This window comes from Priestia veravalensis, assembly GCF_001457055.1.
Taxonomy (GTDB): domain Bacteria; phylum Bacillota; class Bacilli; order Bacillales; family Bacillaceae_H; genus Priestia; species Priestia flexa.
Map to the genome: position 1 here is coordinate 1 of NZ_KQ758648.1, position 50,371 is coordinate 50,371.

The window sequence follows — 50,371 nt, forward strand, 5'->3', positions numbered from 1 at the left end:
CATCGAAAAGGCTATCGCCCAATGCATGTAGACTTTCAATTTCTACTAGCTGTGCAAAAAGTAATAATTTAAGGAATGATTCTGTCGTTAATTTTTTCGTATAGTAATCTAATTTCAATGTTTTCACGTTATCTTCTAATAATTGAAGATTAATTGGTGAAAACCATTGTCCAAATGAAGTTTTTCGTGTAATCTTGTCCATAAGTTTGGTCCTTTATTAGTGGATTTGGACGGGTTACCACCATCTATTTCCATTATAAAGGACTTTTTGTTTGCCTAAAATAATAAAATTGAAGATTTTGAGTCTTTTTAATAGTTAATTTAAATTAATGCAACACTAGTGTTCCATTATATAAAAAGAAATGATAAAATACGAATATAAGTTCGTGTTTTTAAGGATTACAGTGCTATAATTTTAACACTAATGAAATGGAGGCCTCTCTGTGGTAGATCAATTTAAGCTAGTATCCTCATATGAACCTAAAGGGGATCAGCCCAAGGCAATTGAAAAAATTGTCAAAGGTATTCATGAAGGAAAACAGCAGCAGGTGTTATTAGGTGCAACAGGAACAGGTAAGACATTTACGATTTCTAATGTAATTAAGGAGGTTAATAAGCCTACCTTAATTATTGCTCATAATAAAACGTTGGCTGGGCAGCTATATAGCGAGTTTAAAGAGTTCTTTCCAGATAACGCAGTGGAATACTTTGTGAGCTATTACGACTACTATCAGCCTGAAGCTTATGTTCCACAAACCGATACGTTTATTGAAAAAGATGCAAGCATTAATGACGAAATCGATAAGCTACGTCACTCTGCAACGTCTTCGTTGTTTGAAAGAAACGACGTTATCATTATTGCCAGCGTATCTTGTATTTATGGATTAGGTTCACCGGAAGAATATAAAGAAATGGTTGTTTCGCTTCGTGTCGGCATGGAAAAGGAGCGAAATCAGCTACTTCGAGATCTTGTGGACGTGCAGTATGAACGCAATGACATCGACTTTAAACGCGGAACATTTCGCGTGCGTGGAGATGTGGTGGAGATTTTCCCAGCATCAAGAGATGAGCGCTGCATTCGCATTGAGTTCTTCGGAGATGAAATTGATCGTATTCGAGAAGTTGATGCTTTAACCGGAGAAGTCCTTAGCGATAGAGAACACGTGGCCATCTTCCCGGCGTCTCACTTCGTCACTCGAGAAGAAAAGATGAAAGTAGCGATTAAAAATATTGAAAAAGAGCTTCAAGAACAGCTTGAAAAGATGCGAGAAGCAGGCAAATTATTAGAAGCTCAGCGCCTTGAACAGCGCACAAACTATGATTTAGAAATGATGAGAGAGATGGGGTTCTGTTCCGGAATTGAAAACTACTCTCGTCATTTAACGCTACGTCCACCAGGATCGACACCATACACGCTGCTAGATTTCTTCCCAGAAGACTTTCTTCTTGTAGTCGATGAATCACATGTGACTATTCCACAAATTCGCGGAATGTATAACGGGGACCAAGCGCGAAAACAAGTGCTTGTTGACCATGGTTTTCGTCTTCCTTCAGCGCTTGATAATCGTCCGTTGAAATTCGATGAATTTGAAGATCATATCCATCAAATTGTTCACGTTTCGGCAACGCCAGGGCCTTATGAACTTGAAAAAGCGTCTGATGTTATTGAACAAATCATTCGACCAACGGGATTATTGGATCCAAATATTGAAGTGAGACCAATTGAAGGGCAGATTGATGATTTAATTGGAGAGCTTCAAGATCGAATTGCGAAAAACGAGCGCGTTCTCATTACAACGCTAACGAAAAAAATGTCAGAGGACTTAACGAATTATTTAAAAGAAATCGGCATTAAAGTACAGTATTTGCATTCTGAAATTAAAACGCTTGAGCGAATTGAAATTATTCGTGATTTGCGTCTTGGTAAATTTGACGTTTTAGTTGGAATTAACCTTCTAAGGGAAGGACTCGATATTCCTGAAGTGTCACTTGTCACGATATTAGATGCAGATAAAGAAGGATTTCTACGATCAGAGCGTTCACTTATCCAAACAATTGGTCGAGCGGCTCGTAACGCTAATGGTCACGTTATTATGTACGCAAATCGCATCACTAACTCGATGGAAATTGCGATTAGTGAAACGAATCGTCGTCGCAGCATTCAAGAAGCATACAATGAAAAACACGGCATTACGCCGCAGACAATTCAAAAAGAAGTTCGAGGTGCAATCCGAGCAACAATTGTAGCTGAGGATACTGAAAGCTACGATCAAGCACCTGCGTTTGATAAAATGACTGGAAAAGAAAAGCAAAAAGTAATTCAAGAAATGGAAGAAGAAATGAAGGAAGCAGCAAAAGCTCTTAACTTTGAACGAGCAGCTGAGCTTCGTGATCTTCTTTTAGAATTAAAAGCAGAAGGGTGATGGCAAGATGGCCATGGAGAAAATCGTAATAAAGGGCGCGCGCGCTCATAATTTAAAAAATATCGATATTGAAATTCCACGTGATAAGCTGGTCGTACTAACGGGCTTATCAGGTTCTGGTAAATCATCGCTTGCTTTTGATACGATTTATGCAGAAGGTCAGAGACGTTACGTGGAGTCATTATCAGCGTATGCTCGGCAGTTCCTTGGTCAGATGGACAAGCCGGACGTGGATTCCATTGAAGGTTTGTCTCCGGCTATCTCAATCGATCAAAAAACAACGAGCCGCAACCCTCGTTCAACTGTAGGAACCGTTACGGAAATTTATGATTATTTACGCTTGCTGTTTGCGCGTGTAGGGAGACCGACTTGTCCAAACCACGGGATTGAAATTACATCTCAGACCATTGAGCAGATGGTGGACCGTATTTTAGAGTACAAAGAGCGTACAAAATTACAAGTGCTGGCTCCCGTTGTGTCTGGGCGAAAAGGTGCGCATGTAAAGGCCTTAGAAGATATTAAAAAGCAAGGATACGTGCGTGTGCGCGTAGATGGAGAAATGCGCGAAGTAACAGAGGAAATTGAGCTAGACAAAAATAAAAAACATTCGATTGAAGTGGTTATCGATCGAATCGTGGTAAAAGAAGGCGTACAGTCTCGTTTATCTGACTCCCTAGAAACGGCTCTAAAACTCGGTGATGGAAAGGTTATTATCGACATCATTGGTGAAGAAGAGCTTTTATTTAGTGAGCATCATGCATGTCCAAAATGTGGTTTTTCAATTGGAGAGCTTGAACCGAGAATGTTTTCATTCAACAGTCCTTATGGTGCTTGTACAGCATGTGATGGACTAGGAATGAAGCTTAAAGTTGACCATGAACTGGTGATTCCGGATGATACGTTAACATTACGAGAAAATGCTATTGCTCCATGGGCTCCAACAAGTTCTCAGTACTATCCACAAATGCTAGAAGCAGTTTGCGCTCATTATAGCATCGATATGGACGTGCCGGTAAAAGACTTACCTAAGCATTTATTAGATAAAATCTTGCATGGAAGCGATGGCGAAAAAATATACTTCCGCTATGAAAATGACTTTGGACAAGTGCGTGAAAATGAAATCTTGTTCGAAGGTGTAATTCCAAACGTAGAGCGTCGTTATCATGAAACCAGCTCTGATTATATTCGTGAGCAAATGGAAAAATATATGGCTGAACAGCCTTGTCCAAGGTGTAAGGGCCACCGCTTAAAGAAAGAAGCGCTTGCTGTTTTAATTGATTCTAAGCATATCGGTAACGTGACGCGTTTTTCTGTACAAGAAGCGTACAATTTCTTTAGCAGCCTGCAGCTTTCTGATAAAGAAATGAAAATTGCAGACATGATTTTAAGAGAAATTAAAGAACGCCTCAGTTTCTTAGTGAATGTCGGCTTAGATTACCTCACAATTAATCGTTCAGCTGGAACGTTATCTGGTGGAGAAGCACAGCGTATTCGACTAGCAACGCAAATTGGCTCACGTTTAACAGGGGTTCTTTACATTTTAGATGAACCGTCCATTGGTCTCCATCAGCGTGATAATGATCGCCTTATTCGAACGATGCAAGATATGAGAGACATTGGGAATACATTAATTGTTGTTGAGCACGATGAAGATACGATGCTTGCTGCCGATTATTTAATTGATATTGGTCCTGGTGCCGGTGTGCATGGAGGAGCGGTTGTGTCACAGGGAACACCAAAAGAAGTGATGGCAGATCCAAATTCATTAACAGGTCAGTATCTATCGGGAGAGCGTTTTATTCCGCTGCCAACAGAGCGCCGCGCAATTGATAAGAGCCGAATGATTGACATTGTAGGTGCAAAAGAAAACAATTTAAAAAATGTGAAGGTAAGTATTCCACTTGGAACGTTTACAGCAGTAACAGGCGTATCAGGTTCAGGGAAAAGTACGCTGGTAAATGATATTTTACACAAAACGCTTGCTCAAAAGCTTCATAAAGCCAAAAGTAGGGCTGGAGAGCATAAAGAAATCAAAGGAATTGAGCACTTAGATAAAGTGATTGATATTGATCAATCTCCAATTGGACGTACACCACGCTCTAATCCAGCTACGTATACGGGTGTTTTTGATGATATTCGTGACGTATTTGCCCAAACGAACGAAGCAAAAGTACGTGGTTATAAAAAAGGTCGTTTTAGCTTTAACGTAAAGGGAGGTCGCTGTGAAGCGTGTCGTGGAGACGGAATCATTAAAATTGAAATGCACTTTTTGCCGGACGTATATGTACCTTGTGAAGTATGTCATGGCAAGCGCTACAACCGCGAAACGTTAGAAGTTAAATATAAAGACCATAATATTTCAGACGTGCTGGATATGACGGTCGAGGATGCTCTGCATTTCTTTGAAAACATACCGAAAATCAAGCGTAAGCTACAAACAATCTATGACGTAGGACTTGGATATATTACGCTTGGGCAGCCTGCTACAACCCTATCAGGAGGGGAAGCGCAGCGTGTAAAGCTAGCTTCTGAGCTGCATCGCCGATCAACAGGCCGAACGCTTTACATTTTAGATGAGCCAACAACAGGTCTGCATATTGACGATATTGCACGACTTCTAAAAGTATTGCAACGACTCGTTGAAAATGGTGACACGGTTCTCGTTATTGAACACAATCTTGATATTATTAAAGCAGCAGATTATTTAATTGATTTAGGACCTGAAGGCGGAGATCAAGGTGGTCAAATTGTTGGTACAGGTACACCAGAAGAAGTCGCTGAAGTGAAAGGTTCCTATACAGGTAAGTATTTAAAGCCAATTTTAGAACGTGATCGAAAGCGTATGGATGAGAAGATAAAGGAAGTTCAAACAGTTGGCAAAGCATAAAATAGAAAAAAAGGCGCTAAAGGTAGCGCTTTTTTCTATTTTATGTATATTGAAACTTTTTGTAGCATAAACCGTATTACATAATAGCCTGCTTTTTCTTTAATAAAAAGGCAGTGAAAGTATGAAATAACGAGCTAAGATAGATGAAATTATAAACCAAAAGGGGAGAGTCACATGCTAGAAAAGCGCAAGCAGATTTTACAGATGGTAGAAGAGGGGAAGTTGACGGTAGATGAAGCATTAACGCTTTTAAATTCACTTGAAGCAAACCCTGAGCCAACTGTAAAAGTGAATGCATCATCGGAGTTGACGCCTTATGTTGGTAAATCGAGCAGCAGTTCTTCGACTTTTAAACCTTCGTCTGCATCCTTTAAAGAAAAGCTATTTAGCTTTGTCGATCAGACAGTCAAAAAAGTAAAGGACGTTGATTTAGACTTTAACTTTGGTCCCTCGGTTAAAGTTCAGCATATTTTCCAACAAACAGAAGCTTATATTCAGGCAATTGATATCGATATTGCAAACGGAAGTGTGAAGGTAAAACCATGGGGAAGTCCGGATGTGCGAATCGAGTGCGAATCAGATGTTTATAAGGTAGAGGGGCAAGAGCAAGCGCGACAAGCGTTTTTAAAAGATGTCTTATTTTCAATTGAGAACGGGAAGCTAAAATTTAATGTGCAAAAAAAACATATGAAGGTGAAGGCGACTGTTTATATACCTGAAACCGAGTATGAGAGAGTGAATGTACGTGTGTTTAATGGACCTATTGAAGGGGAAAGATTAAATGTAAGAGAATTAAAGGCCAAAACAGCCAACGGTTTAATTCGCTTTTATGAAGTGAATAGTGGACAGCTTGAAGCGGAAACATCTAATGGTCACATTGAGCTCTCACGCGTTTTCTCATCAAAATGTGAGATGGAGACGATTAACGGCTCTATAAAATTTGATGGGGATTATAAAAAAATCGATGCGCAAACTTTTAATGGAGATATTGAAGGGTACCTGAAAGGAGAGCGTGTTGAGTTAGCATTTTTAAAAACGACTACGGGGCATATCGAGCTTTATACGCCGTCTCATCTTGGCATCGAAGGAGATTTGAAATCAAATCTAGGTAAATTCGTCTGTAACTTACCTCAAATGGAGGTAATTGAAGAGAAAAAAGAGACGGTCATGAAGCAGATGCGCTTCCGAGCATATCTTGAAACAGCTAAATCGTATAAATTATTAGCAGAGTCTAAAGCTGGTTCAATCACAATTAAGTAAAACGTTGGCATATAAAGAAGCCTTTTGTAATCAGAATGATTAGGAAAAGGAGAAGATTGATAAATGAAAAAGTTATATAGATCACGCAGAAATAGAAAATTAGCTGGAATTATCGGCGGAATTTCTGAGTATACAGGGATTAGTGCTACGATTCTTCGACTGATTTTTGCATTGAGCGTTCTATTCGTTATTGGAACACCACTGGTAGTTATCTACTTCATTTTAATCTTTGTATTGCCAAATGAAGAAGGAGCCTAATAAGCATGCTTGTGAGAGGGATTATTAGCATTTTAATTAATGCTCTTGTACTTGTAGTAATTGCAGGTTATATCGATGCATTTCAACTATCGTCGATTGGTGCTGCAATTATTGCCAGCATCATTTTATCCATTTTAAATATTATCGTGAAACCCATTTTAATTCTTTTGACGTTACCAGTGACATTTCTAACACTTGGACTGTTTTTATTCGTCATAAACGCAGCGACGTTAATGATTACGCAAGGTATTATGGGTGATTCGTTTGTTATTGATGGATTTGGTACAGCTATTTTAGCTGCTATTGTTATGTCCATTCTGAACCTATTGATTCAAAAGGTTATTATTGATCCGTTGCGATCCAAATAAAGTAGCGCTAGCTTCAACGAAGCTAGCGCTACTTTGTTTTCTCTTCTCTTGCTTTTAATGATAAAATAGAGTGAACCTTTAATGGTAAATACTATCATAGACAAAAAGCTAATGGGTACATGGTTTTAAACTAAAGGAGGATTTCAGGTGGTAACAGTTCGTACTAAAGACTTAATTGAAAAGTTTAATTTAGAGTTAATCAGTGGAGAAGAAGGAATTGACCGTCCGATTGCAACAAGTGATATTTCACGTCCAGGGATTGAAATGGCCGGTTATTTTACATATTATCCAGCAGAGCGCATACAGCTATTAGGGAAAACGGAATTATCATTTTTTGAGCGTTTAGATGATGAAGAAAAGAAAGTCCGAATGGAAAAAATGTGTACAGATATTACGCCAGCCATTATTATTTCTCGTGATATGTCTGTGCCGAAAGAATTGATTGAAGCTTCTGAACGCGAAGCAGTTCCTGTACTACGATCGCCTTCTAAAACGACAAGACTTTCAAGTCATTTAACGAACTTTTTAGAAAGTCGTTTAGCACCGTCTACAGCTCTTCACGGAGTGCTTGTAGATATTTATGGAATCGGTGTCTTAATCATGGGGAAAAGTGGCGTTGGTAAAAGTGAAACCGCGCTTGAACTTGTGAAACGTGGACATCGTCTAGTAGCGGATGACTGTGTAGAAATTCGTCAAGAAGATCAAGATACGCTGGTCGGTAATGCTCCGGGGTTAATTGAACACTTACTTGAAATTCGCGGCCTTGGTATTATTAACGTGATGACGCTATTTGGTGCAGGTTCAGTACGTAGCTATAAGCGTATTTCATTAGTTATTCAGCTTGAGACATGGGACCAAAATAAACATTATGATCGTTTAGGCCTTGAAGAAGATAAAATGAAGATTATTGACACAGATGTGACAAAAATCACGTTACCTGTTCGTCCAGGGCGTAACTTAGCTGTTATTATTGAGGTAGCCGCAATGAACTTCCGCTTGAAACGCATGGGAATTAATGCAGCTGAGCAGTTCTCAAATCGCTTAACGGATGTAATTGAAGACGGTGACAGAGAAGATATTTAAGAAAGGGTGGTTTGATGGAAGCAAATATTCAGCCGCTTGATCGTGTGTTTTTAGAGCTAGGCCCACTGACAATCTATTGGTATGGCGTCATTATTGGAGCTGGTGTGCTGCTTGCTCTGTATATTGCTACAAAAGAAAGCACGAAGCGTGGGTTGCCTAAAGACACGTTTATCGATTTAGTGCTATTTGCAGTACCAATTGCTATTATTTGTGCGCGCATATACTATGTTGCGTTTGAATGGGATTATTACTCACAGCATTTGAATGAGATACCTCAAATCTGGAACGGTGGAATTGCTATTCATGGTGGATTGATTGGAGCAATTTTAACTGGGATTGTTTTTTCACGTGTGAAAAAGATTTCATTTTGGAAACTAGCGGACATTGCGGCACCGAGTATTATTCTTGGTCAGGCAATCGGACGCTGGGGGAATTTTATGAATCAGGAAGCGCACGGTGGAGAAGTATCACGTGCTTTTCTAGAAGGTTTGCACCTGCCAGAATTTATTATTAATCAAATGTATATTAACGGTACATATTACCACCCTACGTTTTTATATGAATCGCTTTGGAATTTAGCCGGATTTGCTCTGTTAATTGCGCTAAGACGCGTCAATTTGCGTAGAGGTGAACTGTTCTTAACGTACGTTATTTGGTATTCAATTGGGCGATACTTTATTGAAGGAATGCGTACAGACAGCTTGATGTTGACGGATACGCTGCGCATCGCACAAGTCATTTCGCTTGTCTTAATTGCGGTAGCAGTCATTATTATTGCTATTCGTCGAAAAACAAATAAGGAAACGTATTTGGAAACAAGTAAAAAGAAACAGGGGTGAGGGAATGCTTAGGTCGATACAAAAGGGGATTATGGGAGGACTCAAAACAACGCTGACACTAGGAAAAGTCATTTTTCCAGTAACGCTAATTGTTTCACTCCTTCAATACACGCCAGTGCTGGATTGGTTTGCTACGTTAATTTCACCTTTAATGAAGTTATTTGGGCTATCGGGAGATGCAGCCATTCCACTTGTGCTGGGGAACTTGTTAAATTTATATGCGGGAATTGCAGGGATTTTATCACTGGGTTTAACGGTGAAAGAAGTATTTATTCTAGCCGTTATGCTGTCTTTCTCTCATAATTTATTAATTGAAACGAGCGTAGCTTTAAAAGTTGGTGTGAAGCTATGGGTTATTTTATCGGTTCGTATCGGGCTCGCTGTGATCTCAGCCATTATCATTAACTTAGTATGGAATGGCGGAGGCGAACAGGCACAGTACGGTTTTTTAGCAACGAAGCACGAGGAAGTAAGCGGATGGGGAGCAATCATCTGGCAATCGATTGAAAAAGCAGGTTTTGGAATTCTACAGCTGGCTCTTATTGTTATTCCAGTTATGGTGGGAATTCAAATCCTGAAAGATATTGGGTGGCTCGATAAGCTTTCCTCAATGCTTGGTCCGTTTACACGCTTATTAGGGATGAAAGAAAATACGTCTACAACGCTTGTGACAGGTCTCTTACTAGGGTTGGCATATGGAGCTGGCGTCATGATTCAAGCTGTACAAGAAGAGGGAGTTAGTAAGCGTGATGCAACGCTTGCGTTCATCTTTTTAGTCGCTTGTCATGCTGTAGTAGAAGATACGTTAATTTTTATTCCGCTAGGTATTCCTGTACTGCCGCTGCTCATTATTCGGGTAGTTGTTGCACTTGTGTTAACCATTGTGATTTCACGGATGTGGAAAGAAAATGAAGTAAGGCATAGAAAGGAAGTTTCATATGAGCATTAACACCGTTCTATTTGATTTAGATGGAACGCTAATTGATACAAATGAATTAATTATTTCATCTTTTATGCACACATTAAATCATTATTATCCCGAGCAATATAAACGTGAAGATGTCTTGGCATTTATGGGGCCACCTCTTTATGACACTTTTGTACAGATGGATAAAGAGCGAGTACACGAAATGATTGACACGTACCGTACTCATAACTTAAGTCATCATGATGAACTTGTAACAGAGTTTGCAGGCGTATTTGAAACGGTGAAATGGTTACATGATCAGAAGTATAAGTTGGCTATCGTTACAACAAAGCAGATTAATACGGTCATGCTGGGGCTAAAACTTACGAAGTTGGATCAATTTTTTGATGTAATTGTTGCAATTGACGACGTGCAGCATGCAAAACCTCACCCAGAGCCAGTCGAAAAAGCATTAGTACTTTTAAATGCACAGCCAGAAGAAGCTGTTATGGTAGGAGATAACCATCATGACATCCTATCTGGTAAAAATGCAGGTACGAAAACAGCTGGTGTGGCTTGGAGTGCAAAAGGAAGAGAACACATTGCTTCTTATGAGCCAGATGTTATCTTAGAAGAGATGAAAGACTTGATTCCATGGCTTGGAGGAAAAGAGCAGTGAGAAAGACGAAGCGATTTCCTGTCGAAGGACCTAACTCGCTCTGGCACGTCTATAAAACCGTTCCATTTTGGAAGGTAATGCGTAACTTTATTGTCATTCAGCTTGCTCGCTATTCTCCTTTTTTATCATTTAAAAATTGGCTTTACCGGACGTTCTTACAGATGGAGGTAGGGCCTCAAACTTCTTTTGGACTGATGGTTATGCTTGATATTATGTTTCCAGAGAAGATAACGGTTGGAAAAAACTCGGTAATTGGATATAACACAACGATTCTCGCCCATGAATATTTAATTAAAGAATATCGACTTGGAGATGTAATCATTGGTGATGAGGTAATGATTGGAGCTAATAGTACAATCTTACCTGGAGTAGTGATTGGTAACGGAGCAATTGTTGCTGCGGGAACAGTCGTACATAGAAACATAGAGCCTGGCTCTTTTGTTGGAGGAAATCCAATGAGGGTCATTTATACAAAAGAAGAAATGCAAAAGCGCACAGAAGAAAACGAATCAGCCACGACTTATCAATAAGGAGTGGCTTTTTTTGTAAGAAAATAGCGCTATATGAGTTGACGATTACCTATAAGGGGTGTAAACTACTAATAACTTTAATTTGTTATTTCGCTAATACATTAGTGTGATAAAGTGAAAAGTGGTCTTCTATGATGAAAATTAGTTGTTTATATAGAAATAGATGCAACCAAGTTGAGAAAAGGAAGTGTCATAATGTCAAAGCTGTTTATGTTTGAAAAACCTTTAGGTATGCGGGATACATTACCATCTCTTTTTGAAAAGAAAAAGCAAGTTCGAAATCAGTTAGCAGAAGAAATTAGTAGCTGGGGCTATCAATATATGGCTACTCCTACTCTTGAATACTTTGAAACGGTTGGAAGCGCATCGGCCATTTTAGATCAACAATTATTTAAATTATTAGATAAAGAAGGTCATACGCTTGTTTTACGACCTGATATGACGACGCCTTTTGCGCGCGTGGCAGCATCAAAACTTTTAAATAACTCACCGCTTCGCCTTGCGTATGAAGCGAATGTCTTTCGAGCTCAGCAGCGTGAAGGTGGTCGACCGGCTGAGTTTGAGCAAATTGGTGTTGAGTTAATTGGTGATGCAACAATGAGCAGCGATGCAGAAGTGATTGCGTTGATGATTAGTGCATTAAAGCGTGCTGGGCTAAAATCATTTAAAGTAGCCATTGGCCACATTGGATTCGTTAACTCATTGTTCTTAGAGATTGTCGGAAACGAAGAGCGTGCCAATGTTTTACGCCGCTTTTTATATGAGAAAAATTATGTTGGTTATCGTAATCACGTGAAGAGCTTAAACCTTTCCTCCATTGATAAACAGCGTCTTTTACAGCTTTTAAACTTACGTGGTGGAGAAGAAAAAATCCAAGAAGCTATTGAGCTTGTTGAAAATAAAGAAGGTAAAAAGCTTGCTGAGGATCTTCAAAGCCTTTGGAACATGCTGGACGCTTATGGCGTAACGGAAGAAATTAAAATTGACTTCAACCTTGTAAGTCACATGAGTTATTACACTGGCATTTTATTTGAAGTCTTTGCTGAGCACGTAGGCTTTCATATTGGGAACGGTGGACGTTACGATCAATTATTAGAACAATTTTCAACGAAAACACCGGCAACTGGATTTGGTATTCAGCTTGACCGTTTAATTGAAGCGCTAGATGAAGAAGCATACGAAGAAGTGCCTGTTTACGGCGTTTTATATAGCCAGGAGCGGTTATCAGAAGCAATAGCGCTTGCGGCTGAACAAAGACGTGCAGGTAAACGTGTCGTTGTTCAAGATATTGTAGGCGTTGATGATGTCGACGTATTTACAGCTGGCCTTGAAGAAGTATCGTTTCTTATTGGTAAACGTGGCAAGGGGGGACAATAATGACTGAACTACTAACAATTGCGATGCCAAAAGGAAGAATATTTGAAGAAGCTGCTCAACTTTTGCGTCAAGCAGGCTTTCAGCTTCCTCCAGAGTTTGATGACTCACGTAAATTAATTGTTGATATTCCAGAAGAAAACATGCGCTTTATTTTAGCAAAGCCAATGGACGTAACGACTTACGTAGAGTATGGCGTAGCTGATTTAGGTATTGCAGGAAAAGATGTGATGCTTGAAGAAGAAAGAGATGTCTATGAACTATTAGATTTGCAGATTAGCAAATGTCATCTTGCAGTGGCGGGCCTTCCCAATGCGAAAAAATCAGAGATTGCGCAAAAAGTAGCGACAAAATATCCGAACGTCGCGTCCACTTATTTTCGAGAACAAGGAGAACAGGTGGAAATTATTAAGCTAAATGGATCGATTGAGTTAGCGCCGCTTATCGGCTTAGCAGATCGTATTGTTGATATCGTTTCGACGGGCAGAACGCTACAGGAAAATGGTCTGGTCGAACTAGAGCATATCGGTGATATTACATCTCGATTAATTGTAAACCCAGTTAGCTACCGGTTAAAAGATGAACGCATTGATGATTTAGTTAACCGATTATCAAAAGTTGTCGAAGCATCATGAATGAGGTGAATTTGATGAAGATTACACGTGTGACGGAAGACATTAGCTTAAAACGTACGATTGATCAAGGCACGGGAGCACAGCGTGAAGCGGTGCTTAACATTCTTCAAGACGTTAAGGATAAAGGAGATCAAGCCCTATTTTCATATACGGAAAAGTTTGACGGTGTGTTATTAGAAGCGCTGAAAGTGTCGGATGCAGAGCGGAAGAACGCATATGAAGCCATCGATGATGAAACTATTCAGATTATTAACGAGGCTGCTGCTAATATCCGTGACTACCATGAGCGCATGATTACGCAATCTTGGATGGTGACAAAAGAAGATGGCACGATTCTTGGGCAGAAGGTGACACCTTTAGATGCAGTTGGCGTCTATGTCCCAGGCGGTTTAGCTGCGTATCCATCATCCGTGTTGATGAACGTAATTCCTGCTCAGGTAGCTGGCGTTAAGCGTATTGTAATGGTATCACCTGTGCAAAAAGACGGTTCGTTACCAGCTGGCGTTCTCGTTGCAGCTACTGAGCTAGGTGTGGAAGAGATTTATAAAGTTGGAGGAGCACAAGCGATCGGAGCATTGGCGTATGGAACAGAAACAATTGAAGCGGTCGACAAAATTGTGGGTCCAGGAAACATTTATGTTGCCTTAGCAAAGAGAGAAGTATACGGCTTAGTTGATATTGATTCGATTGCTGGACCGAGTGAAATCGTTGTATTAGCAGATGATACAGCAAGACCAAATGAAGTGGCAGCTGACCTGTTATCACAAGCAGAACATGACCAGTTGGCATCTAGCATTTTGGTAACAGCGTCTTTAAATCTAGCAGCAGCCGTAGCACAAGAGGTTCAAAAACAGCTTGAAACGCTACCTCGAAAAGTGATTGCTGAAGCATCTATTCAAGAGTATGGTGCAATTTATGTCACAGAAGAGCTTGAAGAAGCGATTGACGTAGTTAATAAATTGGCTCCAGAACATCTTGAAATTATGACGGATGAACCGATGACTATACTCGGGAAAATTCGTCACGCTGGAGCTATTTTTTTAGGTAGATATAGCTCAGAGCCAGTAGGAGATTATTTTGCTGGCCCAAACCATGTATTACCAACGAACGGAACGGCCAAGTTTTCAAGTCCGTTATCTGTTGATTCATTTGTAAAAAAATCAAGCATCATTTCATATAGCGAGCAGGCGCTTAAAGCTAATAGTTCGAAAATTGCCGCTTTTGCAAGGCTAGAAGGATTAGAAGCACACGCTCGAGCAGTTGAAGAACGATTCAAAAAATAAAGTAAAGAGAGGGTTACATGATGAGAGAAGCTAGCATCAAACGTACAACAAATGAGACGGATATTTCACTTGCAATAGCCATTGATGGAGAAGGAAAAGCGGGAATTGACACAGGTGTCCCGTTTTTAAACCACATGCTTGATTTATTTACGAAGCACGGTCAGTTCAATTTAGATGTAAAAGCTATTGGAGACATTGAGATCGATGATCATCACACAACAGAAGACATTGGTATCTGCTTAGGGCATGCATTTAAAGAAGCACTTGGTGATAAGAAAGGCATTAAGCGCTACGGCAATGCATTTGTTCCAATGGATGATGCGTTGGCACAAGTGGTAGTTGATTTGAGTAATCGACCTCATTTTGAATTTAAAGGCGATATTCCAGCATCACGTGTGGGTACTTTTGATACGGAGCTTGTATACGAATTTTTATGGAAATTTGCGCTTGAATCACGTATGAATCTTCATGTTATCGTTCACTATGGTCAAAATACACACCACATCATCGAAGCGGTATTCAAAGCCTTGGCGAGAGCATTAGATGAAGCAACAACGGTTGATCCTCGCGTCAAAGGAGTACCATCAACGAAGGGGATGTTGTAAATGATTGGTATTATTGACTATGGCATGGGGAATTTGTATAGCGTAAGCAAAGCGCTTGAACGTTTAGACTATGACTATTTTATTTCATCTGAGCCAAGCGAGCTGCGTAAGGCAAAAGGCTATATTCTACCTGGGGTTGGCTCATTTAAAGATGCGATGGAACAGCTGAATGAAACCAATCTTACAGCTTTTATAAAAGAAGAAGTGGAAAGCGGTAAGCCACTTTTAGGTATCTGCTTAGGAATGCAGCTTTTGTTTGAGGAAAGTGATGAGAATGGTAAGACGACGGGCCTTGGGTTTTTAAAAGGACGTGTTGAACTGCTGCCTGGAGTGACGCCAGAAGGTGAAGCTTATAAAGTGCCTCATATGGGTTGGAACTCGTTACATATGCATGTAAACTCACCTCTGTTAGCGGGCATTGAAGAAGGCCACGTATACTTCGTGCACTCTTATTACGTAAAGACAGATGATCAAGATGTGCTTCTAGCAACAAGCTCATATGATGTTGCCGTTCCAGCAGTTGTAGGGAAGGAAAATGTATTTGGTACGCAGTTCCACCCGGAAAAAAGCAGTGAAATTGGCATGAAGATTTTACAAAACTACGCAAACTTTGTAGAAGGAAGAGGTTGAACTCATGAGTAATTTTTCAATTTATCCAGCAATCGATATGCGCGGCGGAAAGTGTGTTCGCCTTTTGCAAGGAGACTATGATAAAGAAACGGTATACGGAGATTCACCAGTCGATATGGCAGCACAATTTGCTGGTGAAGGTGCGAAGTGGATTCACATGGTGGACTTAGACGGTGCCAAAGCAGCAAAGCGAGTAAATAATGAGTTTGTTCTTGAAGTTAAGAAAAAGCTTGGGGTCAATGTACAAATTGGTGGCGGAATTCGTTCAGAAGAAGACGTAGCGTATTACTTAGAAAACGGAATTGACCGAGTAATCTTAGGAAGCGCAGCGATTTCTAATCCTGAATTTGTCAAAAAGATGCTTCGTCAATACGGTGAAAAAATTGCGATTGGTATTGACGCGCGCGATGTCTACGTAGCAACGGAAGGCTGGCTTGAAACGTCAACAGTAAAAGCAACGGAGCTTGGAAAAGAGCTTGCCGAAGCAGGTGCTGAAACGTTTATCTTCACGGACATTTCAACGGATGGTATGCTTTCAGGACCAAATGTTGAAGGTATTGTCAGCATGGCAAAAGCAACAGGTAAAAGCGTCATCGCATCGGGCGGCGTAAGTAAATTAGCTGATTTAAAAGCACTACAAGCGTATGAAAAAGACGGCGTGATTGGTGCGATTGTTGGAAAAGCACTCTACACAAATCAATTTACGGTAAGCCAGGCGCTTGAAGAGGTGACATCATGATTACGAAGCGTATTATTCCTTGCTTAGACGTAAAGGAAGGGCGCGTTGTAAAAGGTGTTCAGTTTGTGGAGCTAAAAGACGCTGGTGATCCTGTAGAATTAGCGAAATTTTATGATGAAGAAGGCGCTGATGAGCTTGTTTTCTTAGATATTTCAGCATCTCATGAAGGTCGTAAAACCATGGTTCACGTAGTAGAGGAAGTGGCAGCACAGCTGGCTATTCCGTTTACAGTAGGTGGAGGAATCAATGCGGTTGAGGATATGAAACGAATGCTGCGAGCAGGTGCAGATAAAGTGTCGTTAAACACAGCTGCTGTCTTAAATCCAGATCTTATTACGGAAGGGTCAAACTTCTTTGGAGCACAGTGCATTGTAGTAGCTATTGATGCAAAATATGATGAAGAATTAGGCTCTTGGCGCGTATACACGCACGGTGGACGCAACGCAACAGGATGGGAAGTTGTTGCTTGGGCGCAAGAAGTTGTCAAACGCGGTGCCGGTGAGATCTTGTTAACAAGTATGGATCAAGACGGTGCCAAGTCCGGCTTTAACCTAGCATTAACAAAAGCCGTAAGTGAAGCGGTAAGTATCCCTGTTATTGCTTCAGGAGGCGCAGGAAATGGTCAAGACTTTGTGGACGTATTTACGGAAGGAAAAGCAGACGCAGGCTTAGCGGCATCTATTTTTCACTATAAAGAAACGTCTGTTAAAGAAATTAAAACCTATGCAAAACAACGAGGAGTGAGCATTCGATGAAGATTGAAAACGTTAAATTCAATGAAGACGGATTAGTTCCAGCAATTGTGCAGGACGCGGTTAGTAAAGAAGTGCTGACTCTAGCCTATATGAATGAAGAATCGTTAAAAAAGTCAGTTGAAACAAAAGAAACGTGGTTTTTTAGCCGCTCTCGCCAAGAGCTTTGGCACAAGGGAGCTACATCTGGAAATACACAGCGAATTGTCGCAATGACGTATGATTGCGATGCGGATTCTATTGTTGTAAAAGTAAATCCAAACGGACCTGCTTGTCATACAGGTGCATACAGCTGCTTTAATGAAAACTTGCTAGAGGACGAAAGTGCATCTCCTCAATCAGGGCGTTTTGATATTATTAATGAATTGGAATCAGTAATTGCTAAGCGCGAAGCAGAAATGCCAGAAGGAGCGTACACAACCTACTTATTTGACAAAGGTGTCGATAAAATCCTAAAAAAAGTCGGTGAGGAAGCAGGCGAAGTTATTATTGCTGCCAAAAACCGTGATCATGAAGAATTAAAATGGGAAGTAGCGGATTTGTTCTATCACGTATTGGTACTTCTTCGTGAGCAAAAGCTTCCGCTTGACGATGTCTTAGCGGTATTAAAAGAAAGACATTCGAAGTAATAAACAAAAGCTGGCCTTTGCGGTCAGTTTTTTTATTGACCAATATTTCTTTGGGTTCAGTAAAATACAGGTGTTACCGTAAGCTTTAAACTATGATATACTACCAACGTTGAAATCATGGACTTATCGGAGGACTTAATGAGAAAAAACTCAAAAGTGCACGAGAAGAAAGCAAAGGTAATTCCGTTTTTTAAAACGGGAGAAGAATATTTTGAAAAAGCACTTAAAGCCTATCAATATAAAGATTTATATAAAGCAAAACGATATCTTCAGAGAGCGTCAGAGTTAGACCGGGATGAGCCGTTAATTTTATATCAGTTAGCGACTATTTTAAATGATTTAGGTGAATATAAAGAATCAAACGAGCTGTTGCTTCATATTATCAACGATTTGGATTCTACAATGGTCAATTGTTATTATGTGATTGCTAATAATTTTGCGCATCTTGGATTATTTCAAGAAGCGTATAAATACGTTCAATGTTATTTGGAAGAAGATGTAACTGGCGAGTTGTTAGAGGAAGCGGAAGAGCTGGAAGACCTGCTTTCCATTGATTTAGAATCAGACGAAGAATATGAGGAAGATGCGCTGATTTTAAAGCAAGAACAGGCAAAACAGTTGCTTCAAGATGCACAGTTTGAAAAAGCGATTCAGCTATTAGAAGAAATCATTCGAGACTATCCTGAATTTTGGTCAGCGTACAATAATTTAGCGTTAGCTCATTTTTATCTTAATGAAACAGATAAAGCAATTGGTTTATTAGATGAAGTGTTAGAAAAAAATCCTGGGAACTTACATGCTTTGTGTAATCAATTAGTGTTTCACTATTACGGGCATAACCAGAACGTCGTGAATTATTTGATTCAACAGCTAAGCTGCGTATATCCTTTATCTCTGGAGCATCAATATAAATTAGGATCAACGTTTGCTCTTGTCGGGGAATACAAGTTAGCATATGGGTGGTTAAAGAGTTTATATAAAAAAGGATTTCAAGCAGACTCGTCTTTTCATTATTGGCTTTCTTATGCTGCTTATCATGTGGGGTTTGAGCAGTTTGCTAAAGATATATGGAAAGACGTTGGTGATTCGGGTTCAATGGTGAAGTTAGAAGCGCCTTGGCAATTTAATGAGAAGAACAATCGTCGTTTCTATTCTGAAATCGATGTTGTCGCTCAAGAAAAATGTGAAAGCACACATATTCATGATCAGCTGTATAGCCTGTATATGGCTAAGAAGCTTCCTGATAAAGAACGGTTGCTTCTATTAGAAAAAATTAAGCCATCCATACATACAAGTTCATTACTTGATGAAGTATATACGTATGTATGGCAGAATAAGCAGCACATCATGTTTGAAATTGCAGATTTAATCCAAGCTGAAATTGAAGCTGAAGTAGAGGCAGCCGGTATCATTCAGTTTTGGTTTAACATATATGTAGAATTGAATAACATACAGGCTGCCGAATGGCACCATGTCAACGTAAATGGATGGGCATCTGCAGCGACTTACTGCTACCAGAAGCAAAAGCAACAAGCTGTTTCTCAGGAAAAGGTAGCTCAACTGTATAGTATTTCTTTATCAACGGTACGCAAATACGTCAAAATTGTAAATAACCTGCTGAAGTGAGCAAAAAAATAGACGATAGTGTCGTTAGCGTATTAGGATAAAATTAATTAAAAATATATGAATAGATTCCTAAAAGGAGTGTTACTCAATGACAGAAGAAAAAATTTATGATGTCATTATTATCGGAGCCGGCCCAGCAGGAATGACTGCTGCTGTATATACGTCTCGTGCGGATTTATCAACATTAATGATTGAGCGCGGAATCCCTGGTGGCCAAATGGCAAATACGGAAGACGTAGAAAATTACCCTGGCTATGACCATATTCTAGGTCCAGATCTTTCAAATAAAATGTTTGAACATGCGAAGAAATTCGGTGCTGAGTATGCATATGGGGACATTAAAGAAATTATTGAAGGCGAAGAGTATAAGACTGTTGTAGCTGGTAAAAAAGAATATAAAGCGCGTGCTATTATTATTGCAACAGGTGCAGAGTATAAAAAACTAGGTGTTCCTGGTGAAAAAGAATTAGGAGGACGCGGCGTTTCTTACTGTGCAGTATGTGACGGAGCTTTCTTTAAAGGAAAAGAGCTTGTTGTTGTTGGTGGAGGGGACTCTGCTGTTGAAGAGGGTGTGTACTTAACGCGCTTTGCAACAAAAGTAACGATTGTTCACCGTCGTGAGGAACTTCGTGCTCAAAAAATCTTACAACAGCGTGCATTTGATAATGAGAAAGTAGACTTTATCTGGAATCACACTGTAAAAGAAGTGAATGAAAAAGACGGTAAAGTAGGTAGCGTAACGCTTGTTAATACACAAACTGGTGAAGAACAGGAATTCGGAGCAGATGGCGTGTTCATTTATATCGGTATGGTTCCTTTAACAAAGCCGTTTGAAGGCTTAAACATCACCAATGCAGAAGGCTATATTGAAACGAATGAACAAATGGAAACACGTGTCCCAGGAATCTTTGCTGCTGGTGACGTTCGTGAAAAAGCACTTCGTCAAATCGTTACAGCAACGGGAGATGGAAGTATTGCTGCTCAAGCAGCTCAACATTATATTGAAGAACTGAAAGAAAAGTTAAAAGCCGTTAACTAATTTGTTACGTATATCTTTACAAAAAGTTATTCTGTTTTAAAGTTTTTGTAACGTACGTGAAATGTTTATGGGGTACTATATAAGTAGTAATTGACCCCCTTTTATAAAATAGTAACTTTGACGGGCGTAGGACTTGTTCCTAGGCCTTTTTTTTGGACTATTTTTTGTACCATCGACATATATTTTCAGAAAATTTAGTATTAAGTAAGTGTCTTCGTTGTGAGGGCTGTTTGTTTCGTAGTATAATGATAGACAGAAAAGTGAAGAGAAGAAGAGGTGAAAAGATGCAACGAGTTACGAATTGTGTATTAGTGAAAGACGGAAAAGTACTATTACTTCAAAAGCCAAGGCGAAATTGGTGGGTAGCTCCCGGTGGGAAAATGGAACAAGGAGAATCAGTAAAGGATTCCGTTGTTCGAGAATTTCGTGAAGAAACAGGCATCTACCTGAAGAATCCAACGGTAAAAGGTATTTTTACGTTTACAATGAAAGAAAATGATAAAATTGCGTCAGAGTGGATGATGTTTACTTTTTTTGCTACCGACTTTGATGGAACAAATGTGCTAGAATCAGAAGAAGGAAAGCTTGGTTGGCATAACTTAAATGATGTTAGTGAATTACCAATGGCACCAGGAGACCATCATATTATTGATTATGTGGCAAAAGGTTCTGGTGTAATCTACGGTAATTTTACATACACGACTGACTTTGAGTTATTGTCTTATCGAATCGATCCTTGCTAACTATTTGGTTAGATAAACAATGAAAAAATTCGGTTTTAATAGGGGGTAAACAAATGAGTACTGGATCTGTAAGCGATATTCAATTGGTTATTATTACTGGAATGTCAGGTGCAGGAAAAACGGTGGCAATTCAAAGTTTTGAAGATTTAGGTTTTTTTTGTGTGGACAATCTTCCCCCAACGCTATTGCCTAAGTTCCTTGAACTTATGAAAGAATCTGGAAATAAAATGAACAAAGTAGCGCTTGTTATGGATTTGCGAGGGCGAGAATTCTTTGATAGCTTATTTGAGGCCTTAGATAATATGAGTGAAACGACATGGGTTATGCCTCAAATTCTCTTTTTGGATGCAAAAGACTCTGTGCTCGTAACAAGATATAAAGAAACAAGGCGTTCACATCCTCTTGCTCCTTCTGGATTACCTTTAGAAGGTATTAGTATGGAACGTGAGCTATTAGAGGAATTAAAAGGACGTGCCCAGTTAATTTATGAAACATCTGACTTAAAACCAAGAGAGCTACGTGAGAAAATTCTTACGCAGTTTGCTTCACATGCTTCACCTGTTTTTACAGTGAACGTTATGTCATTTGGGTTTAAGTATGGGGTGCCAATCGATGCTGATCTTGTTTTTGATGTTCGCTTCTTGCCAAACCCGCACTACATTGATCATATGAGGCCGAAAACAGGTCTTGAAGAAGAAGTTTCTTCCTACGTGTTGAAATGGACCGAAACGCAGAAGTTTGTTGAAAAGGTGCTTGATCTTTTAACATTTATGCTGCCGCAGTATAAGCGTGAAGGGAAAAGTCAGCTTGTCATTGCGATTGGTTGTACGGGTGGTCAACATCGCTCAGTCACTTTGGCTGAACATATCGGCCATCATTTTGAAAAAGACTATAAAACACATATTTCTCATCGAGACATCGAGAAGAGGAAGGAAAAATATAGATGAATAGTGAACAGCTTGCAAAAGTCGTTGTCATTGGAGGAGGAACAGGATTACCTGTATTATTAAGAGGGTTGAAAGAATATCCTCTTGATATTACAGCAATTGTAACGGTTGCTGACGACGGCGGAAGTTCTGGGAGGCTTCGAGATGAGCTAGAGATTCCGGCTCCTGGTGATATTCGAAATGTGTTAGCCGCATTATCTGATGTTGAACCGTTGGTAGAAGAGCTGTTTCAACATCGCTTTGAAACTGGAAATGAATTGATTGGTCACTCACTGGGGAATTTGCTTTTAGCCGCAATGACATCTATTACAGGTGATTTTGTGCATGCGATTCGTGAGATGAGCAAAGTGTTAAATGTTCGTGGTAAAGTATTACCTTCTGCTAATCGTAGCGTAGTGCTACATGCAGAAATGGAAGACGGAGTAATTGTCACAGGAGAGTCTAAGATTCCGGAGTATGGAAAAAGAATTAAGCGCGTATTTTTATCTCCAAAAGATATTAAGCCTTCTGTTGAAGCGTTAAAAGCAATTCGCAAAGCTGACTTAATTATATTAGGTCCAGGTAGCTTATATACAAGCATCCTGCCTAATTTACTTGTTCCGGATATTCGAGATGAGCTATGTACGACAAAAGCGAGAAAAGTATATGTATGTAATGTGATGACCCAGCAAGGGGAAACACTAGGTTTTAAAGCAAGTGATCACGTAAAGGCTCTGTATGATCATATGCCTTGTGCGTTTTTAGACGCAATTATTGTAAATAATGCGCCAATTCCTGCACCGTTAAAGAAGCGCTATGAGGTTGAACAAGCACAGCCTGTGGAATACGACCGAGAAGTGCTGACTGAATTAGGACTAGAAGTGTTGGAAGAACAGATTATTCAATATGACGGTAGTGTTATTCGTCACGATACGAAAAAAGTGGCACGCCTTATCTTTAATATGTTGGCGTAAACGTCAATTTCCGCAACTTACTACGACAACAGAATGGAGGTGGGAAAGTGTCGTTTGCTTCAGAAACAAAAAAAGAACTTACTAATTTAGAAGTGAAAGATTGCTGCGCAAAAGCAGAACTTTCAGCTTTAATTCGAATGAACGGGTCGTTGGCATTTTCTAATCGTAACTTAACAGTGGACGTACAAACAGAAAATGCAGCCATCGCCAGAAGAATTTATGTACTTCTAAAGAAATCGTATAACGTAACGGTGGAGCTGTTGGTGCGTAAAAAAATGAGGTTGAAAAAGAACAATGTTTACATTGTTCGTCTGGTGGAAAAAGCTCGTTTTTTACTGGAGGATTTAAAAATTTTAAATGAAGGCTTCACATTTACTCATAACATTTCAGAAGAGCTTGTCAAAAAGAAGTGTTGTAAGCGTTCATATTTGAGGGGAGCTTTCTTAGCTGGAGGATCAATTAATAATCCAGAAACATCCTCTTATCATCTAGAGATTTTTTCTCTCTATAGAGAGCACAATGATGCCCTTTGTGAGTTAATGAATACATTTGGCTTAAACAGTAAAACGCTTGAGCGTAAAAAAGGGTATATCAATTACTTAAAAGAAGCAGAGAAAATCACGGAATTCTTAAGTATTGTTGGAGCACATAGCGCTTTATTACGTTTTGAAGACGTTCGTATTGTACGAGATATGCGAAACTCTGTTAATCGACTCGTCAATTGTGAAACAGCGAACTTAAACAAGACCATCGGTGCAGCGATTCGGCAGGTGGAAAATATTCGTTATATTCAAGAGACAGTTGGGCTCGAAGTATTGCCTGAGAAGCTTCGTGAAATTGCTCGTTTACGAGTAGAATACCAAGACGTAACGCTAAAAGAACTAGGGGAAATGGTATCCGGCGGACAAATTAGCAAGTCTGGAATTAATCATCGTCTACGCAAGATAGATGAAATTGCCGATAAATTGCGTGCTGGACAACCAGTTACGTAAAGCAAGGGACATGGGAGGAGAACATAATGGAAAAACAAGTAGAAATTAAATTGGGAACAGGCCTTCAAGCACGAGTAGCAGCCATGTTTGTTCAAGAAGCTAACCGTTTTACATCGGATGTGTTTTTAAAGAAAGATGAAAAAGTAGTAAACGCTAAGAGCATTATGGGGTTAATGAGCTTAGCGTTAAATCGTGGTACCGTTATCACGCTGATTGCTGAAGGTAGTGACGAAGAAGAAGCTATCCAAGCGCTTTCTTCTTATGTAGAAAATGATGCATAAAAAAACCGTTCCCAATTGGGAACGGCTTCTTATTACTTCGGATCGTTTGTGAAAATTTTATCAATTAATCCGTATTCAAGAGCACGCTCAGCAGTCATGAAGTTATCACGATCTGTATCGCGTTGAAGAACTTCTAGTGGTTGACCAGTGCGCTCAGCTAAAATGTGATTTAATTTCTCACGTAAGAAAAGAATGCGTTTAGCAGCAATCTCAATCTCTGTTGCTTGACCTTGCGCTCCACCTAAAGGTTGGTGAATCATTACTTCACTATTTGGTAACGCAAAACGTTTGCCTTTTTCACCTGCAGCAAGTAAGAAAGCACCCATTGAAGCAGCCATTCCGATACAAATTGTTGATACTTTTGGCTTGATAAACTGCATTGTATCGTAAATTGCCATACCTGCTGTAATTGATCCACCAGGACTGTTAATATAAAGTGAAATATCTTTTTCTGGGTCTTCTGCTGCTAAAAATAGAAGTTGTGATACAATTGAGTTTGCAACGTTATCATCAATTGCACTTCCAAGCATAATGATACGGTCTTTTAACAGCCGTGAATAAATGTCGTATGCACGCTCACCGCGGTTTGTTTGTTCAATAACTGTAGGAATTAGATTCATATAAAATTCCTCCTTAACAAGAATAATTTGTTATGTACCTTATAATACATGTAAGGTCAATAAAGGTCAAACAAAAGAACTGCTCTTTACACATATTCGCTTTTTCTGGTATGTATTCCTTTTCTGTACTTTATAAATTTTTCCCGATTGCTCCAAAAATAAACCTTGTATACTTGAAAAGATTGGTTTTCTTTCCTATAATGAAAGCAGTCATCATAGGAATAATGATTTATTTTATGCCCTCGTAGTGTAGTGGATAGCACAAGAGATTCCGGTTCTCTTAGGGTGGGTTCGAATCCTGTCGAGGGCGTCTAAAAACGTTGCAAACTTGCAGCGCTTTTTTTATTTGTTCTGTAAAAACTGTATATTTTATGTGTGGATAGGCCTAATAATTCGTAAGTTAATTCGTTTGTCATGGTTGCCAATTTTGGCAGAATGCTATAAAACAAGTATATAAGGAAAAGTAAAACTAAGGAGGAAAAATTGTGAAATCCCTTAATAAGTTTTTTATTGTAAGTGCATCTCTTGCGTTATTGCTTTCCGCATGTGGATCGAATGAAGAAGCAGCAACACAAGAAAAGTCTCAGCAAGTGCAACAAGCAAATGAAAAAACAGTTTCAGAGGAGCAGTCTGACAGTAAAGAGTCTCAGACGAACAAAGAGTCAGAGGAGACTGAAAGCAATGACGTAGAGTCAAAAGGCGAAGCAACACTAGATAAAGAAGAGCCGGCAGTCGAAGAAAAGACAAGTAAAGAGGCAACGGAAAGGCCTTTAACCGAGTCACCTGAAGATAGAGAACAAGCAGAAGTAACGAAGCCAACAGAAGAACAAAATGATGCTGCATCAAACGAAAAGTCAGCTGAAGAGCAGCCAGAAGAAAATTCTGAAGTTCAGGACAAAGAATTAGTCCAAAGCGATAATCAAGAGTATGCAATTAAAGTACTTGAAGGCTACGAACTAGCTGGGGAAGAGCCTGGTCGTGATACGGTAATGTATAAAGAGGATGGCTCTCAATTTATGCGTATTGAGCTTCTATCAGATGTTTCGGAAAAACAAGCAGTAGAAGTAGTAAAGCAAACAGCAATGGCAGTGGACCCGAACGCTGTACAAAAAGCAAGCGTTCCTGCAGAAGGAAAGATTGCCAATGCAGAGTGGTATGAAGCAGAGTCTAATGATATGAGTGTACAAGTTATTGTAACGAAAGGAACAAAACCTGTTAAGATTACGATTTTTGCTAAATCAGCTGAACAAACAGATAAATTTATTGAAATGGCGAACACGATTCAATAAACCGTTGGAAAGGGCTACGAAACATTCGTAGCCTTTTCTATTTCAATATATTTCTCCTTCTAGTTCGTTGCTAAGTAATAAGGTTCAAAGTAGAATAAACAGTGGGAGGGAGAAACAATGGAGGTAGGTTTATTTCAACAGCAGTCTTTAAAGCTTTCCATGTCGAAAGAGTTATCGCAGGCAATTTCTCTTTTACAATATTCATCGTTGGATATTGCATCATTTATACAAGAGCAAGCGATGCAAAATCCGCTTATCGATTTTGGTGATGCCCCGTTAGTTACAAGTAGGCCTTCAGTTTATAAGCAGAACGCTAATGATGATAAAGACTTACTAAACTCAATTGCTTCTAAGCAAGAAACATTGACAGAGCACTTGCTAGGTCAAATTGTGTTTTTGGAATTAACCACTAAGGAACACGACATCATTTGCTATATGATTGAGAACTTGGATGAGCATGGATATCTGAAGGAGGACTTAATGCTTGTAGCACAAGCATGCAGTTGTAATTTAGAAGAAGTGGAAAGGGTGTTAAATTCTCTTCAACAGTTAGATCCTATAGGGGTAGGGGCAAGAAATCTTCAGGAATGTTTACTGATCCAGCTAGAGCAAAGCGGGCAGCTTTCTGATGAGTTAGAAATAATTTTGACAGAATATTTTCAAGAGTTTGCGTATAAAAAGTGGAGTAAAATTTCAAAAGAGTGCAGTATATCACTGGAGCAAGTTCAAAAATACCATGATCAAATTAAGCGTTTGAACCCTCGGCCAGGATTACTATATGCCACTCAAGCAGAGCGCTTTATTATTCCGGACTATATTATAAAGAAAGAGGGCGATGAGCTAGTAGCTTACGCCAATGAAGAGTTAGATTTTCGGTTATCAGTTAACGATGCATATAGACAAAGCTTAATGCTCCAAGATAACCACGCGGTTAAGCCGTATTTGCAGGAAAAGTACCGAGAGTTTCAATGGATTTTAAAAGGGCTTCAGACTCGAAAACAGACGCTAAACGCAATTGTTCATGGACTACTAGAAAAACAGCAAAGATTCTTTCAACATGGGCCATCTTTTTTACAGCCGTTAACGATGAAAGAACTAGCAGACTATATTAACGTCCACGAGTCAACAGTGAGCCGAGCGACAACTCATAAGTATATTCAAACACCTTTTGGAACATTTTCTATGAAGTCGTTTTTTACAGCAAGTTTAAAGCTGGGTACCACTGAAGAAACGTCCGTTATGACGGTAAAAGAGCTTATTAAACAGTTAGTGGAAAAAGAAGATAAAAAGAAGCCGCTATCTGATCAGCAGCTCACCAACCAGTTATTAACAGAGCATGATGTGAAAATATCAAGAAGAACGGTAGCTAAATACCGGGAACAGCTAAACATTGCTTCATCTAACCAAAGAAAAGTTTACGTATAACTCTATTAAAAAGAAGGTGATGTCGATGCAGGTTGTTTTGTATACAAGAAAAACATGCCCTTTATGTGAAGAGGTTAAAGATATGTTAACTGCCTTACAGCATGACCTTAACTTTAGTGTGATTGAAAAGGATATTTACTCAGATGAACGTTTATTAGAACAATTTCATCTTATGATTCCGGTTATAGAAATCGATGGTGAGGTTGTTATGTATGGGAAAATTCAAAGAGAAAATATAAGAAAGCGTTTACTTTATAAAAACGCCATCAGATGAGTTGAATAAAGGATTCACTCCTGTTAGAATGAAACATGTAACAGGGTGAATTTTTTTTGCGTGGGTGGGACAAAATATGTCTATATGGGACTTATGTTGTCCAAGGAGCTTGCAACTTAAGGAGATTTAAACATGCGTTCATTAATAGAAGTACAACGAAAATTATTGCCTGAACTTCTATCTGTTATGCAAAAGCGATATCAAATCTTGCAGTACATACGCTTAATGCAACCGATCGGCAGACGCAACTTAGCTGTTAGCTTAGGGTTAACAGAGCGTGTGTTACGCAGTGAGGTTACATTTCTGAAAGAGCAAGATTTAATTGATGTGCAGACAACTGGAATGACACTTACGACAGAAGGTGAGCTACTGCTACACGATTTAGAAGTCGTAATGAAAGAAGTTTCCGGACTTCGATTATTGGAAACAACATTAAAAGAAGCCTTTTCTTTAGCAGAAGTCGTTGTTGTTTCTGGAGATAGCGATTCTTCACTTTTTGTTAAAAACGAAATGGGTAGAGCTGCTGTGTCGTGCATCAAAGAGCGCCTTGTTGATTCCAAAAAGATTGTTGCTGTTACAGGTGGTACAACGCTTGCCGCTGTTGCTAATATGATGACACCGGAAATTAAGCACCCTGATGTTCTATTTGTGCCAGCTCGTGGTGGACTTGGTGAAAATGTTCAAAACCAAGCGAACACTATTTGCGCAAAAATGGCTGAAAAATCGATGGGTCAGTATCGTCTTCTTCATGTCCCAGACCAGCTAAGTGACGAAGCCTATAAGTCAATTGTAGGGGAACCTTCCATTCGGGAGATGATTCAATTAATTAAGTCAGCAAGTATGGTTGTTCATGGAATAGGAGACGCTATGACAATGGCGGAGCGTCGAAGGACATCTTCTGAAGACTTAGAAAAAATCAAAAAAGGACATGCTGTTGGTGAAGCTTTTGGATATTACTTCAATCAAAAGGGAGAAGTTGTTCATAAAGTGAAAACAGTTGGCATACAACTCGATGATTTAAAGAACAATAAATGTGTCATCGCGGTAGCAGGTGGTTCTTCGAAGGCAAAGGCAATTCGAGCATTTATGCAACAAGCACATCATTCGATCCTTATTACAGATGAAGGTGCTGCAAAAGAGTTAGTAAGGGATTTTAATTAATCCCTGATTATAAAAAATACTTTTTACATTCAAGGAGGAAATACCCATGGTAGTAAAAATTGGTATTAACGGATTTGGTCGTATCGGCCGTAACGTATTCCGCGCAGCTTTAAAAAACGATAACGTTGAGGTAGTAGCAATTAACGACTTAACTGACGCTAACATGCTTGCTCATCTTTTAAAATATGATTCTGTACACGGTAAATTAGATGCAGAAGTAGTAGTAGATGGCAACAACTTAGTAGTAAACGGTAAAACAATCGAAATCTCTGCTGAGCGTGACCCAGCTCAATTATCTTGGGGCAAACAAGGCGTAGATATCGTTGTTGAATCTACTGGATTCTTCACAAAACGCGCTGACGCTGCAAAACACTTAGAAGCAGGAGCTAAAAAAGTAATCATCTCTGCTCCAGCAAGCGATGAAGACATCACAATCGTAATGGGTGTTAATGAAGACAAATACGATGCAGCTAACCACAACGTAATTTCAAATGCTTCTTGTACAACTAACTGCTTAGCGCCATTCGCTAAAGTGTTAAACGACAAGTTCGGCCTTAAACGTGGAATGATGACAACGGTTCACTCTTACACAAATGACCAACAAATCTTAGACTTACCACATAAAGATTACCGTCGTGCTCGTGCAGCTGCTGAGAACATCATCCCAACTTCAACTGGTGCTGCTAAAGCTGTATCTCTAGTATTACCTGAATTAAAAGGTAAATTAAACGGTGGAGCTATGCGTGTTCCAACTCCAAACGTTTCTCTAGTAGACTTAGTTGCTGAGCTTGATAAAGAAGTAACTGTTGAAGATGTAAACAACGCTCTTAAAGAAGCTGCTGAAGGCGATCTTAAAGGGATCCTTGGCTATAGCGAAGAGCCATTAGTATCTGGTGACTACAACGGTAACATCAACTCTTCTACAATCGACGCATTATCTACAATGGTAATGGAAGGTAACATGGTAAAAGTTATCTCTTGGTACGATAACGAGAGCGGATACTCTAACCGTGTAGTAGACTTAGCTCAATACATCGCTGCTAAAGGACTATAAGAACAGCGAAATCGACTCTTTAGTCATAGCTAGATAGATATCCCATAGGACACTGCTTTGTTTTTATTGGATATCTCAAATGAGAAATACTATAATAAGACTTGCTAAGGAAGAGAGGGGCCCCCCCCCTCTTCCTTGATTTATGTATCGGCTTCTACAGCATAAACGTCATCTTGTTGCTAGTCGTGGCATTTTTCATATTGTAAGGCGCCAATATATGAAAGGTTACTACAGCTAGCTATATTGTGATTTACATAGAAGCCTAATCGCTTAGTACCCCATAATACTTAAGGAGGCCTTTTGACGATGAATAAAAAAACGTTGAGAGACATCGATGTAAAAGGAAAGCGAGTATTTTGTCGCGTAGACTTTAACGTACCAATGAAAGACGGAAAAGTAACAGATGAAACTCGTATTCGTGCAGCTCTTCCTACTATTCAACACCTAGTAGAACAAGGTGCAAAAGTAATTTTAGCTAGCCATCTTGGACGTCCAAAAGGCGAAGTAGTTGAAGAATTACGTTTAACTGCTGTTGCAGAGCGTTTACAAGCTCTTTTAGGTAAAGACGTAGCAAAAGCTGACGAAGCTTTTGGTGAAAACGTACAAAAAACAATCGACAGCATGAACGAAGGCGATGTTTTAGTACTTGAAAACGTACGTTTCTACCCAGGTGAAGAGAAAAATGATGCTGAATTAGCAAAAGCATTTGCTGAGTTAGCAGACGTTTACGTAAATGATGCATTTGGTGCAGCTCACCGTGCACATGCTTCAACTGAAGGAATTGCTCACCATATTCCAGCAGTAGCAGGTTTCTTAATGGAAAAAGAACTTGATGTGCTTTCTAAAGCATTATCAAACCCAGACCGTCCATTCACTGCAATTGTTGGTGGAGCAAAAGTTAAAGACAAAATCGATGTAATTGATAACCTGCTTGATAAAGTAGATAACTTAATCATCGGTGGAGGACTTTCTTACACATTTATTAAGGCACTAGGCCATGAAGTAGGTAAATCTCTTCTTGAAGAAGATAAGATTGATCTTGCAAAATCATTCATGGAAAAAGCGAAGAAAAACGGTGTTAACTTCTACATGCCAGTAGACGTGGTAGTAGCAGATGACTTCTCAAATGATGCAAACACTCAGACTGTATCAATTGAGAACATTCCAAGCGATTGGGAAGGCTTAGATGCGGGCCCAAAAACGCGTGAAATCTATGCTGACGTAATTAAAAACTCTAAGCTAGTGATCTGGAATGGACCAATGGGTGTATTTGAATTAGATACATTCGCTAACGGTACAAAAGCAGTAGCGGAAGCTTTAGCTGAAGCAACTGACACATACTCAGTAATCGGTGGAGGAGACTCTGCTGCAGCTGTTGAGAAATTCGGTTTAGCTGATAAAATGAGCCATATTTCTACAGGTGGCGGTGCGTCACTAGAGTTTATGGAAGGTAAAGAACTTCCAGGCGTAGTTGCTCTAAACGATAAGTAAGTTGAACGTAACAGTTCGATGGAGGACCGACCTGAAAACTGATGCTAAGAACGAACATCACAGAGAGTAACGAGTGGGACATGAAAGAGATAAAAAGAGTGTGGACCGACCTCTTTTGAACAGCACCCTCTTTTTAATCCAACGTGAGTGAAGGGAAACCAACAATAAACAAAGGACGGTGTTACACATGCGTAAACCAATCATTGCAGGAAACTGGAAAATGAACAAAGTACTTTCAGAAGCAACAAGCTTTGTTGAAGAAGTAAAGGGAGCAGTACCATCTCCTGAGAACGTAGAATCAGTAGTATGTGCTCCAGCATTATTCTTAGACCGCTTAGTACAAGCAACTAAAGGTACAGACTTAAAAGTTGGTGCACAAAACATGCACTTTGAAGAAAGCGGAGCATTCACTGGAGAAGTAAGCCCAGTTGCACTAGCTGATTTAGGCGTGAACTATGTAATCTTAGGTCACTCTGAGCGTCGCGAAATGTTCGCTGAAACTGACGAAACAGTAAATCAAAAAACAATCGCTTCATTCAAACATGGTTTAACACCCATCGTTTGTTGCGGTGAAACAAATGAAGAGTATGAGCAAGATCAAACAAAAACAGTTGTAGCTAACCAAGTACAAAAAGCGTTAGCAGGTTTAACTGACGAGCAAGCAAAACAAGTTGTTATTGCTTATGAGCCAATCTGGGCAATCGGTACAGGCAAATCTTCAACTGCAGAAGGTGCAAACGAAGTTTGTGCTTATATCCGTAGCGTAGTAGCAGAGCAATTCTCTCAAGACGTAGCAGATGCAGTTCGTATTCAATACGGCGGAAGCGTAAAGCCTGCTAACATCAAAGAATACATGTCTCAATCAGACATCGACGGTGCTTTAGTAGGTGGAGCAAGCTTAGAAGCTTCTTCATTCTTACAGCTTTTGGAGGCTGGTAAGTAATGAGTAAGAAACCAACAGCATTAATCATCTTAGATGGTTTTGCATTACGTGATGAAGAAAAAGGTAATGCAGTTAAACATGCAAAAAAACCAAACTTCGATCGTTACTGGAACGAGTTTCCACATGCGACGCTTCAAGCATCAGGTGAAGCTGTAGGTCTACCAGAAGGCCAAATGGGTAACTCTGAAGTAGGACACTTAAATATCGGTGCAGGTCGTATTGTTTATCAAAGCTTAACACGCGTGAACGTAGCAATTCGCGAAGGTGAGTTTGAGAAAAACGAAACGCTTGTAGCTGCGGTGAAGCACGCAAAAGAAAAAGGTACAAGCCTTCATCTTTTCGGACTTTTATCGGACGGTGGTGTTCACAGTCACATCGAGCACTTATATGCTCTTCTTCGCTTAGCGAAAAAAGAAGGCTTAGAGCGTGTGTACATCCACGGTTTCTTAGATGGTCGTGACGTAGCACCTCAATCTGCCGAGCAGTATTTAAAAGAATTAAATGAAAAAATTAAAGAGTACGGCGTTGGGGAAATTGCAACACTTTCAGGACGTTACTACTCAATGGACCGTGACAAACGCTGGGAGCGCGTTGAAAAAGCTTATCGCGCAATGGTTTACGGTGAAGGTCCATCTTATACAAGCCCAGAAGAGTGCGTAAAAGACTCTTATGAAAACGGCGTATACGACGAATTCGTCTTACCTTCTGTTATTACAAAAGAAGACGGTTCACCAGTTGCGACAATCAAAGACGAAGATGCAGTTATTTTCTATAACTTCCGTCCTGATCGTGCGATTCAAATTTCAAATACGTTTGCAAACGAAGACTTCCGTTCATTTGATCGCGGTGAAAAACATCCGAAAAACTTACATTTCGTATGCTTAACTCACTTTAGTGAAACAGTTAACGGATATGTAGCTTTCAAGCCTGTTAACTTGGATAATACGCTTGGTGAAGTATTATCTCAAAACAACTTGAAGCAACTTCGTATTGCAGAAACAGAAAAATACCCACACGTAACGTTCTTTATGAGCGGTGGACGTGAAGCAGAGTTTCCTGGTGAAAAGCGAATCTTAATCGATTCACCAAAAGTAGCAACATACGATTTAAAACCTGAGATGAGTGCTTATGAGGTGACGGACGCGTTGCTTGCAGAAATCGAAGGAGACAAGCAAGATGCTATTATTTTAAACTTTGCAAACCCAGATATGGTTGGACACTCTGGTATGTTAGAGCCAACAGTTAAAGCAATTGAGACAGTCGATGAATGCCTAGGTAAAATTGTGGATGCGATTTTAGCTAAAGGTGGTACAGCAATCATCACAGCAGACCATGGTAACTCTGATGAAGTTGTAACGCTTGAAGGTAACCCAATGACGGCTCATACAACAAATCCAGTTCCAGTTATCGTAACAAAGCAAGGCGTAGAGCTTCGTGAAGATGGTATTCTAGGTGACTTAGCTCCTACAATGCTTAACCTTTTAGATGTAGCTCAGCCAAAAGAAATGACAGGTAAAACATTAATTAAATAATTGATTTTTAAAGGAGAGTTTTAAAATGCCAACAATTCTTGACATTTATGCACGCGAAGTATTAGATTCTCGCGGTAACCCAACAGTTGAAGTTGAAGTATACACTGAGTCAGGCGCTTTCGGACGCGCAATCGTACCAAGTGGTGCTTCTACTGGTGAACACGAAGCAGTAGAACTACGTGATGGTGACAAATCTCGTTACCTAGGTAAAGGTGTATTAAAAGCAGTTGAAAACGTAAACGAAATCATCGCTCCTGAATTAGTAGGTATGGACGCAACTGACCAAATCGGTATCGACCGCCTTATGATCGAGCTAGATGGTACTGAAAATAAAGGTAAACTAGGTGCTAACGCTATCCTTGGTGTATCTATGGCAGTAGCTCATGCAGCAGCTGACTTCGTAGGTCTTCCATTATACCGTTACCTTGGTGGATTCAACGCTAAGCAATTACCAACTCCAATGATGAACATCATCAACGGCGGTTCTCATGCTGATAACAACGTTGACTTCCAAGAATTCATGATCTTACCTGTAGGAGCTCCTACATTTAAAGAAGCAATCCGTATGGGTGCTGAAGTATTCCACGCGTTAAAAGCTGTATTATCTGCAAAAGGCTTAAACACAGCTGTAGGTGACGAAGGTGGATTCGCTCCAAACCTTGGTTCTAACCGTGAAGCATTAGAAGTAATCGTTGAAGCAATCGAAAAAGCTGGCTACAAAGCTGGTCAAGACATCCAATTAGGTATGGACGTTGCTTCTTCTGAATTCTTCAACAAAGAAACTGGTAAATACGATTTAGCTGGAGAAGGTCGTAACGGTTTAACTTCTGCTGAAATGGTAGACTTCTACGAAGAACTAGTTAACGAATTCCCAATCGTTTCAATCGAAGACGGTTTAGACGAAAATGACTGGGATGGTCACAAACTTTTAACTGATCGTATCGGTGGTAAAGTACAACTTGTTGGTGATGATTTATTTGTAACAAACACGAAAAAACTTGCTCAAGGTATCGAACAAGGTGTAGGTAACTCTATCCTTATCAAAGTTAACCAAATCGGTACATTAACTGAAACATTTGAAGCAATTGAAATGGCTAAACGCGCTGGTTACACAGCTGTAGTTTCTCACCGTTCTGGTGAAACTGAAGATGCAACAATCGCTGATATCGCTGTTGCAACAAACGCTGGTCAAATCAAAACTGGTTCTATGTCTCGTACAGACCGTATTGCAAAATACAATCAATTACTACGCATCGAAGACGAGCTAGGTGTTCTAGCTGTATACGATGGCGCTAAATCTTTCTATAACTTAAAGAAATAAGTTATATGAGTGATAAAAAAGATGGATGAAAGCTTTTCATCCATCTTTTTTTATTGTCTTGACTTGTACCAATAGCCATTTTATGATAAATTTACTTTAAAGTAGTCTGATTTTTAGCATATAAAAATAGTTTGTATAGATAGCAACAGTTTATTTTCCTTATCTACAGGAGGTAGCATATGCACACATTTCTAATCACGCTGCTAGTTATTGTTTCGATTGCGCTAATCGTGGTTGTTGTTCTTCAAACAAGCAAATCCACTGGCTTATCTGGAGCAATTTCAGGTGGTGCTGAAACATTATTCGGTAAGCAAAAAGCGCGTGGACTTGATTTAGTACTGCACCGTTTAACGGTTGTATTATCCGTGCTGTTTTTCTTATTAACGATTGCGGTATCATATTTTCAACTGTAAGTTCGTTTGTAAATACCACCTGATGTATACGAATTTGGTATGTGCCAAGTTGTATACATCAGGTGGTATTTTTCATAAGTGTTCAATTCTTTAACTTTAAATTCATGTAATGATATAATGAATATTTAATGAAAAAGATTCCATTTTGCTTGGGCAAATGGAATTACATAAACAAACACAATGATTAGGTCATGCTTTGTGAGACATATCACATAAAAAAATGACTGATTTCTTCATAGTTGTAGACATTATAGAAAAAAAGGAGTTAATTGAAATGAAAATTGCACAACCAAAACCGTTCACTTTTGAAGGTGGAGATAAAGCCGTATTGTTATTACACGGATTCACAGGTAATTCAGCAGATGTTCGTATGCTCGGACGCTTCTTAGAAAAGAAAGGGTACACGTGTCATGCACCTCATTATAAAGGACATGGCGTAGCACCTGAAGAATTAGTACATACAGGGCCTGAAGATTGGTGGAAAGACGTAATGGATGGCTATCAGCTTTTAAAAGATCGTGGTCATGAAAGCATTGCAGCAGTTGGGCTATCACTTGGTGGCGTATTTTCGCTTAAATTAGGTTACACTGTACCTATAAAGGGTATTGTCCCAATGTGCGCACCTATGTATATCAAAAGTGAAGAAGTGATGTATGAAGGTGTTTTAGAGTACGCTCGCGAATATAAAAAGCGTGAAGGAAAATCTGAAGATCAAATCCAGCAAGAGATGGAAGAATTTAAGAAGACACCGATGAATACGTTGAACGCATTACAAGGACTAATTTCGGAAGTTAGAGACTCTGTTGATATGATTTATGCACCAACATTTGTTGTACAAGCACGTAACGATCATATGATTAATACAGATAGTGCAAATATTATCTACAATAATGTTGAGTCACCTGTAAAAGATATTAAATGGTATGAAGAATCGGGTCATGCTATTACGTTAGATAAGGAAAGAGACCAGCTGCATGAAGATGTTTATCAATTCTTAGAATCATTAGATTGGTAAAAGGCTAATCAAAAAATGAGAGCCTAAAGTTGACCAAAAAAGTAAATGAGGACGGATGAATGCTATTTTTGATAAATAGTGTTATTGATAAGCACAACGAAAAGGAGGGAAAGACTTGGAACAAGAAATTCAACAGTATATTGACCGTTTGTTAACGTTTATGAAAGAAGAAACGTATAAACCTTTAACGGTCCAAGAATTAGAGAAAGAGTTTGGGATTGAAGATTCAGCTGAGTTTAAAGATTTTGTAAAAGCTCTTGTAATCATGGAAGAACAAGGTCTTATAATTCGAGCAAGAAACAATCGATATGGTGTACCTGAACGAATGAATTTCGTTAAAGGAAAAGTAACAGGTCATGCCAAGGGATTTGCATTTGTTGTCCCAGAAGAGCAAGGAGCGGATGATATTTTCATTCCAACCACGGAGACAAACAATGCAATGCATGGAGACATTGTATTAGCTCGCGTACTGTCAGAGTCTTCAGGTAACCGCCGTGAAGGAACCATTGTTAAAATCATTGAGCGTGGTACACAACAAATTGTTGGAACGTACACGGAAAGTAAAAACTTTGGGTTTGTTATTGCGGATGATAAAAAGATCGCAGGAGATATCTTTATTCCTAAAGGTGCACGTAATGGGGCGGCAGAAGGACATAAGGTTGTTGTAGAGTTAACAAGCTATCCAGAAGGGCGCATGAATGCAGAAGGGAAAATTGTACAGATTTTAGGTCATAAAAATGATCCAGGAGTCGACATTATCTCAGTTATTCATAAATATGGACTTCCACAGGAGTTTCCAGGCGATGTTTTAGAGCAAGCGATTAATACACCTGAAACGATCTCAGAAGACGAAATAAAAGGTCGTCGAGATCTACGAGACCAAGTGATTGTTACTATTGATGGGGCAGATGCTAAAGATTTAGATGATGCGGTAACGGTAACAGAGCTTGAAAACGGTAACTATAAGTTAGGTGTTCACATTGCAGATGTTAGTCACTATGTAACGGAAGGTTCACCAATTGATGTAGAAGCGGCAGAACGCGGAACAAGTATCTACTTAGTAGATCGCGTAATTCCTATGATTCCGCATCGACTTTCAAACGGGATTTGTTCCTTAAATCCAAAAGTAAATCGATTAACGCTTTCCTGTGAAATGGAAATTAATTCAGCTGGAGAAGTGGTTAATCATGATATCTTCGAAAGTGTAATCAAAACAACTGAGCGAATGACGTATTCCGATGTTAATAAAATTCTGACAGACAAAGATGAAGCCGTTCGCGCTCGTTATGAAGAGCTGATTCCAATGTTTGAGCGTATGGAAAAACTGGCGGAAATTCTTCGTAAAAAGCGTATGGACCGAGGAGCAATCGACTTTGATTTTAAAGAAGCAAAAGTATTAGTTGATGACGACGGTCATCCAACCGATGTGATACTGCGTGAGCGCTCTGTATCCGAAAGGCTAATTGAAGAATTCATGCTAGCAGCAAATGAAACTGTGGCTGAGCATTTTCACTGGATGAATGTTCCGTTTATGTACCGTATTCATGAAGATCCAAAAGAAGAAAAGCTTAATCGCTTTTTAGAATTTGTGACGAATTTAGGATACGCTGTAAAGGGAACAGGAAATGACATTCATCCTCGTGCGCTACAGGACATTTTAGAAGCAGTAGCGGGAACACCAGAAGAGATGGTGGTTTCTAAAGTAATGCTACGCTCGATGCAGCAAGCCAAATATCAAGCAGATAACCTTGGCCACTTTGGACTATCAGCGGAGTTCTACACACATTTCACGTCTCCAATTCGCCGTTATCCTGATTTAATCGTTCATCGCTTAATTCGTACGTATTTAATTAACAATCAGGTGGATGAAGCAACGCAAGAAAAATGGGGCGAAAAGCTTCCTGAAATTGCTGATCACTCTTCAAGCATGGAAAGAAGATCGGTTGACGCAGAGCGTGAAACGGACGATATGAAAAAAGCGGAGTTTATGGCAGATAAAATTGGTGAAACGTTTGACGGAATTATTAGCTCAGTAACAAACTTTGGAATGTTCGTTGAACTATCAAATACAATTGAAGGTCTTGTACATGTTAGTGATTTAACGGATGATTATTATCGCTATGATGAACGCCATTATGCAATGATTGGTGAGAGAACAGGAAAAGTGTTCCGTATTGGCGATGAAATTGAAATTAAAGTTGCTGATGTGAATAAAGACGAGCGTGCCATTGACTTTGTTATTGTCGGCATGAAGACAAGTCAAAAGCGTTTGTCAAAAGACCGTCCAAAAGTGATTAACATGAAACAAAAGTCACGCAAGGACGATAAAGAAAACCGCAGAGGTCGTCGCAAAGATAAAGCAGGCGATTCAAAAGGTGAATGGACAACACAAAAGCCGAAAAAGAGGAAAAAGAAAAAATTCTTTGAAGGCGCACCAAATCTTAAAAAGAAAAAGAAGAAGCGTAAATAAGTAAATAGAAGCAGCCTTAACGGCTGCTTCTAAAGACGAGCGAATGAAAGGGGAATAAGCAAGTATGCCAAAAGGTGAAGGGAAAGTAGTTGCTCAAAATAAAAAAGCAAGACACGACTATTTTATTGAAGAAACGTACGAAGCAGGAATTGTCCTACAAGGAACGGAAATAAAGTCGATTCGTAACGGGCGCGTAAACTTAAAAGACTCATTCGCACGCGTTCAAAACGGTGAGGTATTCTTACATAATATGCACGTTAGTCCATATGAACAAGGAAACCGCTACAACCATGAACCGCTGCGTACCCGCAAGCTTTTACTTCACAAGCGTGAAATCAATAAATTGATCGGCTATACCAAGGAAACAGGGTATTCACTTGTACCGTTGAAAATCTATTTAAAAAACGGCTTTGCTAAGGTTTTATTAGGTCTTGGTAAGGGTAAAAAGAAATATGACAAGCGCGAAGACTTAAAACGTAAAGAAGCGAAACGCGATATAGAGCGAGCTTTCCGCGATCGTCAAAAAGAATAGTTACATTATTTTACAATTGCAAAATGCTTGTTTTGTGCTATAATAAAAATAGTTATTCGTTAGATGACTTTTGCAAACACAAGTCGCTATCTGCTGTAAGTGAAAAATCTTACGCATTCCGACTCCCTTTTCATAATGGGGACGTTACGGATTCGACAGGGATAGTTCGAGCTTAGGTTGCGAGTCGAGGAGATGGCCTCGTTAAAACATCAACGCCAATAATAACTGGCAAATCTAACAATAACTTCGCTTTAGCTGCCTAATAACAGCTTAGCGGTTCCTCCCTCCATCGCCCATGTGGTAGGGTAAGGGACTCACTTTAAGTGGGCTACGCCGGAGTTCGCCGTCTGAGGACGAAGGAAGAGATTAATCAGACTAGCTCTTTGGGCGCCTGTCAGCAGGCAGATAAATGAGCGAAATGCGAATATGCTGACTACACTCGTAGACGCTTAAGTGGCGATATTTCTGGACGTGGGTTCGACTCCCACCGTCTCCACCAAATACATAATTTTGGTGGCTAACCTTACTATAACAAGAACCATAAAATTGCAGAAAATGCATCTTTATGGTTCTTTTTTAGTTTTTAAATTTATGCTTCCTCAAAGTTTTAGAGGGGATTTTATAATGAAAAACAATCACATCTTTATAAAGACGTGATTGTTTTTTGAACTTTAATTTAAAAAATTTATGATTAGAAATATTTAAATAGGATTTTAATTAATTTTAAAAGGTTTTACTGATTTACTAAAAATAGATAAATTAGTTGATTTTATCATCGATTTCGGTTTTGAGGTTTTTTCTTTTTTAGTATCTAAATTATTTAATTTGCTATTAATTTGCTTCTGGATATCTAAATGCTTTGGTGATTTATTGTTCATTTATTGTTCCCCCTTTTATAAAGAAGTATTTGTTTCTATTGTCTCAGATAAGATACTTTCAAATTCATCCATGAGTTCTTCAAACTGAGCGTTTTGTAATTCTTGAGTTTCTGGGAGTAAATCTGGGTCAACCGTAATTAATAGCATATGCGGATCATTTTGAAATGTGACAGGACGAGTGATATATTGTCTGCCTTTTTTTTCTCCAGTTCCCTCGTATTTAAAGGTATAAAATAATTCTAATTCAATTCCTCTAAGAATTCCAGTACGTTGTTTTTTATTTAACTCCTCTAAACGTTCCTTCTTTTCTGTTTCAAAGTATATCATCTGAGTGTTAGGAAAATACTTTAGCAGTAAGTCATAAGCATCAGTCATAAATGAATAAATAAGTGAATCTTTATAAGTTAGATCATTCACGGATATAGAGTCAAGGTGAAGCTTGCTGTCAATAATGAAATCCAGTATTGGACGAAAATTTTGTTGATTAGCTAAAAAGCTTCGGATTGATTTATGGTAATTTTTATAAAGGTTTTTATCTATTTCGTAATATTGCTGGATCATACCATTCAAAGTCGTGTGATCTTTTACGAAGCCTTCTTTATTCTCCTAGTATTAATTTTAATAAACAGCCTAGAATGATTCCTTCAAATGTTTAAATATAAAATAAAAGAATTTAAATTTAGTACAGCCTTGAAATACAGTTTCTTGATTCTAATTCTTAAGAAAGCCTAAAAGAGACTGAGACATAAGTAGTTCAGCCTCTACTATACCTGAACGATTGAGAGTTCATAACTTTTAATCGTTCAGGTTTTTTTTTGATTGTGAAAACAATGTTGAAAACAGGGTGGAATGGAGCGTAGGACACTCGACTCCTGCGGGAAAGAGAGGGAAAACGGAGATCCCGCAGCGCAGCGAGGAAGCTCAGGTTCCTCCCCGCGGAAAGCGAGTGACCGTAGCGCAATGGAATGAACGTGTTGAGACAAACTAAAGAGATGGGAACAGCTAGTGTTCGTCTTTTAGAAGCAATCATTTTGTTATGTCCCAAACTCTTTTTATTTTTTGTGGATAAATAATCGATAAAAGTTAAATTATTTTATTTTTCCATACTTTAAGGTGTTAAGATATATTCGATGTGCAAAAAAGAAAAGGGGATAATGCTATGCTTAAATTTAATCCAGGTAAGGTTCCTAATGGCTTAATTTTAGATACAAATGTGCTAGTTTATTTATTTGATCCAGAGAGAGGTGAAGATGAGTTATTTCGTCGCCTTTTAGGTTTATTAACGAATAGATGGATAAAATTAATTATTCCTGAACAGGTAAAAGGAGAATGGAATAAACACAAAGAAGAGAGAAATGAGCAATATTTAAAAGATACAAGAAAATCACTCCAAAAGCATAAAGATCTGGCGTCACATTTTGATCAACAGCAAGAAAAAGATGATTTTTTAACAAGATTAGAGCAATTAGAAATCATGGCTGTAAGGCAATATAGATATACACATGGATTAAGAGCTCGAAATTTAAATGATTTTATAGAAAATAAATATTACACTGATATCCCTTCAAGAAATTCCAGTATAGATAACCTAATAGTTAATATGTCTTTAGAAAGAAAAGCTCCCTTTTTTACATTTAATAAAGAGAGTGGTTCTAAAAAAGCTTCAAAAAATGAAATGGCAGATGCTATTATATTTTTTACGGCTTGTGATTATGCTCAAAAAAATGAGGAGAATTTTGATCATATTTATTTTATTACCGAAAATAGCAAAGATTTCAGTGGAGGTAACGGTGCAGAGTTACATGATAATCTAAAAGGTTATGCTGAAAAAGCAGGAGTTCAATTCAATAATAATTTAAGACGAGTTCTAGATATTATAGATCCGCAAAAGTCATTAATTTTTCCGGAACAAAAGACTGTTAAAGATCATTTACAGAGCAATAATTTTACAGATTGTTCTAATTGTAAGGATGAAATGCATGTTAACGCTGATTGTCAAACTAGAACATCATCCAGATATCCAGAAGGCGAATTTATATTAGTTTGTCCTCACTGTGGACATGAGCATCCTACTGGAGAAACCTATCATCATTTATATAATTAACTTTATTTGAAAAAGATGCAGATTTAGACATTATATTTAATTTTTTAAATTTTAATAATTTAAAAGTAGCCTCAGAAGAAAAAAATTCTAATTAATTTTCTGCAATTTTATGGTTCTAAAATAAACTTTGTGCAACCATGGATATAAGTAGTATATAGTAGATGGTTCATTCCATTCAGATTTTAATTAGTTGTCAAGAACAAAGTGATAAATATGTTGTCTAAAGTAAAAGCAGCAGGATTTCAATCCTTAATATCATCGTAATCTTTACTTCTGTATCGAGGGGGATTTATAGAGAATATATGGAATTTAAATAACGGATAAGACCGATTTTTGTCTTCCGTTTAGTATAACAGCTATGTGTAAGGGGGAAATTGTATTATTCATCGCCCATTTGGCCTCTATCTTTTAATCCATCCCTCTATCTTGTACAATATCATTATACAAAAAGATTAAATAGAGGGATGGTATGAACTTACATCTTCAACTACAGCAAGCTTTACAAGAATGTGAACGACTACAGAAGGAAAATACGTATCTAAAACAACTTGTACAAAAGATGACAATTCAACAAAAAAAAACTGAAAATCAAATAGACATAAATAAAGTTATTACAAATCAATCTTCCCCTGAAGAAAAGGTTCACTTATTTCGAAGCTTATTTAGAGGTAGAAATGATGTATTTGCGAAACGGTGGGAATCTAAAAGTGGACGCTCTGGCTATAGCCCCTCCTGTGTAAATGAATGGCATCCAAAGTTATGTAGAAAACCTCAGATTAAATGTAGCAATTGTACTCATCGAATTTTAATGAATTTGTCAGATCAAGTCATTTATGATCACCTAAGTGGAAAACATACAGCAGGTCTTTACCCACTTCTTGACGATGATACATGTTGGTTTTTAGCTATAGATTTTGATAAACAAAACTGGAAAGATGATGTTTATGCTTTTGTACAAGTCTGTAAAGAGTATCATATCCCTTGCAATATTGAACGTTCTCGCTCTGGTAATGGCGCTCATGTATGGATTTTCTTTCAAGAATCTATAACTGCATCTCTTGCGCGAAAACTTGGAATGAATCTTCTATCTAAGACATTAGAAACTCGATATGAAGTTGGGATGGACTCTTATGACCGTTTATTTCCTAACCAAGATACCTTGCCAAAAGGAGGATTTGGCAATTTAATTGCATTGCCGTTACAACAACAGGCTAGGGTAAATAGTAATAGTATCTTTGTAGATGAAACATTTACTCCTTATCCAGATCAATGGATATACCTTTCGTCAATTAGGAAAATGTCGAAAATAGATGTGCAGAAAGTAATTAAACAGGATGATTCCACTATTATTAGAGAAACCATATCGGGACAAATACTCCCTAAACAAATGACCGTTGATTTAAAGAATGGAATTCATATTCCGAAAGAGGGGATCCCTTCCTTTTTACTATCCAAGATAGCAAGGTTAGCAGCTTTTAATAATCCTGAGTTTTATAAAGCTCAAGCAAATCGGATGTCAACACATAGAATACCAAGAATTATTAATTGTACAGTAGACGAAACAACTCAATTCGTATTGCCAAGAGGTTGTTTCGAAGATTTACAGAAACTTTTACAAGAACACTCTGTTCATGTGGGAACTGCAAATCAACGGTATGAAGGAAATCAAATTGAGGTCACCTTCCATGGCACATTGACATCACAACAACAAGAAGCTATTTCTGAGTTACTTACACATGATAACGGTATTCTCTCAGCCACTACTGGGTTTGGTAAAACAGTTACAGCAGCTGCACTTATAGCTGCTCGGAAAGTTAATACTTTAATCATTGTACATCGCACGCAGTTGATGCAACAGTGGATGGAACAGCTTTCTACTTTCTTTGACATCCCGTTAAAATCAATTGGACAGATAGGTGGAGGTAAAAATAGATCAACAGGAATAATTGATGTAGCAACAATTCAAAGTTTAAACCATAAAGGACAAATTGATGCTCTTGTAACACAATATGGACAAATCATCGTTGACGAATGCCATCATATCTCAGCTTTTAGTTTTGAACAAGTATTAAAAAATGTGAGAGCAAGATATGTACATGGATTAACTGCAACACCTATTCGGAAAGACGGTCTCCATCCTATTATTTATATGCAATGTGGTCCAATTCGTTATAAAAATGATGCAAAAGTACAAGCGAAAATCCGACCTTTTGTTCATCGATTTATCCCTAAACATACAACATTCTCTACAGAAAAGACGAAGATTCAAGATATTTATAGCGAACTATCAACAACTACACAACGAAATCTTCTATTATTTAATGATGTATTACAAGTTCTAGGGGAGGGGCGCTCGCCTTTAGTATTGACAGAAAGAGTTGAACATGTTGAAGAACTACACAGAAGGTTTAAAGGATTTGCCAAAAATATTATCATCCTCTCAGGTAGTATGAAAAAGAAAGAACGTCAGCAAGAATTACACCGTTTGGTAGAAATTCAAGATGATTCAGAGTTGCTAGTAATTGCTACAGGAAAATATATTGGAGAAGGCTTCGATTATTCCAGGCTTGATACCTTGTTTTTAGCCATGCCAATATCTTGGAAAGGCACTTTACAACAATATGTAGGGCGTTTGCATCGAACCCATGCTAATAAACAAGAAGTTAGAGTATATGACTATGTAGATTACAATGTTCCGGTTTTAAAGAAAATGTATGAAAAACGCCTAACAGGCTATCGAACGATGGGCTATACACTAGATGATAATCCATCTTCTAGTGCTGAACAGATGAGGCTGTTTTAAATTCATGTATTCCCACCCTGCCTTGTTTGAATAGATAGCTGTTATTTATTGAACATCCATTTATATATTGGAAACACAATTAACTATATTAACTTTTAGTGGTTTTATCGTTCATAAGCAAATTTTCTGCAAATATATGAGTTACTATAGTTGTTTTTTTATTCGATGTAGGTAAAAAATGTTTTATTTCGTGCAGATATATGGGTAATTATTATACAATTTTATGGGTTAAGTCACACTTACTTATAATAAGAACCATAAAGCTGCACTAGCTGCGGCTTCATGGTTCTTTTTTATTTGAAGTTTATTTATGTTGTTTCAGGTTAGAAGCTGAAACTGTTAAGGATTATGCTATGGCTATATATTTCATCGCCATTTGAAAGAACGAAATAGTTGCATGAAGCGCAAACTGCATACCAATACATGCTCGCTGCCCATTTCCAAAGGGTTTAAAAGCATGATGTGGCACTTTTTTAGGATCTTCAAACCGTTCTGGAATAAACTCTTCTACATTATCTCCCCAAGCACTTTTATCACGATGCAAAGAAGGAAGTAAAACCATAATGCGCTCACCTTCTTTTTGCACAGGGTATTTGCCTCCAATAAGGGCGTCTTCTTTAGCAAAAAGGTTGAAAGCAGGTGCGGTTGGCCATAATCGGAGAGATTCGTTTAACACCATTTTGATATATTTGAGTTTTACTACTTGGTCATATGAAGGTATATCATCCGTCAAAATAGTATCGACTTCTGTATAAGCTTTTTCCAACTTATCAGGATTATTCATTAAGTAGTAAATGGCAAATGACAGTAATTCACTCGTTGTTTCATGACCTGCAATTAAAAAAGTAATAATTTGATAACGAATGTTTTCATCATCTAGCAGGTCATCTGTCTCAGGATCTTTAACGTTTAGCATGCGCGCCAATAAATCTTTGTCGTTCTGACCATTTTGGTTTTTGCGTTCTGAAATGATACTATCAACCAATGAAAACATCGCTTGGATATCACGTTGAAAGTGTTTTTTGTTCGAACCATTAATTTATCTTGAATATCTAGTCGCTGCATTTGATGCATGGCTTCTTCTAAAGCACGTACCATACTTGTTACAAAAGGGTGATAGTTTTCGCGATAAAAGCTATTGAAGCGATAGTTGAACCCACATAAGCCAATTGTATCTAATGTGAGTCTGGTCATATCCTCTGGAACATCAACTTCTTCATTTGGGTTTAAACGCTCCCACTTTTGAACGAGCTGAACCGCAATATCAGTCATCATAGAATGGTAATCTTTCATTGCTCGTTGCTTAAATGTTGGAGCCAAAATATTGTGTGCCTTTTGCCAGTTTGGTTCGTGTGTCCAACTTGTAAAGAGACCATCGCCACCAAAAGCGCGAACTTTAGCTAAAGCACCTTCAGCATTTTTATCAAAACGTCACTGGTCACACACTTCTTTTACAAGCTCATGTCCTGAAAGAACAAGAGAGGAGCCGGTCGGACCTTGTAATCGGAAAATCGGGCCATATTCTTCAGCTAATTTCATTAACGATAGGACGGGTTTATTTTTGTCAAGCAAAGGTACGTTGCCAAGAGGTCCATATGTTTTAGGTTGAGGTATTTCGGTTTTCATAAAAAAATCATCCTTCCTACATGTAATGAGTAAGTGCTATTCAGTTGTCGAAAAAAATTCTTTTCTCGAAAAATATGATAGATAAATAATTTTATCATTTAATTATTTTCGATCCCGATGATATCCTTTTTGAAGGTAGGGTATCAGACGATTTCTAGCTTAGTATATGAGCTTATTCTTTGTAGTAGCTTTTATTTATCATCATGTAAAGATGAATGATGATGGTGCTGAAAGAATTGCCGAATAAATTAATTGCGGTATAATAGAAGGTGGCAGAGTGATGTTTTAACATTAGATATACATTCGAAAGAGAGTGAAAAATATGGGTCGTAAGTGGAATAATATCAAAGAAAAGAAAGCGTCAAAAGATGCTCAAACAAGTCGAATTTATGCTAAATTTGGCCGTGAAATTTATGTAGTAGCAAAACAAGGTGAGCCGGATCCAGAAGCAAACCAAGCGCTAAAAGTTGTTTTAGAGCGAGCGAAAACGTATAACGTACCAAAAGCTATCATTGATCGTGCAATTGAAAAAGCAAAAGGTGGCGGAGAAGAAAGTTATGACGAGCTTCGTTATGAAGGCTTTGGTCCAAACGGTTCAATGGTTATTGTTGATGCGTTAACAAACAATGTAAACCGCACAGCTTCAGACGTTCGCGCTGCTTTTGGTAAAAACGGCGGTAATATGGGCGTTAGTGGATCTGTTTCTTATATGTTTGATGCAACTGCTGTTATTGGACTGGAAGGCAAATCATCAGACGAAGTTCTTGAAATTTTAATGGAAGCAGACGTTGACGCTCGCGATATTTTAGAAGAAGAAGATGCAGTGATTGTTTACGCTGAGCCAGATCAGTTCCACGCTGTACAAGCTGCTTTTAAAGAAGCTGGTATTACGGAATTTACGGTGGCAGAAATTGTGATGCTAGCTCAGAGCGATGTGACGTTACCTGAGGATGCAAAAGCTCAGTTTGAAAAAATGATTGATGCACTTGAAGACTTAGACGATGTTCAACAGGTCTACCATAACGTTGATCTAAGTGAATAATTTAAAAAAGACGTTCCCATGTGGAACGCCTTTTTTATTAAGCTAATTCTTTTTGTTTTGTTTCAGATCCTAAGAAAATAACCGATGCCACACCAATTAAGATAGCTCCTGCGAAAATAGTAAATATAACGGTCAGAGAAGCGCCTTTAGTTGTTAAATAACCAATAAGCAGTGGGCCTAAAATTCCTCCAATTCTGCCAAAGGAAGCAGCCATTCCTGCACCAGTACCGCGAATAACTGTCGGATATTGCTCCGGTGTATACGCATATAAAGCTCCCCAAGCACCTAAGTTAAAGAACGACAAAAGCATTCCTGATGCTAGCAGTAAGCCGAGAGACTCTGCAGTTCCGAAGAAATATGCGCTTGCAGCCGTTCCAATGAGATAGGTGATTAGTACAAATTTTCGTCCCATTCGTTCAATGAACCAAGCGGCCGTATAATAGCCCGGCAGTTGTGCAAGAGTCATAATGAGTACGTATTCAAAGCTTTTAATTAAGCTGAATCCTTTTATAACCATCACGCTTGGTAACCATAAGAACATACCGTAGTAGGAGAATACAACGCAAAACCAAAGAATCCATAACATGATTGTTGGTTTACGATAGTCTTTGCTCCATACATGCTTAATATTATCTAAAACGGATGGTTTATGTTCTGCAATTGACTGTGTAAACTTCGGTGAATCTGGAAGTTTGATACGCAAATAAAGTGCGTAAAAAGCAGGTAAAGCGGTAATTAATAATGCGATTTGCCAGCCGAAGTTTGGGATAACAAAGTATGAAATAAGTGCGGCAGCTAACCAGCCATATGCCCAAAAGCTTTCCAGCAATACAATGATTTTCCCTCGTCTTTCGGGAGCTACGGTCTCTGATACAAGTGTTGAAGCAACAGGAAGCTCTCCGCCTAGTCCCATTCCGATAATAAATCGTAAAGTTAAAAACATCCATAAAGTTGTCGATAAAGCAGACAATCCGCTCGCAATTGAAAAGAGTAATAGCGTAATAATGAACACCCATTTTCGACCGATTCGATCCGCAAGCAATCCAAAAACAAGAGCTCCAACAGCCATGCCGATGGAGTTCACACTACCAATCCAGCTCATTTCATTAGGTGTAAGGTTCCATTCTGTATGTAGAGCTGCAATAATAAACGAAAGAATGCCTACGTCCATTGCATCGAATAACCAACCGAGTCCGGCGATGTTTAATAGCTGACGTTCAGACAAATTGTTCTTACTCATAGGGTCCTCCTCTAACAGATGTCTTTACAGTAGTCTTAAACAGTTTACAACTGTCTTTACATTTTGTCACTAGTAATTTTGAGTTTGGCAAAAGTGAGAGGGTAGAGAATGAAAAAAAAGACGCTAGTAAGCGTCTTTGTAGCATTAGCGATTTGTGTCTTCAATCGTACCTTCTTGGTAAGTGTCGCTCATTTGTTCATGCGTTTCAGAAAGGCCTTGTGATACTTCATCTGAATTTTTGTAGTCTGCAGCTTTAAATTGACGTCCTGCTAAATCATTTGTATTGACGGGTTTAATTTGTTTTTGGTTTTCATTTTTATTCATATTGTATCTTCCTTTCCTTAGTGAAATAAACTTCTTCCTCAGTTTGTGTGAGTAGGGAAAGATATATACAAAAAAAGAGTTTGGGACATAACAAAATGATTACTTCTAAAAGACGAACAATAGATGTTCCAATCTCTTTGATTTGTCTCAACACGTTCGTTCCATTGCGCTACGGCCACTCGCTTTCCGCGGGGAGGAACCTGAGCTTCCTCGCTGCGCTGCGGGATCTCAGTTTTCCCTCTCTTTCCCGCAGGAGTCGAGTGTCCTACGCTCCATTCCACCCTGTTTCCAACATTGTTTTCACAATCAACAAAAAACCTGAACGATTAAAAGTGAGAAACTCTCAATCGTT

General features: G+C 38.7%; 49 protein-coding genes, 1 tRNA gene, 1 other RNA gene and 1 pseudogene. 44 read left to right on the plus strand and 8 right to left on the minus strand.

What is annotated here, in order from left to right:
* On the minus strand, window positions 1-202 hold a 202-nt coding region (locus tag AS180_RS10425), incomplete at its 3' end, for a DUF4372 domain-containing protein (RefSeq protein ID WP_139109186.1).
* 241 nt (window positions 203-443) lie between these two features.
* On the opposite strand from AS180_RS10425, the gene uvrB reads away from it, so the two are divergent.
* From uvrB to AS180_RS10550, 25 genes are all read left to right on the plus strand, one after another.
* Window positions 444-2,423 (plus strand): excinuclease ABC subunit UvrB, encoded by a 1,980-nt coding sequence (gene uvrB / locus AS180_RS10430; protein ID WP_062686790.1) that lies wholly within the window; start codon window positions 444-446, stop codon window positions 2,421-2,423.
* Window positions 2,424-2,430: 7 nt separating this feature from the next.
* The gene (gene uvrA / locus AS180_RS10435; RefSeq protein WP_062686791.1) at window positions 2,431-5,310 is read left to right on the plus strand and encodes an excinuclease ABC subunit UvrA; all 2,880 of its coding nucleotides are present in this window, start codon (window positions 2,431-2,433) and stop codon (window positions 5,308-5,310) included.
* A 174-nt stretch (window positions 5,311-5,484) separates the two neighbouring features.
* On the plus strand, window positions 5,485-6,570 hold the full coding sequence (locus AS180_RS10440) for a DUF4097 family beta strand repeat-containing protein (RefSeq protein WP_025907409.1): 1,086 nt from the start codon (window positions 5,485-5,487) through the stop codon (window positions 6,568-6,570).
* A 63-nt stretch (window positions 6,571-6,633) separates the two neighbouring features.
* Entirely contained in the window at window positions 6,634-6,828 is a 195-nt protein-coding gene (locus AS180_RS10445; protein WP_025907411.1) for a PspC domain-containing protein, read from the plus strand.
* 5 nt (window positions 6,829-6,833) lie between these two features.
* Entirely contained in the window at window positions 6,834-7,196 is a 363-nt protein-coding gene (locus AS180_RS10450; RefSeq protein ID WP_025907413.1) for a phage holin family protein, read from the plus strand.
* A gap of 147 nt (window positions 7,197-7,343) precedes the next feature.
* A complete protein-coding gene (hprK, locus tag AS180_RS10455) occupies window positions 7,344-8,279 on the plus strand; it encodes an HPr(Ser) kinase/phosphatase (protein ID WP_025907414.1) in 936 nt (311 codons plus the stop codon).
* Between the two features lie 14 nt (window positions 8,280-8,293).
* On the plus strand, window positions 8,294-9,118 hold the full coding sequence (lgt, locus tag AS180_RS10460) for a prolipoprotein diacylglyceryl transferase (protein WP_025907417.1): 825 nt from the start codon (window positions 8,294-8,296) through the stop codon (window positions 9,116-9,118).
* Window positions 9,119-9,122: 4 nt separating this feature from the next.
* A complete protein-coding gene (locus tag AS180_RS10465) occupies window positions 9,123-10,067 on the plus strand; it encodes a nucleoside recognition domain-containing protein (RefSeq protein ID WP_062686792.1) in 945 nt (314 codons plus the stop codon).
* The gene (ppaX, locus tag AS180_RS10470; RefSeq protein ID WP_025907421.1) at window positions 10,057-10,704 is read left to right on the plus strand and encodes a pyrophosphatase PpaX; all 648 of its coding nucleotides are present in this window, start codon (window positions 10,057-10,059) and stop codon (window positions 10,702-10,704) included. The genes AS180_RS10465 and ppaX overlap by 11 nt, the downstream gene beginning before the upstream one ends.
* On the plus strand, window positions 10,701-11,234 hold the full coding sequence (locus AS180_RS10475) for an acyltransferase (RefSeq protein ID WP_025907423.1): 534 nt from the start codon (window positions 10,701-10,703) through the stop codon (window positions 11,232-11,234). Before ppaX ends, AS180_RS10475 begins: the two co-directional genes overlap by 4 nt.
* A 195-nt stretch (window positions 11,235-11,429) precedes the next feature.
* Window positions 11,430-12,611: an ATP phosphoribosyltransferase regulatory subunit gene (locus AS180_RS10480; RefSeq protein ID WP_025907424.1), complete on the plus strand. Its 1,182-nt coding sequence runs from the start codon at window positions 11,430-11,432 to the stop codon at window positions 12,609-12,611.
* Window positions 12,611-13,243 (plus strand): ATP phosphoribosyltransferase, encoded by a 633-nt coding sequence (gene hisG, locus AS180_RS10485; RefSeq protein ID WP_025907426.1) that lies wholly within the window; start codon window positions 12,611-12,613, stop codon window positions 13,241-13,243. Before AS180_RS10480 ends, hisG begins: the two co-directional genes overlap by 1 nt.
* Window positions 13,244-13,257: 14 nt before the next feature.
* Window positions 13,258-14,526 carry a histidinol dehydrogenase gene (gene hisD, locus AS180_RS10490; RefSeq protein WP_062686793.1) on the plus strand — a complete coding sequence of 423 codons (1,269 nt, stop codon included), beginning with the start codon at window positions 13,258-13,260 and terminating at the stop codon, window positions 14,524-14,526.
* Between the two features lie 17 nt (window positions 14,527-14,543).
* Window positions 14,544-15,131: an imidazoleglycerol-phosphate dehydratase HisB gene (gene hisB, locus AS180_RS10495; RefSeq protein WP_025907430.1), complete on the plus strand. Its 588-nt coding sequence runs from the start codon at window positions 14,544-14,546 to the stop codon at window positions 15,129-15,131.
* Window positions 15,132-15,761: an imidazole glycerol phosphate synthase subunit HisH gene (gene hisH / locus AS180_RS10500; protein WP_025907432.1), complete on the plus strand. Its 630-nt coding sequence runs from the start codon at window positions 15,132-15,134 to the stop codon at window positions 15,759-15,761.
* A gap of 4 nt (window positions 15,762-15,765) precedes the next feature.
* Window positions 15,766-16,500: a 1-(5-phosphoribosyl)-5-[(5-phosphoribosylamino)methylideneamino]imidazole-4-carboxamide isomerase gene (gene hisA / locus AS180_RS10505; protein WP_062686794.1), complete on the plus strand. Its 735-nt coding sequence runs from the start codon at window positions 15,766-15,768 to the stop codon at window positions 16,498-16,500.
* Window positions 16,497-17,255 carry an imidazole glycerol phosphate synthase subunit HisF gene (hisF, locus tag AS180_RS10510; RefSeq protein WP_025907436.1) on the plus strand — a complete coding sequence of 253 codons (759 nt, stop codon included), beginning with the start codon at window positions 16,497-16,499 and terminating at the stop codon, window positions 17,253-17,255. The genes hisA and hisF overlap by 4 nt, the downstream gene beginning before the upstream one ends.
* A complete protein-coding gene (gene hisIE, locus AS180_RS10515) occupies window positions 17,252-17,881 on the plus strand; it encodes a bifunctional phosphoribosyl-AMP cyclohydrolase/phosphoribosyl-ATP diphosphatase HisIE (protein WP_025907439.1) in 630 nt (209 codons plus the stop codon). The genes hisF and hisIE overlap by 4 nt, the downstream gene beginning before the upstream one ends.
* A 138-nt stretch (window positions 17,882-18,019) precedes the next feature.
* Window positions 18,020-19,507, plus strand: a complete 1,488-nt coding sequence (locus AS180_RS10520; protein ID WP_025907440.1) for a tetratricopeptide repeat protein — start codon at window positions 18,020-18,022, stop codon at window positions 19,505-19,507.
* Between the two features lie 88 nt (window positions 19,508-19,595).
* Window positions 19,596-20,546, plus strand: coding sequence for a thioredoxin-disulfide reductase (gene trxB, locus AS180_RS10525; RefSeq protein ID WP_025907441.1), 951 nt, complete (start codon window positions 19,596-19,598; stop codon window positions 20,544-20,546).
* Between the two features lie 284 nt (window positions 20,547-20,830).
* Window positions 20,831-21,289, plus strand: coding sequence for an 8-oxo-dGTP diphosphatase (locus tag AS180_RS10530; RefSeq protein WP_025907442.1), 459 nt, complete (start codon window positions 20,831-20,833; stop codon window positions 21,287-21,289).
* A gap of 53 nt (window positions 21,290-21,342) precedes the next feature.
* Window positions 21,343-22,236, plus strand: a complete 894-nt coding sequence (rapZ, locus tag AS180_RS10535) for an RNase adapter RapZ (RefSeq protein WP_025907443.1) — start codon at window positions 21,343-21,345, stop codon at window positions 22,234-22,236.
* On the plus strand, window positions 22,233-23,189 hold the full coding sequence (locus tag AS180_RS10540) for a gluconeogenesis factor YvcK family protein (RefSeq protein WP_062686795.1): 957 nt from the start codon (window positions 22,233-22,235) through the stop codon (window positions 23,187-23,189). The genes rapZ and AS180_RS10540 overlap by 4 nt, the downstream gene beginning before the upstream one ends.
* A 47-nt stretch (window positions 23,190-23,236) precedes the next feature.
* On the plus strand, window positions 23,237-24,181 hold the full coding sequence (whiA, locus tag AS180_RS10545; protein ID WP_025907447.1) for a DNA-binding protein WhiA: 945 nt from the start codon (window positions 23,237-23,239) through the stop codon (window positions 24,179-24,181).
* A 23-nt stretch (window positions 24,182-24,204) separates the two neighbouring features.
* The gene (locus AS180_RS10550; RefSeq protein WP_062686796.1) at window positions 24,205-24,462 is read left to right on the plus strand and encodes an HPr family phosphocarrier protein; all 258 of its coding nucleotides are present in this window, start codon (window positions 24,205-24,207) and stop codon (window positions 24,460-24,462) included.
* A 32-nt stretch (window positions 24,463-24,494) separates the two neighbouring features.
* On the opposite strand, the gene clpP is transcribed toward AS180_RS10550, so the two are convergent.
* On the minus strand, window positions 24,495-25,082 hold the full coding sequence (clpP, locus tag AS180_RS10555) for an ATP-dependent Clp endopeptidase proteolytic subunit ClpP (protein ID WP_062686797.1): 588 nt from the start codon (window positions 25,080-25,082) through the stop codon (window positions 24,495-24,497).
* Window positions 25,083-25,320: 238 nt separating this feature from the next.
* Here clpP and AS180_RS10560 point away from each other — a divergent pair.
* The 15 genes from AS180_RS10560 to ssrA all read left to right on the plus strand — a co-directional run bounded on the left by AS180_RS10560 (window position 25,321) and on the right by ssrA (window position 40,501).
* Window positions 25,321-25,392: transfer RNA gene (locus tag AS180_RS10560), tRNA-Arg, on the plus strand.
* Window positions 25,393-25,567: 175 nt separating this feature from the next.
* A complete protein-coding gene (locus tag AS180_RS10565) occupies window positions 25,568-26,371 on the plus strand; it encodes a prolipoprotein diacylglyceryl transferase (RefSeq protein ID WP_025907451.1) in 804 nt (267 codons plus the stop codon).
* A 117-nt stretch (window positions 26,372-26,488) separates the two neighbouring features.
* Window positions 26,489-27,796 carry an RNA polymerase factor sigma-54 gene (gene rpoN / locus AS180_RS10570; RefSeq protein WP_062686798.1) on the plus strand — a complete coding sequence of 436 codons (1,308 nt, stop codon included), beginning with the start codon at window positions 26,489-26,491 and terminating at the stop codon, window positions 27,794-27,796.
* A 25-nt stretch (window positions 27,797-27,821) separates the two neighbouring features.
* Window positions 27,822-28,070, plus strand: coding sequence for a glutaredoxin family protein (locus AS180_RS10575; protein ID WP_025907455.1), 249 nt, complete (start codon window positions 27,822-27,824; stop codon window positions 28,068-28,070).
* A gap of 132 nt (window positions 28,071-28,202) precedes the next feature.
* Window positions 28,203-29,231 carry a sugar-binding transcriptional regulator gene (locus AS180_RS10580; protein WP_062686799.1) on the plus strand — a complete coding sequence of 343 codons (1,029 nt, stop codon included), beginning with the start codon at window positions 28,203-28,205 and terminating at the stop codon, window positions 29,229-29,231.
* Between the two features lie 46 nt (window positions 29,232-29,277).
* Window positions 29,278-30,285, plus strand: coding sequence for a type I glyceraldehyde-3-phosphate dehydrogenase (gap, locus tag AS180_RS10585; protein WP_025907458.1), 1,008 nt, complete (start codon window positions 29,278-29,280; stop codon window positions 30,283-30,285).
* 306 nt (window positions 30,286-30,591) lie between these two features.
* The gene (locus AS180_RS10590; RefSeq protein ID WP_025907460.1) at window positions 30,592-31,776 is read left to right on the plus strand and encodes a phosphoglycerate kinase; all 1,185 of its coding nucleotides are present in this window, start codon (window positions 30,592-30,594) and stop codon (window positions 31,774-31,776) included.
* Window positions 31,777-31,963: 187 nt separating this feature from the next.
* Window positions 31,964-32,719: a triose-phosphate isomerase gene (gene tpiA, locus AS180_RS10595; protein WP_025907462.1), complete on the plus strand. Its 756-nt coding sequence runs from the start codon at window positions 31,964-31,966 to the stop codon at window positions 32,717-32,719.
* A complete protein-coding gene (gpmI, locus tag AS180_RS10600; RefSeq protein ID WP_062686800.1) occupies window positions 32,719-34,251 on the plus strand; it encodes a 2,3-bisphosphoglycerate-independent phosphoglycerate mutase in 1,533 nt (510 codons plus the stop codon). The genes tpiA and gpmI overlap by 1 nt, the downstream gene beginning before the upstream one ends.
* A 25-nt stretch (window positions 34,252-34,276) precedes the next feature.
* The gene (eno, locus tag AS180_RS10605; protein WP_025907465.1) at window positions 34,277-35,572 is read left to right on the plus strand and encodes a phosphopyruvate hydratase; all 1,296 of its coding nucleotides are present in this window, start codon (window positions 34,277-34,279) and stop codon (window positions 35,570-35,572) included.
* 179 nt (window positions 35,573-35,751) lie between these two features.
* On the plus strand, window positions 35,752-35,985 hold the full coding sequence (secG, locus tag AS180_RS10610) for a preprotein translocase subunit SecG (RefSeq protein ID WP_025907467.1): 234 nt from the start codon (window positions 35,752-35,754) through the stop codon (window positions 35,983-35,985).
* Between the two features lie 274 nt (window positions 35,986-36,259).
* Window positions 36,260-37,000: an alpha/beta hydrolase gene (locus tag AS180_RS10615; RefSeq protein WP_025907469.1), complete on the plus strand. Its 741-nt coding sequence runs from the start codon at window positions 36,260-36,262 to the stop codon at window positions 36,998-37,000.
* Window positions 37,001-37,160: 160 nt separating this feature from the next.
* Window positions 37,161-39,470, plus strand: coding sequence for a ribonuclease R (rnr, locus tag AS180_RS10620; protein WP_374699990.1), 2,310 nt, complete (start codon window positions 37,161-37,163; stop codon window positions 39,468-39,470).
* A gap of 64 nt (window positions 39,471-39,534) precedes the next feature.
* Window positions 39,535-40,002 carry an SsrA-binding protein SmpB gene (gene smpB, locus AS180_RS10625; RefSeq protein WP_025907473.1) on the plus strand — a complete coding sequence of 156 codons (468 nt, stop codon included), beginning with the start codon at window positions 39,535-39,537 and terminating at the stop codon, window positions 40,000-40,002.
* Window positions 40,003-40,139: 137 nt separating this feature from the next.
* Window positions 40,140-40,501, plus strand: a transfer-messenger RNA (tmRNA) gene (ssrA, locus tag AS180_RS10630).
* Window positions 40,502-40,715: 214 nt separating this feature from the next.
* Here ssrA and AS180_RS22515 read toward each other — a convergent pair.
* Together AS180_RS22515 and AS180_RS10635 are read right to left on the minus strand one after the other, a co-directional pair.
* On the minus strand, window positions 40,716-40,880 hold the full coding sequence (locus AS180_RS22515; RefSeq protein WP_156413474.1) for a hypothetical protein: 165 nt from the start codon (window positions 40,878-40,880) through the stop codon (window positions 40,716-40,718).
* 15 nt (window positions 40,881-40,895) lie between these two features.
* The gene (locus AS180_RS10635) at window positions 40,896-41,450 is read right to left on the minus strand and encodes a hypothetical protein (RefSeq protein ID WP_062686801.1); all 555 of its coding nucleotides are present in this window, start codon (window positions 41,448-41,450) and stop codon (window positions 40,896-40,898) included.
* A 274-nt stretch (window positions 41,451-41,724) separates the two neighbouring features.
* Here AS180_RS10635 and AS180_RS22520 point away from each other — a divergent pair, with 274 nt between their 5' ends.
* The 3 genes from AS180_RS22520 (at window position 41,725) to AS180_RS10645 (ending at window position 45,787) form a co-directional block, all read left to right on the plus strand.
* Complete coding sequence (locus AS180_RS22520) at window positions 41,725-41,868, plus strand: hypothetical protein (RefSeq protein ID WP_156413476.1); 144 nt, start codon at window positions 41,725-41,727, stop codon at window positions 41,866-41,868.
* 144 nt (window positions 41,869-42,012) lie between these two features.
* Complete coding sequence (locus AS180_RS10640; RefSeq protein WP_220387604.1) at window positions 42,013-42,984, plus strand: PIN domain-containing protein; 972 nt, start codon at window positions 42,013-42,015, stop codon at window positions 42,982-42,984.
* Between the two features lie 469 nt (window positions 42,985-43,453).
* Window positions 43,454-45,787 carry a TOTE conflict system archaeo-eukaryotic primase domain-containing protein gene (locus AS180_RS10645; RefSeq protein ID WP_062686803.1) on the plus strand — a complete coding sequence of 778 codons (2,334 nt, stop codon included), beginning with the start codon at window positions 43,454-43,456 and terminating at the stop codon, window positions 45,785-45,787.
* 352 nt (window positions 45,788-46,139) lie between these two features.
* On the opposite strand, the pseudogene AS180_RS10650 reads toward AS180_RS10645, so the two are convergent.
* Window positions 46,140-47,413 (minus strand): annotated as a pseudogene (locus tag AS180_RS10650) (cytochrome P450); the annotation flags it as partial.
* A gap of 322 nt (window positions 47,414-47,735) precedes the next feature.
* Here AS180_RS10650 and AS180_RS10655 point away from each other — a divergent pair.
* Window positions 47,736-48,455 carry a YebC/PmpR family DNA-binding transcriptional regulator gene (locus AS180_RS10655; protein WP_035319819.1) on the plus strand — a complete coding sequence of 240 codons (720 nt, stop codon included), beginning with the start codon at window positions 47,736-47,738 and terminating at the stop codon, window positions 48,453-48,455.
* Between the two features lie 37 nt (window positions 48,456-48,492).
* On the opposite strand, the gene AS180_RS10660 is transcribed toward AS180_RS10655, so the two are convergent.
* The 3 genes from AS180_RS10660 to AS180_RS22525 all read right to left on the minus strand — a co-directional run bounded on the left by AS180_RS10660 (window position 48,493) and on the right by AS180_RS22525 (window position 50,300).
* Window positions 48,493-49,695, minus strand: a complete 1,203-nt coding sequence (locus tag AS180_RS10660) for an MFS transporter (RefSeq protein ID WP_025907483.1) — start codon at window positions 49,693-49,695, stop codon at window positions 48,493-48,495.
* A gap of 144 nt (window positions 49,696-49,839) precedes the next feature.
* On the minus strand, window positions 49,840-50,019 hold the full coding sequence (locus AS180_RS10665) for a YozQ family protein (RefSeq protein ID WP_025907485.1): 180 nt from the start codon (window positions 50,017-50,019) through the stop codon (window positions 49,840-49,842).
* A gap of 38 nt (window positions 50,020-50,057) precedes the next feature.
* Window positions 50,058-50,300, minus strand: coding sequence for a hypothetical protein (locus AS180_RS22525; protein WP_139109187.1), 243 nt, complete (start codon window positions 50,298-50,300; stop codon window positions 50,058-50,060).
* Between the last annotated feature and the right edge of the window lie 71 nt (window positions 50,301-50,371).

Bases quoted from the DNA above. Each gene is read 5' to 3' on its own strand.
- rnr (WP_374699990.1), top strand. From the start codon at position 37,161: ATGAAAGAAGAAACGTATAAACCTTTAACGGTCCAAGAATTAGAGAAA.
- ppaX (WP_025907421.1), top strand. From the start codon at position 10,057: ATGAGCATTAACACCGTTCTATTTGATTTAGATGGAACGCTAATTGAT.
- secG (WP_025907467.1), top strand. From the start codon at position 35,752: ATGCACACATTTCTAATCACGCTGCTAGTTATTGTTTCGATTGCGCTA.
- hisD (WP_062686793.1), top strand. From the start codon at position 13,258: ATGAAGATTACACGTGTGACGGAAGACATTAGCTTAAAACGTACGATT.
- AS180_RS10665 (WP_025907485.1), bottom strand. From the start codon at position 50,019: ATGAATAAAAATGAAAACCAAAAACAAATTAAACCCGTCAATACAAAT.
- AS180_RS10465 (WP_062686792.1), top strand. From the start codon at position 9,123: ATGCTTAGGTCGATACAAAAGGGGATTATGGGAGGACTCAAAACAACG.
- hisH (WP_025907432.1), top strand. From the start codon at position 15,132: ATGATTGGTATTATTGACTATGGCATGGGGAATTTGTATAGCGTAAGC.
- AS180_RS10520 (WP_025907440.1), top strand. From the start codon at position 18,020: ATGAGAAAAAACTCAAAAGTGCACGAGAAGAAAGCAAAGGTAATTCCG.
- uvrA (WP_062686791.1), top strand. From the start codon at position 2,431: ATGGCCATGGAGAAAATCGTAATAAAGGGCGCGCGCGCTCATAATTTA.
- AS180_RS10580 (WP_062686799.1), top strand. From the start codon at position 28,203: ATGCGTTCATTAATAGAAGTACAACGAAAATTATTGCCTGAACTTCTA.
- AS180_RS10445 (WP_025907411.1), top strand. From the start codon at position 6,634: ATGAAAAAGTTATATAGATCACGCAGAAATAGAAAATTAGCTGGAATT.
- AS180_RS10615 (WP_025907469.1), top strand. From the start codon at position 36,260: ATGAAAATTGCACAACCAAAACCGTTCACTTTTGAAGGTGGAGATAAA.
- gpmI (WP_062686800.1), top strand. From the start codon at position 32,719: ATGAGTAAGAAACCAACAGCATTAATCATCTTAGATGGTTTTGCATTA.
- lgt (WP_025907417.1), top strand. From the start codon at position 8,294: ATGGAAGCAAATATTCAGCCGCTTGATCGTGTGTTTTTAGAGCTAGGC.
- AS180_RS10660 (WP_025907483.1), bottom strand. From the start codon at position 49,695: ATGAGTAAGAACAATTTGTCTGAACGTCAGCTATTAAACATCGCCGGA.
- hisA (WP_062686794.1), top strand. From the start codon at position 15,766: ATGAGTAATTTTTCAATTTATCCAGCAATCGATATGCGCGGCGGAAAG.
- rpoN (WP_062686798.1), top strand. From the start codon at position 26,489: ATGGAGGTAGGTTTATTTCAACAGCAGTCTTTAAAGCTTTCCATGTCG.
- AS180_RS10590 (WP_025907460.1), top strand. From the start codon at position 30,592: ATGAATAAAAAAACGTTGAGAGACATCGATGTAAAAGGAAAGCGAGTA.
- AS180_RS10645 (WP_062686803.1), top strand. From the start codon at position 43,454: ATGAACTTACATCTTCAACTACAGCAAGCTTTACAAGAATGTGAACGA.
- AS180_RS10480 (WP_025907424.1), top strand. From the start codon at position 11,430: ATGTCAAAGCTGTTTATGTTTGAAAAACCTTTAGGTATGCGGGATACA.
- AS180_RS22515 (WP_156413474.1), bottom strand. From the start codon at position 40,880: ATGAACAATAAATCACCAAAGCATTTAGATATCCAGAAGCAAATTAAT.
- AS180_RS10575 (WP_025907455.1), top strand. From the start codon at position 27,822: ATGCAGGTTGTTTTGTATACAAGAAAAACATGCCCTTTATGTGAAGAG.
- AS180_RS10440 (WP_025907409.1), top strand. From the start codon at position 5,485: ATGCTAGAAAAGCGCAAGCAGATTTTACAGATGGTAGAAGAGGGGAAG.
- clpP (WP_062686797.1), bottom strand. From the start codon at position 25,082: ATGAATCTAATTCCTACAGTTATTGAACAAACAAACCGCGGTGAGCGT.
- AS180_RS10530 (WP_025907442.1), top strand. From the start codon at position 20,831: ATGCAACGAGTTACGAATTGTGTATTAGTGAAAGACGGAAAAGTACTA.
- tpiA (WP_025907462.1), top strand. From the start codon at position 31,964: ATGCGTAAACCAATCATTGCAGGAAACTGGAAAATGAACAAAGTACTT.
- hisB (WP_025907430.1), top strand. From the start codon at position 14,544: ATGATGAGAGAAGCTAGCATCAAACGTACAACAAATGAGACGGATATT.
- smpB (WP_025907473.1), top strand. From the start codon at position 39,535: ATGCCAAAAGGTGAAGGGAAAGTAGTTGCTCAAAATAAAAAAGCAAGA.
- AS180_RS10540 (WP_062686795.1), top strand. From the start codon at position 22,233: ATGAATAGTGAACAGCTTGCAAAAGTCGTTGTCATTGGAGGAGGAACA.
- gap (WP_025907458.1), top strand. From the start codon at position 29,278: ATGGTAGTAAAAATTGGTATTAACGGATTTGGTCGTATCGGCCGTAAC.
- hisIE (WP_025907439.1), top strand. From the start codon at position 17,252: ATGAAGATTGAAAACGTTAAATTCAATGAAGACGGATTAGTTCCAGCA.
- hisG (WP_025907426.1), top strand. From the start codon at position 12,611: ATGACTGAACTACTAACAATTGCGATGCCAAAAGGAAGAATATTTGAA.
- AS180_RS10450 (WP_025907413.1), top strand. From the start codon at position 6,834: ATGCTTGTGAGAGGGATTATTAGCATTTTAATTAATGCTCTTGTACTT.
- trxB (WP_025907441.1), top strand. From the start codon at position 19,596: ATGACAGAAGAAAAAATTTATGATGTCATTATTATCGGAGCCGGCCCA.
- rapZ (WP_025907443.1), top strand. From the start codon at position 21,343: ATGAGTACTGGATCTGTAAGCGATATTCAATTGGTTATTATTACTGGA.
- hisF (WP_025907436.1), top strand. From the start codon at position 16,497: ATGATTACGAAGCGTATTATTCCTTGCTTAGACGTAAAGGAAGGGCGC.
- eno (WP_025907465.1), top strand. From the start codon at position 34,277: ATGCCAACAATTCTTGACATTTATGCACGCGAAGTATTAGATTCTCGC.
- AS180_RS10655 (WP_035319819.1), top strand. From the start codon at position 47,736: ATGGGTCGTAAGTGGAATAATATCAAAGAAAAGAAAGCGTCAAAAGAT.